Origin of the sequence: Roseivirga spongicola, assembly GCF_034376045.1 — a bacterium.
GTDB lineage: Bacteria > Bacteroidota > Bacteroidia > Cytophagales > Cyclobacteriaceae > Roseivirga > Roseivirga spongicola.
In genome coordinates this window covers 461,372-519,042 of sequence record NZ_CP139724.1, presented here as the reverse complement: position 1 = coordinate 519,042, position 57,671 = coordinate 461,372, and the positions used below count along the sequence as shown (strand labels likewise).

Here is a 57,671-nt window from a genome sequence, read left to right as displayed (position 1 = left end):
TTAAATTTTAATAAATCTTCTTTCGTCACTCTTTCTGTAAATCGCAACGTGATTTGCCCATAATCCTTGGCCATACGTGCATACAAATTAATATCCAAGCGATCAGCGCTTTCATAAAGCACATCATGGTAGACCCCCTGATTTTTGTATCCACGTAAGTCTTCCAATTCTTTAATACTGACATAGCCTAGTTCAGGTCGGTCACCAGCAATCTCAATTAGCCCAAAAGCTTTATCATGATTTAAAGGGTCAACAGACGCCAAAAACCAAGCTGAAGGTGGATTGTTTGGTAGACGTAGTAAAACAATCGGAGGAACAGTTTCGTCAGAACCATTTTCAATTTTCTTCCCATTTTCGATCAGCTTTGCAAGTTGATCCTTCGATAAAAGTGACATTTCAAATTCTAGTTTGATGGATCTAAAATTTAGGAAAATTGGCTTGCAAAACCAATCTGAATGCATTGCTTGTAACTAGATAACAGACGGTATGGAAACCACTTCTCTACTATGGAATTATGGGGCATAAGAAAAGTGGTTCAAAATATGGTCGCGGGCATAAATTGGAAACCAAACTTAGATGGCTAAAAAAAATTGCTTATTGTAGGCATATAACAGATCCAAATGATTATGGACTGGACGAATTTCACTATTTAGTCATTGAAATTAAACTAATCTGAAAATGCCGTTGGCAATATGTTAGCAATTTCATTTAAACCTTTGTCGCTTCAAATAGGTGCTCAGTCTAAGCAGAATTGTTTGCCTGATGGATCAATGCCGTAAAACATTTTTATCACGAATGGTCAATTGTATGACAATCAACTGAACTACATTATCTGATTAATTATTAAATTATATAATTCTCGGATTCAGAGTCGAGCCTTGTTGGTCGTTGTTGTATCATTTAGTAGAACCACACAAATCTTTTCAATGAAAAATTTCGAAGACTTTGTAAAACACATAGTAAGCAAATGGAGAGCTGAGAAAACAGCCCTTTTAACTGAGCATGGTTTGGCGGGGCTGGCTAACAGAACATACGGAGATAAGGCCGAAGAATATATTAAAAGAAAAGTGGAGGCTTTAACTCCCAGCTATACCACTTTTATCTCTCCAGGCAGCCAAACTCCAGCCGATATAATGGCGGTAGCACGCAGAAATAGCTACTGGCATATTATGCTGATCCAGGTTAAGAGTTCAGATTCTGAAAATAGCATCTACCAACTAACCGAGAAAGACCGGAAAGTTCTGAACCAGTTTGCACAATTTGTTAAAAAGGAAACAGGTGTCTTCGAAGGTTTTAAAACCTATGTAGGTAAATCCATTGTAGTTTCCACAGGCTATGCTGCAGTAAGGCGAATTGAGAAACCTTCTTTAAAACATTTTCTAGTCAATACTGAGGCATATAATCACTATCGCCAAAATACTTCCCAATTAGATTTGGAGGGGATGAAAGAAGCTGTGGCCAAGGCGCATCGCTTGGGAAAAGCTTAGATATGATATTTCAAATTTAACTAAGACTGAAAGAAATAGAATGTTCTAATCCGGATACTAAGACGACTCCCCGTTTACAGATAAGAATAGTTGTTAATTATGCAGTCAATTCATTTTACATACTTTGCATCATACCTTAAACAAGTAATCAGCTTAAGCAAGATTAATAAAATGAGAAGAACAGATTATTTGGGCACTATCTTTTTCTCTTTCATCCAATCAATGGCTCTTATAATACGTTTTCGTTCAAATATCTCTTTATGCTTAGACCAAGCATAAATCTTCTCCACGATTATATCATGTGAGAAAGTTTCACATTCTTCTATCAGTTTTAGCCAACAATCATAAATAGTGACAACTAATTCAATTTGTTCAGCATTGAATTTTCCGAATGTTTTGATGATAAACTCAAGCTTGGACTTTTCCTTGCTAAAGTATTTGTCCAATAATGCTTCGTGCTCGCCTAATTTATCCAGGGGGATGTACTTAGGAGTAGAATCTTGATCATATTTGAACCATTTCCTGTTTTCAAATTGGTTGTCAATTGATCGAATCAATTGCGGATCATATGGCCCCATTTGATGTTTTGCAAAGCTTGTATAAATCTGCATTCCTACGAAATGCTTACACAGGTAGATCATCTTTTCTAATTTCAGATGCCCCATTGATCTGTCTTTGCTTAATTGGGAGACAATTTCTGCGGCCAAGACTGTGCGTTTGAAATAATCCGCACCTTTTGGTTTGTTAGCTTTTTTTAACTTAAGTCTTTCAATGATTTTCTCAGGATCGACCTCCTCAACTCGACTTTTGAATTGATAATTTTCAAATAGTCTCTTAAGGCTCACTAATTGATCTTTGTTTTGAGGAAATTCAAAACCTATATAAGCCAAAGTTTCGTTCTGATTCATCAAACTCATTCCGATTCTTTCATTCCTTGAACATAATTTTCAATGGCGGCATCAACAGCATCGGTTACTTCTTTAAGATAGCGATTCACAGTGTTTTGAGTAAGATTAAGCTCTTCTCTCATGCTTTTAAGAAGTTTCCTTGGAAGCGTAAAGCCTTCTTTCTTATAAGTCTTATAAGTCAGGTATATCGTTTTATGATTTTGTGAGAAGGAATTGACTACTTTATAAAGTAATCGAACTTCAATTTTAGACTTGGCGAGTTGTACTTCGCTCATTTTAGGAAGTTCTCGTTGAATAACTTCTGTGCCATCGTAAGGATTATTCTCTTTTCTTTCTTTATTTCTATGAAGATCAATTAATGCATTTCTCGCAATCTTATTCAGATATAGCTCGAACAAGTCGTCAATAGGTACTTCTGAAACTCTATTTGTATTGAAGTTACCTCCCTTTTCATAAAACCTCTCAAAGACTTCATTCGCTAACCACTCTGCCGTTACAAATCCATGTCCATGGTTTTTACAAATAAATTCACAGGTATTTAAGATTGAACCTCTGAATTTCAAAATCAAAATCGACAACGCAGAAAAACGTGTTTCATCTGCCAAACTTTTATTCAGAACTGTCTGAATCAATTGCCCTGTATTGTTTTCACTTTTGTTGTCCTGACCTGAATTCAATGATCTTCAATTGCTATACGCAAAAGCCTTGGTAGGCACTTTGCGTAGTGTGGGTGTGCACAACCTGAAGAGTTACGTGTGCTTAAAATTTAATATTATCAAAAATTAATTAAAAAATGGCAACTAACAAACCATATGGAGATGGGGCAAGAAAAGGAGCTGTGAGAAACAGAGCACAGATTTTTAATCCCAAAATTGAAAGATATGTGAAAAGGAACACTGAAACTGGTCAGTTCATGGATGTGAAGTCTGATGGTGAGAAGTTCAAAGGTGTTAGAAAGGAAAAATGAATAAAGAGTAAGGTCAAATTATATCTTCAACAATGTCTAAGAACAAAACAACTAACAACGAGTCCAATAACAACTGGCTAGCCGCTATTGGGGTCGTAATTGCGGTCCTCTTTTGGTGGCTTATTAAAAGTAATGTCAAAAAGGATCATAAAATTAAATCTTTGCAAAAAGAGAGAGATCATATGAAAGATGAACTTCTTCAAATTTCAATGATTATAGATGAATCCATAGATCTAACTAATGAAGTCAAAGTAAGATTGAACCGCTTGCTCTCTCAGGAACAAGAATTGGGAGATAAAGTAAAATCAGAATTAGCCCAAGCCTTTGTCCTGGTACAACTCAGGCTAATGTCAAAGGCCCTACTTTCAATGGCCAAAATAATAGAAGAATCCTTGAAAAGTGTCTTTTCGAGAGATCAAGAATTCAAAAGGAAATATAAACAACCAAAGTTTGTTTGGCTTTTGGAACATGCGAAAGAAACCGGACTTCTAGACAAATCTGAGTACCATTATGCCAATGGCATTCGTGAACTAAGAAACGAAGAAGCTCATTCGATAATTGAATCAAAAGATAGCTCTTGGGAAGTGACAAGCTTACTGGTTGCAATGAACATAATAGTAAAACTGGAAGCTAAAAAACCCAAGGGACTCGCTGCGATGTTACTTCCGCCATTTCCATCAAAACGAAAAATCAATCATGAATCAAAGAACGTATAAACTAATCACCGTTTTTTCTGGAGTAACAGCAGCGCTAATAGTTCTAATTTCTTTTCTTTTTGAAATGCCTTGGAGCAGATTGTTTAGCCTTGTATCCGTGCCTCCACTTATAGCCACGGCATATTTGTCAAATAAGAAGACAAAAGAGTTTAATAAGGAACTCTATTTGAGCTTTAAGAACAATCTTGAAAGCTTCCGAGACGAGCTTGCTGCATTTATCCTCGGAGACTTAGATAAGGATTTAGAAAGGTTGATAAACCAAATACAAAACTCAAGTCTTTCGGAAAATTCTAAAAGCGAGCTGCTTGCTGAAGCTCATTATTTACTTGCCAGATTTCATTCAGCCACGGGCTCTATTGAAGCAGAAAAGGTATATGAGAACTTTGTTTTGGCTTATGAATATCAGCCCAACAGGATAAAATATCAAGAGAGGGCTTGCACTTCATTAATGGCATTGAAAAAGAAAGAGAAAGCTCTTGATTTGTCAGTCAAAGTTCTAAGAAGCAAGCGTCATAGTGCCAGAGCGTGGTTTGTGAAAGCCTCAATTCAATTCAATAATGACTTTACTCACTCTGAGATTCCTCGATCCTTATTGAAGAACAAGGTTTATTTATATTTGGTATATAATCATCTTTATCAATCCCATCAACTCTATAATGATGAGTATAAGAACCTCGGTCAATTCGACCTTGTAGAACTCCCGGAGGAGATCGACATTGATAATATTCATTATTGGATATTCAAACTTGCCATTGTCTTTAATGCTCAAATGCAAGACTTACCTAGAGTCTCAACTTACGAAAGAGATTTAGCTTTTGCCACGAGTCCAGAGATCAAATGGTGTCATGAGACTGCGCTGAGGATTCGTAATGTATTAGACGATAAAGATGTTTTAAAAGCAACTTTCTTCAACCAAGTATACTACTTCTACCATCACAGTGCATATCTCCTGAATGGAGATACTTCTGATGTTTTTGCCTTGGTATCATGTTGCAGAAACTTCTGGAAGAATGAAGGGTTGAAAGCATTTGTAGAGGCAACCCTTGTATGCCTCAGTCAAATTGAGGAATACAATGAAATCATTGCTCTCTCGGAAGACTTAGCCTCGGCTAAATACGATCTTGATTTTCTGGTAGGATTTGCATATTCAAATCTAGAACAGAATGGAAAGGCATTGGTACATTTGAAAAGACATTTTGAAAACGTACCTGATGTAATTGCTGAAGAATCATCAAACTTTATTGCCTTTTTCCATCTACTTCATCAGTGTGATGAGAGCCCAAGAAAGTATTACCTCGATCATATAGTTAATAAGCAATTTGATTCATCATTAACTCAACTAATACTTGAGTTAAACTCTTTACAGTTCGTCACACAAGAAGTTGATGAGCAACAGGTCACAGATATCAAGAATCAAATCCTCAATGAAAAAGAGAAGCTTTTAAGAAGCCAGTTAATCTCAGTAGCTCAAGTCTTGCTTGCCTTCGAAAGAGGTGTCGAGGCTTTAGAAATCTTGGATGGAATTCCGAGATTGGAAAAGGAACCTATGGGCCTTCATCTCCTAATCGAATGCCTGAATTCACTGAAAACAGATCATGACCGATTGCTTGAGTCACTTGAAACATGGAGAATAAGTTTTCCTGCCAGGTTTAGGTTTTTAATAATGGAACTAGAGATATGTGAAAGACTCAAATGGTATGACCGAATTGAATATATAGCTGAGTTTGGGCTAAAGTCTTTTGAGAATGATCCTGGTTTACTTACATATTTAATTCTTGCACTTTCTTGTCAAGAAGGGAAAGAAGAGAAACTTGATCTATTACTGGATCAAGCTTTGTTGCAAATTGATTTCAAAAACAAGCAATTAGAGTTAATAACGAAAATCCTTTTCAGAGCCAAGAAATTTAACCTGGGACTTGATTTAATATATAATAGAGCCTCTGTTGAAATCAATAATTTCAGCCTTAGAAACACCTATTTTGCTTTATTGAGCTTCTATGATAAGGACATAGATTTCAAGGAAAAGATAAGTGTTGAAAAAGATTGTACTGTGAAATTAACAGGTAACAACGGCCGCTCTCACCTTGTCCATCTCTCAAAGGAAGCTTTGATCAATAATCACGGTTTTCGCAAACTTCTGGGCCATAAGAAAGGGGAAAATGTTACCATAGAGAGCAAGTACAACGACTATAACGATCTATTCAAGATCGATGGAATATTCAACAAATATCATGGCTTACTCTTACAGATTATTGAAGAAGCGACACAGAAAAAGTCTTTGTCTGGTTATGATATGGTATCTGTTGACTGGAAAGGTAAAGACTTTGAAGACATGGAGAGAGCCTTTGTCGAGCAGTTTGGTCTCTCTGGAGATCAATATAAAGAGGCTATTAAGGACTCTTTTAAGAAATATGAGAAAAGACAAATTGGCTTCACTTTCTTGGCAGCAGCATTCGCCCGCGATAAGCTCTATGAACTATTTTCAGATTTAACACATGATAATTCATCAGGTTATTGGAGTCTTCCAAATTCAATATTCAAGTCGAAGAGTCTTGATCAGATTGAGGAGTTTGTTCCAGACTTTGCTAGTATCTGCACATTCTCACTTCTTGATGACCTAATTGATTTCTCAAAGATCACTTTCGTTGTTCCACAGTCTCTCATTGACCTCCTACAAGAAAGAGTGCATTCTCTTGAACATATGCCAAGCGAGTTTACGTCTTTGGATATTTCGGTGACGGGAGGGGTAAAACCTATATTTCACACTGACAAGCATAAAGAAACTCTCCTTAATGGCTACAACCAGATTTTAAACTGGATTAAGAGATATTGCAAAGTAGCGTACCCTACTAATAAGCTGGATATCATTTCTATCAAGCTTGAAGAGTTTCAGGAAAGTAGTCTTTTTTCTGAGTACTTGATAGATACCCTAATGTTGGCCAACCCCGTTCATCGAGGGTTCATAAGTGATGATTTACAATACTTTCAATCCTTTAGTCATGCTCTCTGCCTTTCAAGTCCTGAATACTTTATAAAGTACTATTTCAAGGAAGAGTATGTGAGCTGCCAATTAGAATTGTTGAGGAATAATTTTATCGGTATAACTCCTACGGCTGAGTTGTTACAGACTGCGTTTGAAGATAACCCAATTCTCGAAGCTCCAAATAATGTGTTCAGGAAAGCTCTGCGTTCTCTACCATATAATGCACATCAGGATGAAAGAACTCTTTTTGAGGTGATTGATTTTCTCAAATTCCTATTTGAACAGACTTTAAGCAAGTCATTCAAGATGAGCATTGCCGAGACTCTATTTCGAGAAGTTTTTAGAGGTTACCCTAGGTTCAATATTCAGCCAGAAGAAATAACAGGATATATTAGGAGAAATATGAGCCTTTTGGGGAATGCGTCCACCGAATTATGCCAATGTCTTATAAATGCCCTTAGCTCTCTAAAAAAGAAAGTTGAGGTAGTTGATAATTAGGTAAATACTAATTCTATCGAATTTCAAAAAAAATGTTTTCTAATAAGTTTTACATAGACTTATGAAGTGCTTTCAAGGTTCAATGACAGTAATCATCTCATTAGCAACTACTATTCAAATGATAGATGTTTAAGGTCTGAAACAATGGAACCTATTTTTTCCGAATCTATATCGACAAGTGAGGATTTAGAAAGGCCCAAAATTGAATCAAGCTTTTGATTATCCACCATGGGTTTGCTTGATTTATGGAATTCAGATAAAATCTTGTTCAAATATATCTCATCATTCAAGTCAAACGGAGGTTTTGCTGTTCCTAATTTTATTATCAAGTGTGTAGCTTCCACATCCCAAGAATATTCTTCAAGTAAATCAATCATCTCCACTAGTTCTTGGGTATTTTGTTCTGGGTATTTCTTTTCAAATAATTGAACCAATGAAAGTACCTTTCCCGAAAACTTTTTGCTCATTATTCATCCCCTAATACACTCTATTATTCTTAGTTTTAAATGAATTGACTCAAAGTGTCAATTTCTAATTGACATTTTGTTATGAAAGAATATCAGGCTTAATTCTCTTCATTTTTTCATTCTGAATGAAAGTCTAAACTGTCGTAAAAATAAGTTTATCTCCATTAGTATACTTTTTTATGGCAGACAAGATATTTTCGAAGTCATCCATTAGGTTTCTATAATAAACTATCGATGCACGATCTTGAAGGTTATCGAATTGAGATTGATTTAAACTTGCAAAGTATTCAAAGCTCTTCTTTTCCTTTTCATTGCAGATGATTAGCACTCTTCTACATAATTCAAGGCTTCTACCAAGTAGAATTAGATGTAGTGTGGACTCTTGAGTACCTGTATGGATATGAATAAATGTATAAATTCTTAGTCTTTTTTTAAGCAAATCTTCAATAGTTTTAATTCTAGGAGCTCTACTCTCATAGAAATCCATTTTTATTGCTTCTACTAATGACCGAAGGTTTATCAAATCGTTTCTTTTCCTTAAATCATTTTGTTTGGATAAGGAATTAATAATCGTATCAGTGTTAACGTAAATTTCCTTTTCTTCATGATCAACATATCGATATTGAAAGTTAACTAGGCGATATCCATTATCCATGGATCCAATTCCAATGTTTCTGTAAAGCTTCAGATAGTCAATTTGAGAATCAACGGAAAAGGATAAAAAGTTTCCTGATTTATTACCTACCTCATCTATAATTACATCGTATTCACCAGTTTCTTTTAATCGGCTTATGGTTGAATCTAGTTTGTCTTGATTATCTCTCTTGTTTAAATAAGAGCCTAGAAATCTTCCTCTAATTCTACCGGAGAATAAATTGTCAGATTGAGTGCGCATGTAAATACCTACAACATCATTATAGTCATCACTGAAATAAAGAAAGATTGACATCAGTATCTTGTTTTTATCATAAGGAAAATAGAAAGAATAAAGTCTATCAGTTATCCAACGATAACTACCCTCAATAGTGTTTAACAGGGAACTGCTAAGTTCATCACAGGATTCAAGTTGGCATTTGAAATCTTCTAAGCAATTTAGAGATACAACTGAGAGGATAGGTTTAAGAGAATGCCGTCTATTAGGCTGGTTGTAAAAAAAGAGAATCCATGACTTATTTGTTAAAGTAAAATTCCTTTGTTCTTCAAGTTTACTGTTTTGCTCTTTAAGAGCCTTAGCTTCTGCTTCCTTTATCTCCAAATATTCTTCGGCCTGTTGAATAATATAGTTAAGACCTTTCACATAAGTCCATTCCTCAAATGGAAGACCACTTCTATCATGATGTTCAGGGTTATTATATCTTTCCAGTTCTTCAAAAAATTTCTTTTTGAGCTTTTGATATTTGCCGATTGAACAGTTTGCTCTTCCTTTTGCAAACATTGGATAACCACCCTCAATTCTTTGAAACCTTTCTGAGATTTCCATAATCTTGTTGTTGAGGTCTTCAAGTTTGTCTTTTTCGGACATATCAATCTTATCAATTCTTAGTGAATATAAACCTGCAAAATCAAGTTAGCAAAGAATTTACTCATATCTGATATGTAATAATTCAAGCTGATCTACTTGGTAGGAAGGGCTGCATAATTTAATCGTGAATTCACGAAAAAATGAGTGAACTCACTGATAATCAAAACTTTAAGAAGGGGTGGTTGCGTTAATTTAGTCGACATGACAAATTAATTATTATGAAAAAATCATTCTTTAAAAGGCTCTTCAATCGAGGTAAAAATGCTGCCGAAGACTATGTCTTGCAAGACTTAGTTTATGCTGATGTTATAAAAGATTACGCAAAGCTAGCCGAGCATAACAAGCATACAGGAATTCCTGTCGAGCTCACTGTTGCTCAAGCACTGCTGGATTTGGAAGAGTTTAAAATCTCTTTTGAAAGCAAGCATCTCTATTGGTCAACTGACAAACAAAAGGAGGTTGACCGAACACTAGAGAAACTCACTCACATCAAAGAAAATGCGGAGGCTTTCATTAATTCAGAACTAAAATCCGTGCCCGACTCAATGTTTGAAGCTATTGATAAAGCCAATACACAGTTGGCTGAATTGAAAGCCGAAAAGCAGGAAATTCGAGACCTATCTGATCACTCTAAAACTCAAGATAATGAATAGGAAAAAACAGTATAAAAAATTTATAGCCCTGTTGAAGGACCAGCCTGTCTCTTTGGCACTCATGATTGTTTTGGGGCTTATGCTATGGGCAGGTGACTACTCATTGAGTAATCAAGTCTACCTCTTAATTTTTGAATTACCCTGGCAAGCCAATTTAATGGCGGCATTTATTGGAGCCTTCTTCGCGGCCACACCAAAACTAACAGCCTATCAGTTTGCAAAAGGCAACTATTGGCTTGGAGTTATAGGTCTAATCATTATGACCTTCTTCATATTCATTCTTTTTATTGGTCAGAAGGAGGTTATCGTCCAGAGTTCTCATGATCTACTAAGCGGGCTTTTGGGTGATGCCAATCCAATCAATGAAGTACAAGAAAGTAAGGTTCATTATATCGCTACAGGTCTACTCTCTGTACTTTGCCTCTTCTCCTTATTCATTTCCTTTCAATATTTCTCGGCAAAAAGAGGAAGTCTACCTTTAGATAAGCTACTACTTAAAAGATTCGTCCTCAGAAAACTTCAATCTGAAATTCAACTAGTCGATGGGAATCTTCAAAGGCTCGAGGATAAACCCAGAAACTTTGCTGAATCAAAAGTTCATCAAAACATTCAGGAGTTAGAAGACTCGCTCCACCTGCAACAACAAGAGCTTAATAGACATGATGTTCTAAAGGAGATAGATGAGCGATTTTATGAAAACCTTCGATCCAGAGTAATTCTGGCCATTTACACCACTTACATCATTAACAATAACAGTAAATCTTAGAAATTATGAAACCTTCAAAAAGCTACGTTTACGCACTATTGGCCTTACAAGCAGTACTTGTCCTATCAATAGCTAGTTCTAATTCTCAGAATACTCCTACAAACGTTTCTGCACTAGGTATTATTTATGATGCCAGTTTGGATTCATACAGCGATCAGACTTTCCATGTCGATGCTGTTTTCAAAGGCGTTGTTCAGCGCTTTGGCTTTTCAGATATCCACCAAGCTAGATATTACTATTCAACCATTTGTGGAGAAAATACCATTGCAAGTATCCAGAGCTTAGAGATCAAAAAGAGTAACCCGATATCTGTTTCTACAAGACAAAGAAAGGATTTGGTTGGGAGGTTCTTGCTCGATGTTAAAGATGATATCAGAAAGCTTTCCGAGCAACCAGTAGATCAAGGGCAAACGAATCTCTATAGAACGCTCACCAGACTTGTGGATCAGTTCGAACCTGATGCCACTGGAAAGCATATAGTCATTATAAGTAATCTAGCTGAACATTCGTCTGCATTGCAGATGTCTCCCCGGTATACAAAATCACCATCGAAAATTATGGACGATTATGATGTGTTGGTAAAAGCTCTATCAAACGATACCCCTCTTCCAAATCTTGATGGATTTACTATTGAGTTGATAACGCCCGGCAAAACGGATTATCACCTATGGCTTTCCAGATTCTGGAAGAAGTTTCTATTGGATAGAGGAGCAAAACAGGGGCTAGTCCGATCTAGGTTTTGAGCGCTCTGATATACCCAACTCATTGTTCATACTAAAATGTCATTAACTATGATTACGGATGAATCAAATAGAAATTTACCCTCCAGAAAAGGTGTTAAGATTGGTGATTTTGCAATTATACATTGGGCAGCGAACGGCAGCTTAATTAAGGCTTTCTTTAATAAGACTTGGCTAGGATTCTTACTCCTTTGTGCTAAACAATATGTACGTTTTAGCCGAGCCTTGAGTGCCCTTCAGATGTGGTCTACATTTAGATATAATCCGGGCTATCAAACCCTTGGCCTATTGTCGATCATTGCTTCAATAGGGTTTCAGGTTGGACTTAATAGTACAGCAGTATTGGATATTTTTAAGCCTTTCGGGATGTTTTTTATACCCGTCCTAATCTGCTTCAAGTCACCAGATCAGATTTACGACTTTGTTTGGATCAACGTGGAGTCTCAGTTTTTGCTTGGCTATACAGTCTTATTTACCTGTTTTGGTGTTTTTCATCTGATCACTATATGGACAGGGGGTAATAAATCTCTTACCAAACGAGGCGAAAGCTTAATCATGAAGGCCCTGTCTAAGTCTATCAAACTCGATGAATTTGTCATTTGCGGCTTGATTGAGCCCTTACTCTTTATTGCTATTGGTTTTGCCGCTTGGAAGTTAGCGGATGATGTCCTCTTTTTTGGATTTACATTGTTTACCTCTTTATCGGAATTTTCTCAGCAAGTTCTAGATAGAGCATATAAAGCAGAACGAGACTCAATTGTAAGAGCATAGACAAAAAGTAGGAATTAATTCTCATTTAGCCATTGACCCTGAAAGCATTAGAGGGTAAAACATGTTTTAGAAAGCCCATAATTACGCCTAGAATCAGGCTTCAGGTCTTCGAAATCAATCTTCTCAATAATTTAAACTTTACCGTCATGCTAAGAAATACCATGCTGAACAAAACTGCTCGTGCCAAATCCTATTATAATCCTTCGCTCAGCAAACAAGGAGAGTATTATGGTGAAGGAGAAGATGCTTATTATCATGGTAAGCTCTCAAAATTGCTTGGTGTGAATAAAGTAACGATCGAGAATTTTGGTAAACTTGTTGATGGGGTTAATCCAAATAGCTCCGAAAGACTTACAATTGATACTTCTAATAGGAGAATTGGATGGGATCTCACAATCCTTCCACCAAAGAGTTTTTCACTTGCAAAAACGTTTTCAAATGACTCTGCTGAGTTAGAAAAGGCTTTTAGAGAGAGTAATAGATTGATGATGCTCAAAGCCCAAGAGCTCATCCTTGTACAAAATAACACTTCAACGGAAAGGAGATTTGAGTCGACTTCATCAGGTATTTGGGCCGAATTTCACCATCAAGTCGGGCGACCAGTAAAGCATCAATATAAGAACGAGGAAGTATTTGCTGGACAGCCTTTGGAGCATATTCATAACGTACTGTTCTCTCTTTCATATAGTAACACTAAAGACAAGTTTTTAGCGGTTGAACCACTTCGTCTTTATAAATCAGCACCATTTTTAGAAAGCTATTTTCACAACACGCTCAGCAATAAATTGGCTGAATTGGGTTACGTGATTGAGCGTACGGATGATAATTGGACTATTAAAGGCATATCAAAATCAGTTTTAGATCGCTTTTCAGAGCGAGGAAAAATAGTAGAGAAGATTGCTAAGGAAAAGGCTATCACAGATCCAAAGGCCAAGTCGGAAATTGCGGCAAGAAGTCGTGTCTCAAAAAAGAAGTCAGTTCCAGAAAATCAATTGTATGATGTTTGGAAAGCCCAGTTAAGTAAGGAAGAATTATCAGCGTTCCAATCTCTAAAGTCACAAGAGAAAAGTCAACAGCGCACCCTTAGTGTACGCGAAGCCATAGACCGAAGCCTTGAGCATTTTCTCGAAAGGAATTCAGTTGCAGAAACAAATCGTATCCTTGGACATGCCATGTCGCTTTCATATGGTGCAGGTCATAGCCTACAAGATTTCGAGAATGATCTGGCAGGGCGAGATAATATTCTCTATGGCAGTGATGGTGTAATTCCTATTCTAACGACTAAAGAAATGGTCAGGTCTGAGGATCAGATGATCTCTAAGGTTGTTGATTCTAAGGGAAAAAACAAGCCAATTCATCCAAACTATAAGATCAAAAGGGACTTTCTGAATAATGACCAAACCCGTGCAGTAAAGTCCATTTTAAGTAGTTCTGATCGCATAATAAATATTGAGGGGAATGCAGGAACGGGCAAGTCAACTTTGCTCCAAGAGCTATCTGATGGAATAAATGAAAAAGGGTTAAAGGTCATTCCAATTGCACCCTCCTCCCAAGCTGTTGAGGTTCTTCGTAAAGAAGGGTTCAAGGATGCCCAAACTATCGCTTCATTCTTGGTGAATACCAAGTCACAAAACTCGATAACCGGAAACGTCTTGGTGATCGATGAATCGTCCATGTGTGGGGTTAAGACAATGAATAAGATACTGAGCATTGCTGAAGAGAAAAAAGCCAGACAGGTGGTATTAAGTGGTAATATTCGCCAGCATTCCAGCCCTGGTGAACACGGTGACTCCCTCAGAATTCTCCAACAGCGTGCTCAGATTAGAACCATTCGAGTTAGAGAGAATTTGAGACAAAAACCTGAACTTTATAAGCAGGCTGTTAATCTTATTGCCAATAAGAAAATCATTCAGGGATATAAAGTCTTAGATGAAAAGCTTAAAGCTGTTCAAGAAATTCCAGATAAAGAGGATCGCTTTGATAGGATTACTGATGATTACATCCAGTCAATAAAATCTAAGAGAAGTGCGATCATTATAAGTCCAACGAACTTTGAAAAGGATGCTATATCCGATTTAACCAGAGAAAAACTAAAGGCTGAAGGCATAATTAAACAAGAGGAAAGAGTCTTTGAGACCCTCAAAGATTTATCCCTCACCCAAAGCCAGAAGCGCGATGGACTTCAATATCAGCCTGGTAGAGTTGTGAGAATAATTAAGAACCAAGTTGGAGGGCTACGTGCTGGAAGTCATCTTGAAGTTATTTCTAATGCTCCTAATCAGCCTGTTCGGGTAAAGGATTTGAAAACTGGATCAGGGCATAATTTACCGCTAGATAAGCCTGAATATTTTAATGTCTACACCAAGACTAAAACTCCAATTTCAGTAGGTGAGTTTGTGAAACCGACAGCCAATTTGGTTTCTAAGGAAGGCTCAAAGATCAACAACGGAACACCCCAACGTGTAAAGGCTTTTGTCAAGGATGACATTCTATTGGAGAATGGAAAAACCTTATCTAAGGATAGCTATCACCTTGCTCACAATTACGCTTCAACCAGCCATGCGGCTCAGGGCCGTACATGCCAAGACCTTTATTTAAGCATGAGTGACATGTCTATGGGCGCTATCAATGATCAAACATTTTATGTGGCAGTATCAAGGGGGCGATCCAAAATACAGATCTACACGAATGATAAGGCAGAACTAAAATCTGCGATAAAAAGAAGTGGAGAGCGCACCACAGCTCATGATGTAGCCAAGCAACATCATTACAGGCTCATACAAAGACAACAGCAACTGGATTATAAGAAAAGAATTAAAAACGAACGAGACTATGCGGCACCAAAACAGAGACGGACAACAGCTACGAGGGATATTTCCCAAGGAGTCGAGAGACGATAAAAATAGCTCTAAAAATAATCCTGCTTCATCTCTTGACGGTGCAGGACAATATTACGCCCTAGGTACAAAAGACGAGCCAATCAAGCGTTTTGAGCTTATTCAGAACGCGTCAAGATACAGTTTGTCTTATTCTCTATTGCCAGTGTCGATTTTAGAAAATAGCAGCACTCTTTATTTAAGGGCTTATGAACTGATGGTCACTGTAATGGGCAGGAATCTAGACCCTATTCATGAGCACTTTTGTAATGAGCGCATCCTGTGGGTCAAAGCAAGCCCGTCTGGAAAAGATGATGGTACAGCCTCAACTTTTGTAAGTGAGATTAGAGTAGAAGGAGATGCCGTAAGCACCACAATTTAAGCCTGATTGAGATGAAAGGATTAAAGGATAAAAAGCATAGTGTAAGGATAGAGAAGAATTTAACTGATGCTGAATTACAGCAAAAGCTAGACCTCTACAGCCAAGGTGGAGAGAAACAATTCTTTAAAATTCAAAAGATTAAAAACTCATATCTAGATCAGCTCAAAGAGCAACAAAATGTTCGATCAAAGTCAGATATAAATTTTGCCTTAGGTGTAAGGTCTGGTCTTCCCCACGCACCTTATGAATCGATAAAGAGATACCGAGAAGATCTTGATCAAAAAATTAGAGATCAGGTCATAGAAGAAGCTAAAGGTGAATATAGAAAGCATCAAAATCTTGGTAAGGAATTCAACGGGAACAACAAATCCTATGAAGCCCAAAGCCCGAAAAAGGCTAATAAAGATGAGTTGGCCATAAAGAAACAGCCCTCTCTTTTAAAACAAGAATACAATAAGAACCAAACACCAAAGAAAACAGAACTATCACCTTCAAATAAGAGAAATAAAAATCTTAGAAAATATTTCTCAGGACCAAGTAAAGGGTTGGAAAATTCCAGTCCGCAAAAGGCCAGAGAAAACAGGGGTATGGATAGAAATATATGATGGAAGACTAACTAAAAAAACAACATTCAAAAGCGTGGAGCTATGAAAGTAATACTGATTGAAGAAGAGGCTTTTTTTGAGTTGATTGATCGTGTGGTGGAACGCATGAGCGAGAAACTATCAAAAAAGGAGAACAAGTGGCTCACGCCAGAAGAGGCAATGAAAGAACTTGGTGTTAAGTCTACTTCAACGCTTCAAAGGTATCGTGATGAAGGAAAGATTAGATACTCTCAGCCGAGTAAGAAAATCATTCTCTATGACCCCTCTTCTATTCAGGAATTTTTGGAAAGTAAAGCAAATGACACATTTTGATGATGAAAGATTTAAGAAAAACCGAGGAGTACAAAAAAGCTTATGAGAGAGTGGATCGCCTTTGTAAATATATGCCTCATTTAATTTAGGATATGGTTTCTCCTGAGAATGAACCACAGATTCAAAAGCAAGCCTTTGAAGATCGTATTCAGCTTTTCAAAAAGGAAAATGCAATACCCATTAAGAGTAGAGGATTAAGGAAACTCTCTCGATTTACACCACCAGATGGTCATTCCAGTAAAGCTCCTGAAAAATCTAAAGAAAGAGAGCCATGAAGTTGTTTTCAAAAAAAGAAGAGAAGAACGACCCTCTAGATCAAATTCTCTATAAAGTTCCAGGCACAAATACTGCCATCACATGGGCAGATAGCTTAGAAGGCACTCTAGTGACTGGATCCACCGGAAGTGGTAAGTCCAGTGGCGCTGGTCGCCACATAGGACATGCCATGCTCAAGAGTGGCTATGGCATGTGTATTTTATGTGTGAAAAAAGACGAGAAGAAAAGATGGCTGAGCTATATCGAAGAAGCTGCACCTCATAGAAAAGAAGATGTCGTCATTTTCAATAAATCAAGCGGACTAAAATTCAATATGCTTGAATATGAAATGAAAAGGCAAGGCGAAGGTGCTGGTGACATTCTAAATGCCGTTGAGTCTTTGATGGCCTTAAATGAACAAAACAGAGTCTACCTCTCCGGTGGAGGTGGAGGAAAGGATGAACGCTTTTGGGATATGTCTCTTAGACGTTTTTGTAGCAAAGGCATTAATACCCTCCTCTATGCAGGTGAAGAAGTTAGTATATCTAATCTGAGACGTTTAGCATCAAACTGCCTTAAAGGAGATGAACCGGAACAATATAGGCGCCTAGAGGCAATGGCTTCAGATGAAGGTATTGATCCTGTCAAAAGAGAACAAGCTCGAGACGAGTTAGAAGAGTGGATTGAGACGAGTTATTTCTTGCAGGTATTACTCAATATTTCAAATAAGTCCTTCACAAAAAATGACGAAGAAGATGTCGATATGATCATGAAATACTGGCTGCGAGAATTCCCCAAAATTGGCGAAAAAACATCCAGTATCATCCTTGAAAGCTTTATGGGTATAGTTGAGCCGTTTCTAAATAAAGGCATCTTAAGAGATCAATTCACAAACGGTATTAGTGATGAGCTTCTACCTGAGACCATTTATAAAAAGGGAAAGATCGTGATCATTGATTTCGCGTTAAAAGAATTTGGTATTGCGGGTATATATGCGGCTACAATTTACAAAACCACCTTCCAAGCCGCCATGGAGAGGCGCGATGTCGAAGAAGAAACGAACCCTAGACCTGTTGGATTATGGATTGATGAGTATCAACAGCTATGTACACATAAAACGGATGCTCAGTTTCAAGCAACCGCAAGAAGCTCAATGGTTGCGACCGTTTATATCACTCAAAACATAAACAACATTCAGTTTGTCATGGGGAATGATCAGCCCGATGCAAAAACGAAAAGTCTATTAGGAAATCTTAATCTCAAATTTTTCGCATCCAATGACAATCATGACACAAATATTTGGGCATCAAACATGATTGGAAAGCATATGATTGACATGGAAAATCTTAGCATCAGTCACAAAAATGAAGTGAGTAAAACCAAAAATCAGCAAATGTATTACCGTGTAACACCAGAGCAATTTACGGTCCTAAAAACTGGGCGTAAGAGTAATAATTACATCGTTGAAACGATTGTTTTTAAAGCAGGGAAAGTCTGGGGACACGACAAGCGCAACTTTGCTCTTGTCCAATTCAATCAAAAATCGAGCGTATATTAGGGGTTAGCGTATAGTTCGAAAATAGCGTTTAGAGCATTTGAACGTATATTTCAAAAATAAAAAAGCACGCCGAAAGCACGCCGAAGAGAAATAAAAAAGACAGCTACTTTCGTAACTGTCTCATTATCAAGGGTGGAAGATGGGACTCGAACCCACGACCTCCTGAACCACAATCAGGCGTTCTAACCAACTGAACTACAACCACCGTGTAACACCTTTCGTGTTTGGGTGTGCAAAGGTAAAGCAAGGAAATGAATTTGCAAATACCAAACTTCGATTTATCTAGAAAAAGTAAGTCTCTTACCTAAAGTGCCTTCAATTACTTGCCCTGCATCGTAAACTAAGTTACCATTTACAAAGGTTTTTTCTACGCTAGCTTTAAACTGATGACCTTCAAATGGAGACCAGCCACATTTGTACAGAAGGTTCTCTTTAGTTACTTCCCAGCTCTTATTGAGGTCTACTAAAACTATGTCGGCAAAATATCCCTCTCTTAGATAGCCTCTTTCGCTTACATCGAATAAGTCTGCAACAGCATGGGCAGATTTTTCTACAATTTTTTCTAAGCTAAAAACTCCCTGATGGTATAGGTCTAACAATGCTGGTAGGTTGTGTTGAACCAAAGGCCCGCCAGAAGGTGCCGAGAAGTAAGCATTCTGCTTTTCTTCTAAAGTGTGAGGGGCATGGTCTGTTGCTAAAACATCTATTCTGTTTTCATTTACAGCTTTTCTTATCATTTCACGGTCTTCAGCTGTTTTCACTGCTGGGTTCCATTTTATGAAGCTACCTTTTTCAGCATAGTCTGAGTCGCTAAACCAAAGGTGGTGTACGCATGCCTCCGATGTGATTTTCTTATCCTTCAAAGGAATGCTGTTGTCAAACTGAAGCGTTTCTTTCCCTGTAGAAATATGTAGAATATGAAGTCTAGCTCCAGTGCTCTTCGCTAGTTTTATGGCTTCAGAAGATGAAGCAAAACAAGCTTCTTCACTTCTGATAATTGGATGCATTCCCATAGGGACATTTTCGCCATACTGTTCCTTGGCTTTAGCAGTGTTTGCTCTAATTATTTCTTCCGACTCGCAGTGGGTTGCTATAATAGTAGGCGAGTTTCTAAAAATGTTTTCGAGTGTTTTCTGATTGTCTACTAGCATATTTCCAGTAGATGAACCCATAAATATCTTTACCCCGCACACTTTTTTCGGGTCAGTTTTGAGTACTTCGTCAATGTTGTCATTCGAAGCACCCATAAAGAAGCTGTAATTGGCTATGCTCTTCTGTGCGGCTACATCGTATTTCTGTTGCAACAAATCTTGGGTGAGAGTGTTCGGAACCGTGTTCGGCATTTCCATAAAAGAAGTAATGCCTCCAGCTACTGCAGCTTTAGATTCGGTGTAAATTTCTGCTTTGTGAGTTAGCCCTGGCTCACGGAAATGTACTTGGTCATCAATCAGCCCTGGTAAAATATGTAGTCCCTTGGCGTCTATTACTTTGTCTGCTTTTAACTGTTGTAAGTCTGAGCCAATTTGCTCAATTCGGTCGTTTACAATAAGAATGTCAGCTTCAGTTACTTTGCCTTCATTCACAATGGTGCCGTTCAGAATAAGTGTAGATGCCATAGTGCTTTTTTTTACTTGAGGGTTTAACGTAATTGCAAAGCAAAACAAACAGGAATCCATCTAAAATGGCAGCAGAAGTTCAATTATTTGAAGATTTAAAGTTGAATAGGCAGATTCTGAATGCTATTGACGACTTAGGCTTTGAAAGGCCAACCGAGATACAGGCTAAGGTGGTGCCAGTAGCTACTGCTGGGCACGATTTATTTGGTATTGCACAGACTGGAACCGGTAAAACGCTCGCCTTTGTAGCTCCACTAATTATGAAGATTAAGTATGCTCAGGGTAACGATCCTCGGGCTTTAATCTTGGCGCCAACTCGCGAATTGGTGTTGCAGATAGCGGATAACTTCAAAGCGTTGGCCAAGTATACCGATTTGAGAATGGCTGCTCTGTATGGAGGAGTAGGGCCTAAAGCTCAAATTGAGGAGGTTAAAGCTGGGGTAGATTTGCTCATTAGTACACCGGGTAGGTTTATGGATTTGTATCTGAAAGGCCATATTATGCCTAAGCAAATCAAAACTCTGATTCTGGATGAGGCCGATAAAATGCTGGATATGGGGTTCCTGCCTCAGATTAGAAAGATATTGGAGGTTGTGCCTAGAAAGCGGCAAAACATGCTTTTTTCGGCTACTATGGCAGATAGAGTGGTTACGCTTACCGAAGAATTTCTGGCTTTTCCGCAGCGAATTGAGGTAGCTCCTCAAGCCACAGTAGCAGAAACTATTGAGCAGGTTTTATACGAGGTGCCCAACTTCAAAACTAAAATCAACTTACTCATTCACTTCCTCAATCAGGAAGAGTTTAGCCGGGTTATTGTGTTCGTGAAGACCAAGTCTAATGCCGATGCTATTGCCAAGTATATCGATAGAAAAGAGCTCGGCCCCGTACGTGTTGTACATGCTAATAAAGGGCAAAACAGTAGAATTAATGCTGTAAATGAGTTTCGGGAAGGAGATATCAGGGTGTTGGTATCTACCGATGTAACCGCTAGGGGTATGGATATCTCTATGGTTTCTCACGTTATTAATTTCGATTTGCCTTTGGTGTATGAAGACTATGTACATAGAATTGGTAGAACGGGTCGTGCAGAGAACGAAGGGATGGCAATAACCTTTGCCAATGAGTTGGAGATGCATCATGTGCCACGTATAGAGAAAATCATTCAGCAAGATATTCCAAGGAAAACAATTCCTGCAGACGTTACTATTGAGAAAACTCCCTTTGAGGAACAGCAAGAAATGGCCAAAACCATGGATAATATTCGAAAGAAAATGGATCCAACCTTTAAGGGCGCTTTTCATGAGAAGAAAAAACGGTTCGATAAGCCATCTAATAGCAGCAAGGGTAAGAAGCGAAATAAGAGAGGAAGAAGGTAGTGTTCCTTCTGTTTTCAGAATTTGCTAAATTGGCTAACAACTCAAACTCAAATATTATGCAACAACGAATCTTTTTTAGCGCATTAGCAGCGCTAGTACTCTCATTTTCTCAAGTTCAGGGCCAAGAAGAAGGCGAATTTCACTTAGATGATGCCTACGCCCTAAGTGCCAATGGCATTATTCATTTAAACTCAGAAGACGCAGACGTAAGAATTACAGGGTCCGACCGATCTGATGTTCACGTGAAGATCGATAGAATTGAATATGTCAATGGAATTAGGTCTGGTAGTAGAAACTTCACTGTAAACGTTGAAGAAGTAAACGGAGACTTAGTAATTAAAGAGAGAAGGTCAGGTAGTGTCAGGTTTAGTATTGGTTCTTTCAGAACGGAATACAGCATAACCATTGAAATGCCTAGGTCTGGAGGTCTGAAAATTGAGGGGGAAGACGATGATTACGTGATCAAAAACGTTGATGGGTCAATTTCTATGCGCGTGGAAGATGGAGATATTGAACTTTTGGATACGAAGTCCGAAAGTATAGAGGTAAGAATTGAAGATGGCGACTTAAGGCTCGATGGAGGACTGGGTGAACTCATGATCGAAAACGAGGATGGCGATTTAGATGTTAGAAACGGTGCTTTTACCAGAGTAGACATTGAGACTGAAGATGCTAATGTTTCTATAGAAACAAGTTTGGCCGATGATGGTACTTACGAGATTACCTCAGACGATGCTAGAATTGACTTTGTGGTGCTCAGCGGAGGTGGAAGGTTCTATGTTTCTAAAGACGATGGCCGAGTTTCTTCCGGTAGTGCTTTCAAGATTGAAGAAGAAAGGGATCATAGAGTTACTCTATCATTAGCTGGAGGAAAAGCTGATGTAGATGTTAGGGTGAATGATGGGCGTGTTAGATTTTCTAAGCGCTAGCTGAAGGGATTAGTTCTTCAGAGGTAGGATCAAATTGCCACTCGGCTAATGAGGCTCCTCCTAATATCATATTCCTATCAAGATTTTGAATAGCAGAGCTCAATTCGGGCTCTGTTTTTATTTTGAGCTTCTCGTAATCAGAAAATAACCCTTTCAGAGAATTTAAAGTGTTGAAATACTGAAGGTCTCCGAAGCCATAATACTTCTGCCACCTGAGCATTCGGCCTATAAGTTTATGGTGGTTGTTCACTCCTTCAGTTGCTAGGTCTACTATAGTTTGTTCAATCTCTGAAAGCCCAGAAATGCTGTTCGGGAACCTCCTGAAGTGTGCATTCAGTGCATCAGATAAGTACGGAAACTCATCTGAAGGCATTATGGTGTAAGTAAAAAGGTTGTTCGGATTTGCAGAACAGTAGGCCTGATAAACATCTTTGGCAAATTCAAACTCTCGAGTATTGAGCTTAAGCTTTTGCTGTAGTTGATCTGCTAATTGTTTAGGGCTCAGTTCTCCAAGGCCATAAAGCTTTTCAGAATCATCAATTTTACCAGAGCACACCAGAGATATTTGCTGGCCTGGTTCACGCTTTTCTCCCAAATACTGTATCAGGGCCATCATATTAATCTGGCAGAACAGATCGTATTCAAACCAAAGCACTATTTCGGAATATTGACTCAGTTGGGAGCTAAGCTTCTTAAATGGTAGATAAACGTCTTGGTTGTACTGCTCAACAGTTGTGTCAAATGATTGAGTAATAAAAGCTCTTCTTTGGTTCCAGAAGTCTTCTGAGTTGAAGTCGGAATGAACGGGGCCTTCTGCTAATACCTCTCGCCAAACAAAGGTTTCCCCCTCGATTGTCGTCTGCTTAAAAAGTTGGAGCGTGCTATCTCCGTTGAGTATGTGTAAGCTATCTGCCATAAAAAAGCGTTTAACAAAACGTCATTCCCTTGAAGACGGGAATCTCCAGCTAGTTTAGTAAAGCTATCTGGAGATTCCCAATCAAGTTGGGAATGACGTTTTGTTATTTTAAAAAACTGTTAAAAAACTAGTCTCTAGAGTTGTAGTCCATATCGTCCTGACGGTCTACTGGAGTTCTAGCATCTCTGTTAGCTAAAATCCAAGCAGTATGGAAGATCAACTGGGCTCTTTTGGCCATTACGTCAAACTCAATTTTGTCAACGGTGTCAGTTGGTCTGTGGTAATCGGCATGAGTACCATTAAAGTAGAAGATAATTGGAATACCCTTCTTAGCGAAGTTGTAGTGGTCAGAACGGTAGTAGAATCTGTTTCTATCGTTCGGATCGTCATATCTGTAGTCTAAGTCAATGTTGGTGTAAGTGATGTTCGCGAATTCGGATATCACTTTTAAGTGGCTAGAAAGCTTCTCAGAACCAATTACATAAACATAATCTCTGTTGCCAGACTCTTCGTGCTCTGGGTCAACTCTACCAATCATATCAATGTTAAGGTTGTTAACAGTGTTCTCAATTGGGAACAAAGGATTGTCTGCATAATAAGCTGAACCCAATAGGCCTTTTTCTTCACCAGTTACGTTTAAGAAAAGAATACTTCTTCTAGGTCTGTTACCTTCTTTAGCAGCTTGAGCAAATGCCTCAGCAATTTCCATTACACCAGTAGTTCCAGAACCGTCATCATCGGCACCGTTATTAATCACAGTTCCATCCTCATTCTGACCAATGTGGTCGAAGTGAGAAGAGATAACCAATACTTCATCTTTAAGATCTGTGCCTTCTAAGAAAGCTACCATGTTTTCAGTGTCGATAACATTGATTTTTTCTTTCACCATTAGTCTTACTGAACCTTCTTTAATGTTGTCAGGAGTTTCGGCATTTTCAGCAAGTTTCTCCTTAGAAGACCTGAAAATCTCAGCAGCCATTTCTTGAGTAGTGTAGAAAGTCATGCTTTCGTTTCCACCATTCTCTTTGTCGAATCTTAATCTACCCAAAAGTAGTCTTCTGGCCTGTCTTGGTACAGTTTGCTTGAACTGCTCATCATCAGCAGCCATAATCATTACGCCTTTAACACCAGCTTCAGCAAGCTTGCCCATCAATTCTCTGTCGCCAGAAGAAGAAACAGCTACTTTTCCGTTTAGGTCCATGTCGGCAATGTTGCTACCCTTACCAATGTATACTGCATCTAGCTTCATTTCTTTAGCCATGTTTGCATTACCAGTAAAGATGAAGTCAGTACCATTAATTTTCTTTCCAGATCTAGTCTTGATGTAAACATCTGACCAATCTGACTGATACATGTTGAACTTCTGGCGGTATGTTCCGTCTACTGGGCCTTCTAAGCCTACTCTTTCGTAGAATTCTTCTAAAAATCTAGAAGCTTTTTTCTGACCTTCAGTTCCGGTTTCTCTTCCACCGAATTCATCAGAAGCCAAAATAGAAAGCTTGGCTCTCATGTCTTCTGGAGTGATAGTATTGGCATACTTCACAGCCGTCTTATCTTGTGCATTAACAGCAAGAGCTGTCATCACAAGCCCCATTAGGGACAACTTTAATCTCCTCATTCTTATAACAATTATATGTTTGAATTTTTTAGTGGGCTAAAACTAACGTTTTTTTAAAATCTAGCCTCAAACACTTCTGTTTTCGGTTGGGTTTTTTTGCTATGGATATGTAAGGAAATCAGAGCCTTGTAACTTACATTTGCAGCACAATTGCGAGAAGTAAATCGAACGAGAACTGGAGATATGACAAAAATTGATTTAAGAAAAACTCAAAGGTTTGAAGACCGCCACAATGGTCCTGATCAGCAGGAGATTAGCGAAATGCTAAAGGTGGTTGGTGCATCGAGCCTTGATGCTCTAATTGACGAAACGGTACCTGCCGGAATTCGAATGAAAGAGCCCCTGAATCTTCCGCTTCCTAAATCGGAATTTCAATTTCTGAAAGACCTGAGACACACAGCAGCTCAGAACAAAATATTCAAGTCTTACATTGGTATGGGTTACTACAATACCATTGTACCTGGAGTTATTCAGAGAAATATTCTTGAGAATCCAGGATGGTATACTGCATACACCCCTTACCAGGCAGAAATTGCTCAAGGCCGTTTAGAAGCTTTGATCAATTTCCAGACTATGGTAATGGACCTCACTGCTATGGAAATTGCCAATGCCTCTTTGCTAGATGAAGGTACGGCTGCGGCAGAAGCAATGGCCATGTTTGCTGGTCAAAGAAAAAAAGATAAGAAGAATGCGAATACATTCTTTGTAGATGAAAATACCTTCCCTCAAACCATTGATGTACTCAAAACGCGTGCAACGCCTTTCGGTATTGATCTGGAAATTGGAAATTATGCTGAACTAGATCTTACTAGAGAAGACCTTTATGGTGTATTGGTTCAGTATCCTTCTGGCGATGGAAAAGTAATAGACTATCGTTCGTTTGTAGAAAGCGCACACGAGAACAATGTGTTTGTAACCTTTGCTGCCGATCTAATGGCCTTGGCACTAATAACCCCTCCGGGTGAAATGGGTGCAGATGCCGTTGTAGGTACTACCCAGAGATTTGGTGTGCCTATGGGTTATGGTGGTCCTCACGCAGCATACTTTGCTACAAAAGATCAGTTTAAGCGTCAGATTCCTGGTAGAATCATTGGGGTTTCTATAGATAGAGAAGGCAATAAAGCCTACAGAATGGCTCTCCAAACTCGTGAGCAGCACATTAGAAGAGAGAAAGCAACTTCTAATATCTGTACTGCACAGGTACTTCTTGGAGTAATGGCCGGAATGTACGGTGTATATCACGGTTCAAAAGGTATTAAGCATATTGCCGTTAAAATTCATGGCTTCGCCAAGCTATTGAACAGAGGGTTGAAGTTCTTAGGGTTCAACCAAGTGAACGATATCTACTTCGATACCTTGAGAGTTGAGTGCGACTCTGCTCTCGCTGATAAAATCAAAACTATTGCTGAAGTAAATCAGGCCAACCTCAGATACTTTGAATCTGGAGATTTAGGTATTTCTGTAGATGAAACCACCAGAGTAGAAGATGTTGAGGTATTGCTAAACATTTTTGCTGAAGCTACTGGTCAGGTGATGGGTTTCGACTTAGATGTCGAGGCAGCCAACCTTTCTATAGAGTGGCCTGCTGAGTTGGAAAGAACGTCTGACTTCATGACTCACCCGGTATTCAACCAATACCACTCAGAGCATGAAATGTTGAGATATATCAAGAAGCTTGAGAATAAAGATTTGTCATTGGTTCACTCCATGATCTCTCTGGGTTCTTGTACTATGAAGTTGAATGCTACTTCGGAAATGGTAGCAGTTACATGGCCTGAGTTCGGTGATATTCACCCATTCGCACCAAAATATCAGACTCGTGGTTACCATATGATGTTCAATGACTTGGTAGACTGGTTGAGTGAGATCACTGGTTTCTATGATGTGTCATTGCAGCCTAACTCAGGTGCTCAAGGTGAGTATGCTGGCTTAATGGTAATCAGAGCTTACCATGAAAGCAGAGGAGAGGAGCACAGAAATATTGCCATTATTCCTTCTTCTGCTCACGGTACAAACCCTGCTTCTGCAGTTATGGCTGGTATGAAGGTAGTGATTGTAGCCTGCGATGAGAAAGGGAATATTGACATGGATGACCTAAAGGCAAAGGTTGAGCAGCACAGCGAAAACCTCTCTTGTCTAATGGTGACTTACCCTTCTACTCATGGAGTGTTCGAAGAAAGTATTGTTGATATTTGTAAGCTCGTTCATGATCATGGTGGGCAGGTTTATATGGACGGTGCCAACATGAATGCTCAGGTTGGGTTGACAAGCCCAGGATTGATAGGTGCCGATGTATGTCACCTAAACCTGCATAAAACATTCTGTATTCCTCACGGTGGAGGAGGTCCTGGTATGGGGCCAATTGGTGTGGCAGAGCACTTAGCTCCTTTCTTGCCAAACAGTGCGGTGATGGAAACTACAGGTGGCGACCAGCCAATTAGTTCTATTTCATCAGCTCCATGGGGAAGTGCCAGTATTCTTACTATTTCATATGCTTACATAGCCATGATGGGTGCAGAAGGCTTGACTAATGCAACCAAGATTGCCATCCTTAACGCTAACTACATCAAGGCTAGATTGGAGAAAGAGTTTAAGATTCTTTACTCTGGTAAAAATGGAAGATGTGCTCACGAAATGATTGTAGACTGTCGCGACTTCAAAACTCAGAATATTGAGGTTGAAGATATCGCCAAGCGATTGATGGACTATGGCTTCCACGCTCCTACAGTTTCATTCCCAGTAGCTGGAACAGTTATGATTGAACCAACAGAGTCTGAGTCTAAAGTAGAGTTAGATAGGTTCTGTGATGCTATGTTGAGTATTCGCCAAGAGATCAGGGAAATTGCTGATGGTATAGCTGATGAAGATGACAATGTGGTGAGAAACGCTCCACACACAGCAGCTATGGTGCTTGAAGGTCAGTGGGAGAAGCCTTATTCTAGAGAAAAGGCAGTTTACCCTACAGAGTTTGTAAAAGAGGCTAAGTTCTGGCCTACTGTAGCCAGAATTGATTCTGCCTATGGCGATAGAAACCTAATGTGTAGCTGTATTCCAGTTTCTGATTATCAGGAAGAGGAAGCTATGGCTTAAGTTAGTTTTATATAAGAAGCTAGTTATTAAAAAGGCTGTCTCGAGAGTTCGGGACAGCCTATTTTGTTTTATGCCACTAGTTCTAGTTGGCTCTTTTGGTAGCCATTGTAGAATCGATAGGGAAGGTATGTAAGTGAGAGAATTAGTGCTGATAGGGCCAAAAACGATTGAAATAGCTTTGACTTTCTAATTATATTTAACTGAGAATCTTCCATTTTCGATAGGTAGTCCTTCCATTCGTTATCATACTTTTCACCAATCAAAAGGTTTGCTTTGTTTTGTGTATCTACTAATATTCTATAACTATTGGCGTCTGTTTTTTCTTGGTGAGATAAAACTCCAAATAAGATTGAGATTGTAAGGCAGAGAGCACTCAAGTACCCTCCAATAAATGCTATTTTCTTCATCATGATATTGTGTTTTGGGGTGGTTAAAATTTTTAAATCTCTTTCGAGTTGATAGGGAAAGTCTGGAAGAAGCTTTTGTTTGGCGTTCTCAAAACTCGTTTCAAAATCCAGCTTTTCGCTGTCCATAGAGAACTCAATCTCCGTTGCCAGATGATCGGTCAGGTCATCCATCAGTTCAAAGTCGCTAAAGCCCTGAGATTTCAGGTAGTCTTTAATGTGTTGTACATGGTGTTCAGTCATGACACGGACGTTTTTGATTTACCGAATAACAAAGCCAAAGTGGTCTGAAAGTCCATCACTTCTTCGATAGCTGGATTTACCACAGCCTTACCTTTTTCGGTTAGACTGTAATACTTCCTAAGCCGGTTTCCCACATTGATCGATTCAGTTTGCAGATAACCTTCTTTGGTTAAAGCATGCAAACTCGGGTATAAGGAACCTTCCTTGATGAGTATTTTTCCTTCGGAGCTAGCCTTTACGTGCTGAACAATCTCATAACCATACATCTTTCCGTTGTCCGCTAAGAGTTTTAGAATGATGGGTCTGAGAATACCTTTTAATAATTCACGAGAATACATAGAACAATAATACATCATAATTCTATATATTGCAAATAGACAATAAAAAAGCCGCAAAACGCGGCTCCATAATTGTCTAATGTCTATGTACTCGGTACTAAAATCTAAACATGCACATGTCTTTCGGCATGGTAAGACGATCTTACTAAAGGTCCTGACTCTACGTACTTAATTCCTCTTTTCTCACCTTCTTCTTTGAAGAAAGCAAACTTATCTGGATGTACATACTCTATCACCTCGTGGTGCCTTTTTGTAGGCTGAAGGTATTGGCCTAAAGTTAAAACGTCTAAGCCAACCTCTACCAAGTCATCCATCATTTGGAAAATCTGATCGTCCGTTTCACCTAAGCCAAGCATGGCTCCAGTTTTAGATCTTTTCCCGTATTCTTTAATTCTCCTCAGTTCCTCAATACTACGGTCGTATTTAGCTTGTGGTCTTACTGGGCGATAAAGTTCTTTTACGGTTTCAACATTGTGAGAAACTACTTCTTGTCCACCGTCTATCATTCTATAAAGAGCATCCCAATTGCCTTTAACATCAGGAATAAGAGTCTCTATGGTAGTAGAAGGGCTGAGTTCTTTAGTTTGAACTACAGTTTGATACCAAATTTCGGCACCTCTATCTTTTAGTTCATCTCTGTTTACAGAAGTAATTACTGCGTGCTTTACACCCATTAATTTAATAGCTTCTGCTACGCGTTTAGGCTCTTGCTCGTCATACTCGGGCGGACGGCCAGTGGCCACAGCACAGAATGAACATGATCTGGTACAAACATTTCCCAAAATCATAAATGTAGCTGTTCCTGCTCCCCAGCATTCTCCCATGTTAGGGCAATTTCCACTCTCACAAATTGTATGAAGTTTGTGGTTGTCAACCAGCTTTCTCACTTTGGCATACTCTGGGCCAATAGGAAGTTTAACCCTAAGCCAATCAGGCTTTCGTCTGCCTTTTTTCTCTTCAACTGGTTTGCTTACAACTGGTAATTCAATCATTGATCGTTCCTCCGACTATAAGAACACAAAGGTAAGGCAAAGGTTCCAAATAAACAGGGTGAGTGAGACTAGTTTCTCTTGCCAAAATAAATGGCAAAGAATGCAGCAGAATAAATGCTTTTATTGTCTGCTAAGGGCATTATTTCTATTTCTCTAGTAAAGGCGTCTACCGTAAAGCCTACTTCTACGCCAAATACTCTCCGTTTGGTGGAGTTAGTTTCAAAGGTTAGTGAAGCTTTGGCATGACCGCCCAGTACAAAATTAGTTTCTCCCAATCCTCTAAAAGGACCAGCATTGCCCACTATAAAAGGTCTTGCATGTTGATTATTATTGGGGTCGTACTGCTCTTTTTGGTTTTGAGAAATTTCAATATAGTATGGGATTTCCATACCTATAGCTGGGCCAATGGCTACAAGACCTGTCACCCTAGCGCCTTGTTGAGGAGCTTTTTTGAACAAGATTTTCTCTCTCCCGTAGGTTGGTCTTATGCTTACTAAGTAATTAGACTTTCCAAAAACAAATGAACTGCCAGTAAATGTAGTTTCTTTTGCTTCTCTAGGGTGTCTAATGTTAACCAATTCAATGCCCCAATTAGAAAGGTTGTCGTTGCCTAAGAATTTAGAGTGTCGAAAATATAAGCCACTAATTAGTCCGCCATTGGTGGTTTTAACTATGCCAAAAACATTCTCTGTTAGATAGTCTTCATCTATGTATTGACGTATCTGTTGGCTGTATGCCTGAGAGGTTAAGCCGAAAGCGAGTAAGAGAAAAATAGATTTTTTAAGGAACTGTATCAATTTTGACGCTAGCTTTGAAGTGTTGCTAAAGTAACGAAATTTTATTGTTGATAGTTTATGAAAACCGTAGAGAGCAAATATCTGGGTGGCTTAAGAACCTCTTCTGTTCACCTTAAATCTAAGAATACGTATCAAACAGATGCCCCAATAGATAATAATGGAAAAGGAGAAACCTTTTCCCCTACAGATACGGTGGCTACAGCTTTGGGAGCTTGTATGATGACCGTTATGGCAATAGCAGGTGAGAAGAAAGGCTTCGATATGTCTGGAATGCACTTGGCAACAGAGAAAGTGATGTCTGCTAACCCGAGGAGAATTGCTGCCTTAAAAGTCGACTTTTATTGGGATGATTGTCCTTTGAATGATGAGCAAAAAGAATGGATAAAAGAGATAGGTCTTAACTGTCCTGTTGCTCTAAGCTTGCACCCAGAACTAAAGCAGGAAATCAGTTTTCATTTTTAGAGAGCCAATCCACAATTTGGCATAAGTCTTCCTTTTTCTGAATCCTCAATTTATTTGAGCGAAGAAATTTCTTTAGTCTTTGCCGAACATTTGGAAACAAGTCTATGAGTTCGTTTTTATGTTCTGGTAGTTCAATTATGCGACCCTGAACTTTTATTAAGGTTTTTTCAATTACGTTGACTTTTCCGTTGAACTTTTGAAAGCCGTCAACGCTACCTTCGTATGACTCAAATGATAGCTGGAATTTTGTCTTGATGTTCTTGGAGCAATCCCAGTCTAGGACAAAGCCTCCAAATTTAGATTTTGGATTGAACTCAGTTAGATTCGAAAATCTAGATTCCTTGCTTCCCTCTTCTAAAGTGAAATACCTTACTACATTAAATGGGTATAGTCTTCCAGAGGAAGGGTCCTCTAATATTTCAGTTTTTAAATTATACAGGAAATAACCACTAGTAGTATCGCCCTCATACGTTACAATAGTTATTGGTTTTTCTGTAAGGTATAGGTGCTTGCGATAATGTTCACCGAAACTTTCGGGAGCTTCCCATTCAGGAGCTTCAATAATTTTTAACCTCTGTACAACTGCATTAAGGTTGATTTCTTCTAATACTTGAGCGTTTAATTGAAGTGTCTGGAAACCAATGAACACCATAGTTGCCAGACACTTTCTTAGACTCTTGTTAACTCGGAATGCTCTTGTATTTAATTCTTTTAGGTTCTTTGTTGCCATTGCGTGCTTTGTAATTCTCTTCGTATTCTGAGTAACTACCCTCAAACCAATATACTTGAGAATTACCTTCAAATGCAAGGATGTGGGTACAAATTCTATCAAGGAACCATCTGTCGTGAGAGATAATTACCGCACAGCCACCAAAATTCTCTAAGCCTTCTTCTAGCGCTCTAAGTGTGTTTACATCTAGGTCGTTAGTAGGTTCATCTAGCAGCAACAAGTTGGCTCCTTGTTTAAGAGTTAGTGCTAGGTGTACTCGATTACGCATACCGCCAGAAAGCTCCGAAACCTTCTTGTTTTGATCGCTTCCACCAAAATTAAAGCGGCTAACATAGGCTCTTGAATTAACTTGTTTCCCTCCAAGGGTTATCAGTTCATTACCTTCTGAAATAACTTCCCAAACCGTTTTGTTAGGATCTAGCTTGGTATGTTCCTGATCTACATAAGCGATCTCTACTGTTTCACCAACTTCAAATGTTCCTGCATCTGGCTCTGTTTTTCCGGTAATCATATTAAAAAGAGTGGTTTTACCAGCTCCATTAGGACCAATGATACCAACAATTCCTCCTTGAGGGAGTGAGAATTCCAGATTTTCATACAAGAGTTTATCTCCAAACGCTTTAGAAACGCCTTTAGCATCTATTACCTTACTGCCTAATCTAGGTCCAGCCGGAATGTACAATTCCAGCTTTTCTTCTCTTTCCTTTCCTTCTTGGCTCAAAAGCTTATCGTAGGCGCTCAGTCTGGCTTTAGCTTTAGATTGCCTGCCTTTAGGAGACATTCTTACCCATTCTAGCTCTCGCTGAAGGGTTTTCTGTCTTTTAGATTCTGTTTTCTCTTCATCAGCTAATCTCTTCTGTTTTTGCTCTAGCCATGAACTATAATTTCCTTCCCACGGAATACCCTCTCCACGGTCTAGTTCTAAAATCCAGCCCGCAACATTATCTAAGAAATAACGGTCGTGAGTTACCGCTATTACGGTTCCTTTATATTGTTTAAGGTGTTGTTCTAACCAATGTACAGACTCTGCATCTAGGTGGTTAGTAGGCTCATCTAGTAAAAGAACATCTGGCTCTTGAATTAACAAGCGGCAAAGTGCAACTCTCCTTTTCTCTCCTCCAGAGAGGTTTTGGATTTTAGCATCAGCAGGAGGTGTTCTTAGAGCGTCCATCGCTCTTTCCAGTCTGCTATCTAACTCCCAAGCATTCTTTTGGTCTAGTAGGTCTTGAACTCTCGCTTGGTCTTCAATAAGCTTGTTCATTTTGTCGCCATCGGCAAGCACATCCGGGTCGGCAAACTTTAGGTTTATTTCCTCAAATTCTTTCAATAGGTCAACTACATCTCCCGCGCCTTCTTCAACCACTTCTTTTACTGTTTTCTCTGGGTCTAGATTAGGCTCTTGTTCTAGCATTCCTACAGAGTAGCCTGGCGAAAACACCACTTCGCCCTGATAGTTTTTATCTACCCCTGCAATAATTCTTAAAAGTGAAGACTTACCTGCACCGTTAAGACCTAAGACACCAATTTTGGCACCATAGAAGAATGATAGGTATATATTTTTAAGTACTTGCTTTTGTGGAGGGTAGACTTTATTGACCCCTGCCATTGAAAAGATGATCTTCTGATCGCTCATATTGGAAAATTTAGGTTCAAATATGCTAAAAAATGGGCTCCTTTTGAGTGCCCTAAAATGATTTACTTAATTTCGGCCTCTTAGCTTTTTAGATATAACATCAGTGGAATACGGTTACATAAAAGAAGGGAAAGTATTTAGGAATGCCTTTCTAGATTTTCCTGAAAGGGAAATAGGGGTCGTTAAGGAAAATGACGAGTCAACTTTTCAGTACTTTACAGAGAGGTTTCAGTCTTTGGAAAAGGAAATTGAGGAGATAAAAGAAAAGGTGGAAAACCAATCTAATAAAGGTTCTTATCTAATGAAGGTGACCAACCTGAAAGAAGGTCTCTCAGAGTTAGATGCCTTAGGAGACTTTGAAGCCGCGCATACTACCCTAACGACTATTGAAGGCGAGCTCAATGAATACATCATTCAGAACAGGCATAAAAACCTTCAGATAAAGACAGCTTTATTGGAAGAGTTAAAGGTGGTAGCCAAAAGTCACGAATGGAAGTCTGCCACCGCTGCGGTTAAGGAAATCCAACAAAAATGGATTAAGACTGGCGCAGTAGATGCTGAGCATAGGGATAGGATAGAAGGAGAGTTTAAAGAATTGACAAATTCATTCTTTGAAAGAAAGGCCGAGTTCTATGCTGAGTTAGAAAAGATGATGGAAGAAAAGGAAGCCGATTATGCTCAGTTTGTTGAGAAGGCTTCTAAAACCTTAGCTAATTCAGATGCATCTAAGCTTAGAGATGTTCAAAAGCAATTGATGGAAGAGTGGAAGGCTTTAGGTAAAATAAAGCCAGAAAAGCATTCAGCATTTTGGAACGAGTTTCAAGGTGTGCTAAAAAGCGCATTTAATAAGGCTAAAAAGAGTCAGTCTAATAAAAAGGCATCGGCAGAAGAAAACGAGAAGTCAAAAAGGGAGCTGCTTGGGAGTTTAGAGAAGCTCAATGAGCAAATAGTACCCGAGGTAAACCTGAACCAAGTACGAAAAGACTGGAAAAGCATAGGTTTTACATCGAAAAGTGTAACCCCCGAACTCAATGAATCTTTTATGCGGGTGTCAGGCATGTTGAGTGAAAAAATATTTTTGAACCAGCTTTTGAACAAAAAAGCCAAAAAAGGCATTTCACCAGAAGAAAGAGATAAGTTACGCATTAAGCTGTTATACGATTTGCTTAATCGTGACGTAAATGAACTAAAGACGTTTGAATTGAATGTGGAGAAATTTAATACCGCTAAAGGACTCGATAGTTTGCTCGATCAGAAACTAGAACAGCAAAAGCGCAAAGTTGAGATTAAAAGAGAGTTGTTGAAGCAACTTAAAAGTGCTCAAAATCAAGGATAAGCAAGGTTTTTGATCGACCAGAAATAGCTATAAAAAATTGAGTCTAAGCATTTGAATTTTAAATATTTATTCCATTCTTTTGCACGCCAATAAAAAAGAAGAGAAATGTACTGGACACTTGAATTAGCATCGTATTTAGAAGATGCACCATGGCCGGCCACTAAAGATGAATTGATCGACTTTTCGATCCGTTCTGGAGCTCCGATGGAAGTTGTAGAAAACCTACAGGAGCTAGAGGATGACGGTCAGCCGTACGAAAATATTGAGGAAATTTGGCCGGATTATCCTACTAAAGAAGATTTCTTCTTCAACGAAGACGAATATTAAAAGATCTTAAGCCTCGCATTTGCGGGGCTTTTTTCTTTACCACCCCTCTTGGGCAACCACCGCCCCATAGAATACCCTTCTGTTTTTTTTAAACTTTCTCCTTATATTACTCCTCTATCCACATTCGCGCTGGATTGTAAAAACATTGTTGACATTCAAACGAGTAATTCAAAATGAATTTAAACCTTAAAGCAAAGCAGGAGAGAACCTTCGATGCTATTGTGGTGGGTTCAGGAATTAGTGGGGGCTGGGCAGCTAAAGAGCTGAGTGAAAATGGCCTCAAAACACTTGTTCTTGAGCGTGGTCGCAAAATCGAACACATCAAGGATTATCACACTGCTACTATGGACACCTGGGATTTACCTAATAGAGGTACTACCCCTCCAGATGTCATAAAGGAACATTACCCTAAACAAAACAGAACTGGGTACACCACTGCAGAAGCGCATCGTCATTTCTTCGTAAAAGACAGTGAGCACCCATATCAAGAAGACTCACGTTTCGACTGGATGAGAGGTTATCACCTAGGAGGAAGGTCTATCACTTGGGGGCGTCAGAGCTACAGATGGAGTGATATCGACTTCGAGGCCAATGCTAAAGACGGTTTTGGTGTAGACTGGCCAGTGAGATACGCAGATATTAAACCATGGTACGACTATGTAGAGAAATACATAGGGGTGAGTGGAGAAAACAGAGGTTTCAAGCAATTGCCTGATGGTCAATTTTTGCCTCCAATGGAAATGAACTGCGTTGAGCAGGAATTTCAAAAAGCAGTTGAAAGCAAGTGGAACAACAGGTGGGTAACCATTGGTAGAACAGCTCACTTAACACAACCACTTTCAGTAAATCAGCCAGACCATAAAAATCCTGGTCAAAGGGCTCAGTGTTTGTTTAGAGACAGATGTATGAGAGGTTGCCCTTACGGTGGCTATTTCTCAAGTTTATCTTCTACACTTCCTGCAGCAATGGCCTCGGGTAATGCAACTGTTAAAACAGATGCTATTGTACATGAGGTAATGTACGATGCTAGCACAGGCAAAGCTATTGGTGTACGCGCCATTGATCAGAATACTAAAGAGTCTACAGAGTATTATGCCAAAGTAATTTTCTTATGTGCTTCTGCCATTGCTTCAGCTGGTATTTTGCTTCAATCTAAATCAGATAGATTCCCTAATGGCTTGGGTAATGACAGCGGTGAGCTAGGTCATAATATTATGGACCACCACTTAGGTGTTGGCGCAGGTGCGACTGTAGAAGGTTTCGAAGACAAGTATTATAAAGGAAGAAGAGCTAATGGAATCTATATTCCTAGGTTCAGAAACCTAGGGGGCAGCTCAAACATGAAGAACTTCGTAAGAGGTTACGGTTATCAAGGTTCTGCTTCTAGAGAAGGCTGGGGCCGAAACATAGCCGAAATGAGAGTTGGGCGTGTTGGCGGAAATATCAAAGATGCATTAATGGAGCCAGGAGGATGGACAATGGGCTTTATGGGCTTTGGAGAGGTTCTTCCGCAGCATAAAAACTATATGTATCTAGACGAGAACAACAAAGATCAGTGGGGACTACCTCAAATGAGATTTGATACGGCCAACTTCCATGAGAATGAGTATGAAATGAGAAAAGATATGGCAGCAGCAGGTGCAGAAATGCTAGAAGCAGCCGGTTTTAAAAACGTTTATACTTACGATAACGGTCCTAATATGGGCTTAGGAATTCACGAAATGGGAACTGCAAGAATGGGTAGAGACCCGAGAACTTCTGTAGTGAACAAGTGGAACCAAGTACACGAATGTAAGAATGTGTTCATGACAGATGGAGCATTTATGACTTCTGCTTCTTGTGTGAATCCGTCATTAACTTATATGGCATTTACTGCACGTGCAGCAAATTATGCGGTAGATCAATTGAAAAAAGGAAAACTGTAAACCATGGAAAGAAGAGAAGCACTTAAAAACTTAGGTTTCGGCTCAGCAGCCATATTTTCTTCCAGTATGTTGTTTGGAGCACTGCAAAGTTGTTCTCCTCAACCTACGGTTGATTGGGTTCCTGTAGCTATGACTGCCGAACAAGCAGCTCAGTTAGAAAAGATATGTGAAGGTATTTGCCCTAAAACAACAACTCCAGGGGCTACTGAAGCCGGAGTGGCGAATCACATCGACCAGGCCTTGTCTGCGCTAAGAACAGATAGAGAGGTAGGTTATTTTAAAGATGGTATGGAAATCTTTGTGAAGAATTTCGATGCCAATCAAGAAGTGAAATTCAATAAAGCTACAACCGAACAGGTTACAGCAGCTATCAATGAGTATTTTAAGAAGTATGACGAAAACCCTGAAATTCTTCAGAACCTCAGAAACGGTATGCGCGATGAGGGAGAGAAATCAGGTGAGTTTTTAGAGACTTACTTTGTAACTCAGGTGGTAGACTCAACCTTCCGCAGCTACTTTACCAGCGAATTAGTAGGCGAAACAGTATTGCCATACGACCCTATTCCGGTAAAATATGAAGGATGTCTTCCATACGAACCAGGGCAAAAGCTTTGGTCTAGTGTGTGATCATCATAAATCGAACGAAAAACCCTGACGCTTTTGTCGGGGTTTTTTGTTTAAATTAGCCTGTCATGAGCTGCATTAGGCCATTTTTTAAGAAAGTATTTCTGTTTTTTATACTGATATGTTTAATGCTGCCCATTACAGTGTCAGCACATCATTTTCTTGGCGAATTCGGGTCTTTCGAGTTAGCGTTAGCCCCACAAGATACGGCTGTTGTTGTTACTGGCTCTTCCGGTGAGCCGATGTCTAATTTGGAAGCAACCACCTTTCAGGGTGATACAGACCTAAGGAGCCTATTACTAGGGAGTTTCTACGGACTCATGGTGGTGATGATTCTCTATAACTTCTTCATCTACCTTTCACTAAGAGATCGGGTTTATCTGCTTTACGTACTTTCTACCACCTTTGCTATGCTCACCACGGTTTCTACCAATGGCTTAGGCGAACAATATTTGTGGCCTAAATACGAAGGAATAGATGGGGAGCTTTACGTCATATTTGCAGGTATCAGCATGGCCTTTTCCAGTCGTTTTGCTGCAGAATTTCTCAATGTTTCGAAGTTCAGCCGCAGGCTAGATAGGCTGTTGTGGCTCATTGGTGCTTTGAGCATTCTCATGTCGGTATTATGTGCACTTATTGGTTTAAATCCGATTTATGGTTTTGCCAGGTGGTTAGTGCTCATTTCTTTCCCCACCCTTCTGGCTACGGGTGTCTATATATACAGGAAGGGATTCAGGCCTGCTCTTTTTTATATTATTGCCTGGGTGCCTTATATTCTAGGGGTACTCATTAGAACCATTCATGGGGCGGGGATTTTACCAACCAATTTTTTCACTCTAACTGCTGTGGAGCTGGGGGGGGCTATGGAAGTCACCCTACTTTCACTGGCCTTGGCCGATAGAATCAGGCGTATGCGCCAGGAACTTAGGCAAAAGGAAATGGAAACAGAGCGTTTTAAGAGAAGTCTGTTAGAAGAACAAAAGATGCTTCTTGAAAAGACAGTGGATGAAAGAACAAGTGCTTTACAAGAAGCCAACCAAACAAAAGATAAATTCTTCTCCATTATTGCTCATGATTTGCGAAGCCCTATGATTGCCCTTCAGGGTGTAGGCCAAAAGTTAGAATATTACATTCGAAAGGATAAAAAGGAGAAACTTTTAGACCTAGGTGCTAAAATAGATCACTCTACCGACCATATAAACCATTTGCTCAATAACCTACTCAACTGGGCTAGCACTCAGAAAGGGAATATTCCATATAGGCCTCAGCGGCTTTTGATTTATGACATGATCAAGGAGACTTTTCTTTTGTATCAGTCGCTGGCAGAGAGTAAAGAGATAAAAATGCTTAATCAGGTGTCGGCTCAAGCCACAGTTTATGTAGATGAGGATACCATGGCCACAGTAATCCGAAATCTGCTTAGTAATGCTATTAAGTTCAGTCCAATAGGAGGTAGTATCTATTGTAGCTCTCATGAGCAAGAAGGTATGTTGGTTTTGGAAGTTAGAGATGAAGGAGTGGGTATGTCGAACGAAAAGGTGAATGAGGTTTTAAATGGTAATAGGCTTATTGCCTCAACTGGCAGCCGTGGAGAGAAAGGTTTTGGGTTAGGGCTTCGTCTTAGTAAGGAATTTATTACTTTGAACAAGGGTAGGATGGAGGTGTGCTCCGAAATCTCAAAGGGAACTGCTTTTTCGGTCTATATGCCTTTGTATTAGGGAGGTGCTCATGGTTGGGTTTGAGTTTTAAAACGAGTTTGGGTCTTTCACAAACCTTAAAATGCTACGAATTAGTAACTACAGACTGTATTTAGTCTTTTCTGTCTTTTTTCTGCCATGTCTTTCGGTGGACTTATTTTCACAGAGCTTGCAAGATGAGGCTAGAATGGCAACCTCTAAAGATCAAGTAGCGACAGAGCTTTCAAAGCTGGGGCTATTGCTTAATACCGACCCCCAACTAACCAGAGAGATCAGCGAAATTCTACTCCATAAGGCGCACGATCTAGATAATGATCTGCTAGAAAATGAAGCCAAACTTTGGCTAGGAGCCAGTTTGTCGTCAATAGGTAAGTACGACTCTTCCATTATAGTGTTAGACTCTTGGTCTATGCACAATGTTAAAGAGGGAAATATCAATTACGTAAAGCGGAATTTTCACAAGGCAGTAAGTCATTATTATTTAGGAGAATATTCAACAGCAGTAGATCTGTTTTTAAGTACTGCAAATGCCCATGAGTTGACAGAAGAACCCAAATTTCATGGACGTTACTTTCGAGTTTTAGGAGAGGTATACCGTGCTGCAGACAATCTCAACCCTGCTCTGGAAAACTTAGAGAAGGCTTTAGGGATTTGTGAGGAGGCACAGGACACAATAGGGGTAGCTGCCACACTGAATAGACTGGGGGTGGTCTACTATCAGAAAGAAGAACACGAAATTGCCGAGAAGCTACTTTTACAGTCTTTGGATATCTCCCAGCAAGCTGGTTTAGATGGAGTGGCCGCCAATAACTTCAATGATCTGGGAGAACTTTATTACGCCACCAAGGAGTATGAAAAGTGTCTCGCTTTATATGAGAGAGCCCTTCAAATGGCCCAAGATGAGAGTACACGGATCAATACCCTTAATAATATAGCCCGTTTAGACTGGAATTTGGGTAGGTTTTCAGAGGCTGTTAACAGGGCAAAAGAAGCATTGGCTTTGGCAGAAGAAATGAACATTCTTACTTACAAAGTAGATGCTACAAAGATTATTGCCGATAGCTATGAGGATATGGGCAAATACGTTGATGCCACGCACTTCTATAATATTTATATTAATTACTTGGAAACACTGTTTGAAGAAGAACAGACCAAGCAAATAGTAGAGCTGGAAACTCAATATCAAACGGCACAAAAGGAGCGTGAGATTGAGAATTTACAACTCCAGCAGCTGGCCGAAAAAGAGAGGCAGCAGCTCTATCTCATTGGTTTGATAGTTGTTGCGCTATTTTTGTTGATACTTCTGATGTTGTTCGTACAGATAAGAAGGAATAACCAAAAAATTAGTCTCCAGAACCATAAGCTGGAAGAACTTAATGCTAGCAAAGATAAATTCTTCTCCATTATTGCTCATGATTTGCGAAGCCCTATGATTGCCCTTCAAGGTGTAGGCCAAAAGTTGGAATACTTTATTCGGAAAGAAAAGCAAGAAAAGATACTCGAGATGGGCGGAAAGATAGACCGTTCTATTGATCAGCTTAACCATTTGCTGAACAACCTGCTTCACTGGGCCGCTTCACAAACCCAAAGTGTGCCACATCATCCAGAACATTTTGATGCATCGAAAATTATCGAGGAGAATTTGGCGCTTTATGAAGGGTTACTCGAATCGAAGAAACTGTCGGTGAGAGTGTCTAAGAACGAAGCTTATGTATATGCCGATAAGAATAAGTTTTCGACCATTATCAGAAACCTTTTGAGTAACGCCATCAAGTTTAGTTATGAGGGAGGTGTAATTGAGGTTGATTTTAAAGAAGAGAATGGCACAACAGAGATAAAGGTAACCGACTTCGGAGTTGGTATGGACTCTAAAATGAAGAAGAATCTTTTTACTTCATCCCTAAAAAGTGAGCGAGGTGTAAATCGAGAGGTGGGCTTCGGGTTAGGGCTAAAAATTGTTGATGAATTTGTTCAGCAAAATCATGGTGCCATTCAGGTGCAGAGTGCCAAGGGAGAAGGTACTACCTTCACTATTTCTATACCTGCCGAAGGTCGGGGTAAGGTAATGCAAATGAGCTTAGTAGCCAGGTGAAAGCTTTAGTGGTTTATCAATAATCCTTTGTCTTTTTGTATAATCTGAGACAAATCATGCTTCCTTCCTTTGGCGCATAAATTTGGTTTGCCAATAGTCAGTCCTACAGACTGTTCCTATAAAGAATCTCATGCTCTAATTGCTCAGATTTGTTATTTTTAACCATCAACCAAAGCAGACCATTCAGCAATGAATATTCTCATAGTAGAAGATGAGCCCAACTATGCAGATACACTCGAAATGTTTGTGGATGAATTGGGATACCACATAACTGGCTTGGCCGAAGAGGGGCAAAAAGCACTTAAACTTTTCCGAGAAAATGCCCCTGACCTGGTGCTACTAGATATTAACATTGAGGGTGAAATGTCGGGTATAGATCTTGCCCGTATTTTTCAAGCAGAAAGGCCCACTCCAGTTATTTTTATTACTTCTTATGATGACAAGGAGACTTTTAATAAGGCCAAGGAAACAGTGCCTTGTGACTACCTGATTAAACCTTTCGATCCTGATCAGTTGGAAAGGAGTATGGAGTTGGCCACAGTACGTGCTTATGCCCCGAGTCCTGATGAAGACGTATTTGAAGATAATAGGCACGTGGTTCTGGGTAAGGATTTCTTTTTTGTGAAGGAGAGAAACAAACTGGTCAAACTGATGATTGCCGATATTTTATGGGTATCAGTAGAAGACAAGTACTGTATTCTACATGCTGAAGGTAAAAAGTTCGTTATCCGCCAGTCGTTGAAGGAGTTGGCAGAAAAGCTAAACCCGCAAGAGTTTGTCCAGACTCATCGTTCTCACATCGTAAATATCAAGAAGGTAGAAGATATTGACCTTGCGCAATACACAATTGCTATTGCTGGAGAAGAAATTCCACTTGGAAAGTCTTATAAGGAGAATTTGCTTTACAGGCTACAGACGCTCTAGCCATTCTAATCCCCGTATTAGTCCTTTTGCGCACAGTATCAATGACTTGGCGCACATTTCTAGGTGGTTTGTGCACCTTTAGCCATTTAGTATCCGGGTGTTTTACAATTTTAAACCGTGCTAATCAGTAAACACACACAATATGAATTCAATAAGTATAATTGGTGCTTGCTATGGTGCCTATGGCGAAGCTGCTAAAACTTTTGATGTAACCTCAAAGGTTCAAAAGCTGATTACCCGTTCTGGGGATAGTTTGGAAGTTGATAATCATATGTTTAATGACCCTTGTCCAGGTCACAGTAAACATTTTGGAGCAGTTTACAAGGTCAATGGACAAACGAAAGCGGTAGCCTGTAAAGAAGGTCAACTTGTAACTTTTGCTTGACACCCTTTAAATGCAGATATGAGCAAGGTGAAAATTATATCGGCCGCTTACGGAACAAAAAGTGCAGCTTTGGTAGTAACCGAAAAGGTTCAAAAGTTGGTAGATAAGGGTGAGACAAGGATAGCAGCTTCCAATAAGTTGTTTGGCGACCCGAGCCCTGGTCATACCAAACACCTAGCTATTAATTATTCATTTAACGGAGTGAAATTGGCTGGTGCTTGTAAGGAGCATCAAACTGTTGCAATAGCTAGTTTCCCAAATGCTAATTGGATGTCCAGGATTAACGGAAATAGAAGATTGTCGGAAATTAATATGCCGGGCACTCATGATTCATGTGCTCTTTTCGGAGGTTTTATGACCCAATGCCAGGAGTTCTCGATAGCTGCTCAGCTCATTTTGGGCGTGAGGTTTCTGGATATTCGATGCAGACATCTCAAAGATGTGTTCACCATACATCATGGATCTGTATATCAAAAGATCAACTTCGGAGATGTTGTGCAACAGTGTATAGATTTTCTAATAGAAAACCCGAGTGAGACCATTGTAATGGGTGTTAAAAGAGAGTGTAAGGACGATCCTAAGTTTTGGGAAATCGATGCCTGTAAAGATGAAGGCAACACGCGTAGTTTCGAATCTACTCTTGAACACTACATGCATGGGTCGGGTAACCGTTGGTATGTGTCAGACACTATCCCCAATCTGGAAGAAGTCAGGGGTAAGATTGTGCTTGTTCGTAGGTTCGATGGTAAATTGGGCATACCAGCCTATAATGGGTGGAAAGGAGACAGCACCTTTACTTTGAATGATGATGCGCCTTCAGAAACAGCACTTAATAAAATTAGGGTTCAGGATTGTTACAAAGTGGCGTATTTCAATGGATATGATGAAAAATGGAGGAACATTGAGAAACTGTTGAGTGAAGCAGCCAAAGGAAGTACTAATGTATGGTATTGGAATTTTGCTAGTGGTACTTCACCAGGCGTCCCTGACTTAAATAACCCTAGATCTACTGCTATTGGCAAAGGGGGGATGAACAATCGGCTAAAGGAACATTTGCCTGAATGGGGAAAAAAGAGAGTAGGTACGATTATTTTAGATTTTGTTTCGGATGACGGACTGCTTGATAAGATCATTGCAATGAATTAGGCCACTATAAATCAATATGCTATGCAACCAATGAGTAAAAGTGATTTACAAATAGGAGACATTCTCATTTTTGAGAATTTCGATTTTAGTTTAGATAAATTTTTCAAAACCTGGGAGAAGGAAGGTGCAGAGAAAGCCGCATTCTATTTACTGGTTTACCTTATTCCTTGGTTTGACCCTGGCAAAGAAGGTCAGAATTACAGAAACATATATCATGCAGCTATTTGGGGGCATGTAGATATTAATTTTGGCAAGAATACCTTTCCAAAAGTGATGGATTGTGTTGTTCAGGCCGGAAGTCACGGCATAGGTGCAGCTACTTTGGAATCGACATTGAATGCAGACTCGGTGGCTAAACTCTATGTATACCGAAGGAAAGGTGATTTGGATACTGAAACAATCAACAAAGCCATTAGCGATTTTTACTATGATGGCTCCATTAAATATTCCTATTCAACCGCGTGGATGCTGGCAGTGATTTGCTCCATGCGTTATAAGGATGGAGAAATTCGAAAGGTTATTCTGGATAAAATCCCAAATAGGTTTATTGCTGAGTCGGTCATTGTGGCGATTACTTTACTCATTAACGAATACAGTGAAGGACACCAAAAAGATATGATTGCCTGCTCTACCTTGGTAGCCATGTGTTTAAAAAATGCTGGTTATCCCATTCATGTAGAGCCATTAACTGAATCTCCCGAGCTTATTTTGGATGATCAACTCATGGCAAGTTCCGTTCAACCTGAAATACAGCTTCTGGGGTCAGTTCCAGAGATCAAGCGCACACCAATTGAAGAAACCATTATTACTCCGAGACAGCTTTTTGAATCTCCAGATGTAGAACTTGTGGGGTGCTTTTCCCGGTCGAATTAGGTCTTCATGTGATGTTTAAAAATAAAGCTTAGGAGCCATTTAGGCTATTGAGAATTTGTCTCCGTTCTGTAAGGAATCGTATCTCTGGAGTTTTCATTTTCCAACTATCGGTGACCACTGGTTATTTTCGGCTCCTGACTCCTGACTCCTAACTCCTGACTCTTGGCTTCTGGCTTCCAGCTTCATTCTTCCAACTCCTGGCTTCCGTCTTCCGTCTTCCATCTTCCGTCTCATTCCACCCCTAGCCCCTGAAGGGGCAGCACTTTAGCGGTTCAGTAACGGCCTTCGGCACACCTGCTTCTAGCTCCTGGCTTCATGCTTCCGTCTTCCGTCTTCCGTCTTCCGACTCCCAGCTTCCGTCTTCCCGCTCCAGCTTTCAATAAACCATGAACCACTTTCACGCCCAAAAATCTGCAGTTCGCGCACAATTTTAATTTTTAGGCAATAAATGGCCGCACTTTCATATTGGATTAAACCTCAATCGAAATGTGTGCCTCAACCACTCAAAAGACCATAATACTACACAAAAAGAGAGTTTTAGTGTTAGCATTCTTCTTTATCGCGTCACTACCAAACACCATTTTTTCACAGATTAAGTTCACCATTAGTGCCCCTAGCACAACGTCAACTACCATTACGGTAACTGGGTCTGGTTCTGCTACCACGAATAGTAGTGCCAACTCATGGGTCATCTCTAACGGCTTCAATCAAATATTCGGGAACTCTTCTTTTAATATTGTCACTTCCAGCATCAATTTCAGAACCTTTGGTCTTACAGGTAACCTGCAGCTTACTGATGGTGTAACTCCTGTTAACTTCAGTGCCATTGTATTGGATGATGATACGGGTAGTGACTATGATGACTTTGCACTAAACGTGAGCTCATCAGTTTCAACTTCAGCGAATACTTTATATACCCTTTCGGGAAGTGCCACTTTCGATATTTCCGGTATAGCCACTTTTGCGGACTTTTTCACAGGCACTTTCTCCGGAACTTTCGATGAAACTCAGGCTGGCTTTGCCAATTTTGGTACTTCGGATATTATTATAGAAGTAGTGGAGGGCTCCAATACCCTAAGTTTTCCAACCGATGAGTTTTCTGGTGGTTACGATACGGACGGAGTGGTTCAGAAGTCTACGGTTGACTTTGGTGATGTTACCCTCAAGACAACAGATGATGGTACAGGAACAGCTTTTGCTTCTTTAACAGGCATTACCGGTAATCTCAATAGAGGTTTTGCACATGGAAGTGTTATAGCTGGTAATGCCACTATAGATGGTTTAGGCTATGTATCAAATGCCGGAGATGGCGCGAATGGACAATGGTTTGTATTTGCTACCGACAATGGCACAGAGTTTAAATTGGCCAGTCTGGATATACAAGAAACCTATGATTACATAGCCAACATAGAAATACTGGGCTTTCTAGATGGTAGCGAGGTAGTAAGCGAAGAAGTGTCTATTACAAAATCCAGTACGAATACTGGTATTACATTGACCTCAAGCCTTTTCGAATATGTCGATGAAGTAAGAATACGACAGAAAACAGCGGGCTTTTTTGATGGTGGAGTTCCCGGTATTGAAGGAGCTATATTCGATAATATAGTGCTGGAAGCCCCGGTAGCTCCTAATGTTGCTCCCACAGCTAGCGATGTGAGTATTTCTGGTACTTTCGCTTTAGGGCAGCAATTGACAGGAAATTATACCTATGCAGATGATGACAGCGATGTGGAAAGCGGTTCCACATTCAAATGGTACAGGTCCGATGATGCCTCTGGAACCGGAAAAGCAGTCATTGCAGGAGCCACAGCCCAAACTTATACCCTGGTAGCCGATGACGATGGTAAATACATCAGCTTTGAGGTAACCCCTAATGATGGTACAGAGGCAGGAACTCCGGTTGAGAGTAGTCTGGTTTTCGAAATTGTGGAAGTGTCTTCAATTGTACGTCAAACACCATCGGACGCCACTACAAGCGAAGACGAAGTGACTTTCAGAGTGACCTTCACTGATGATGTGCGCTATGTCAGTACTGATGATTTTGTTTTAAGTGGAACTGCTGCAGCAGATGGAACAGTGTCTTCAGTAACAGCTGTTTCTTCAAGCGTTTACGATATAAAAGTCACGGGCATTACTAACTCTATCGGAACTATCAATCTTGACCTGAAAGGGGTAGATGGCGCAGGAAGTAACGATATTGCTAAAATCCCATCCCAATTAGACGCTAGCTCTACAGCAGATCTCCAGATCACCGACTCTCCGGTTTTCGGTCAGTCTTTCAGGGCCAATAACTCTGGTCTTTTGTTAGATGTGGTATTAAAAAAAGGCACAGGTCATAGTCACAGTGGAGCGGGTACATTAGAGCTAATCTCAGGTGAAGGTTACGGAGGAACAGTGTTAGCCACTGAAAACATACAAATTACTTCCGCACAGACTGAGGTGACCTATTCATTCAGTAGTCCACCAAGTGTAACGGCAGGAAGCACTTATACCTTTAGAGTTAATATTCCAGGAGCTCCATCGAACAGTATAGGGTTTTCGGCCCAGGTAGGGGCTGGTTATTCAGGCGGAATTCTTTATCAGGCATCCGCTCTTTCAAGTGCAGACTTATATTTCAAACTCTTTGTCTCTTCTGGCCCGAGTGAAGCACTTGGTAGCACATTGCCTGCCACTGATGAAACATACACCATCTCTAATCCTCCGGTAGCCAGTAATATTGACATTACCGGGACATTGAACGTAGGTCAGCAATTGACAGGTACCTATGATTTTAGCGACCCTCAATCGGATACCGAAAGTGGGTCTTCTTTTAAATGGTATAGGGCAGACGATGCATCTGGAACCAATAAGGCAGCTATAGCTGGGGCAACAGGTACCACCTATACCCTGACTCTAGCCGATGGAGGTAAGTTCATTAGCTTCGAAGTAACCCCCTCGGATGGAACTGATACCGGAGATGCCGTAGAAAGTGCAGCTTATGAGGTGCCAGCAGCAATTACCGTTCAGTCTATAGCCAGGCAAACACCTGGTACTGCGAATGTGAATGCCGGTACCGAACCTGTTTTCAGGGTCACTTTCAGCGAAAATGTTCGCAATGTCAGTGCCGATGATTTTACCCTCAGCTCAACAGTAGGTGGAGCGGTCTCTTCGGTAAATGCAGTAGATGCCAGCATTTACGATGTAACGGTTAACAATTTAAACAATGTGGATGGCACATTGAGCCTGAAGGTGAAAGGTATCGATGGAACAGCAGGCACCAACAATATTACAGGAATTGGCTATAGTAATGGAGTCGCTACCATTCAGCAGACTGGGGTGAATGATTATCTCAACCAGTCAAAATTAGGGCAGACTTTTACAGCCACCACCAACAATTTCCTAACGGCCTTTACTTTGTTTCCAGAAGCAGGACAACACGGTTTTGCAGGAACGGTAACGCTGGAAATTCACAGTGGTGATGAGAGCGCAGGAGGTTCAACTGTACTTAAAACTGAAACCGTAGAATTCACAGCCAGTACCGATGCGGCAGGACAAACCATACAATTGTCTGATCCACCACAGCTTACTCAAGGCGAGACCTACAGTATAGTTTTGACGAATTTTTCGGGTAGCGGAAGCCATGCATTTTCCTCTTCTACTAGTGGTAATTATGCAGATGGGCATGTGATTTTTACAGGCTATAACTCTGGAAGCCATAGTGCCTTCGATCTTAAGATAGATATCTTTGAGGGTGCTCAAACCGATGGAGAAGCCTTACTCGACTTGGCGCCTGGCACCGAGGAAAGCTATACTGTGCAAGCCGATAATATATCTCCTTCGGTTACTATTACCAGTAATGCATCCAATCCCCAAAGTGGAGCATTCACCGCTACCTTCACCTTCTCTGAGGCCGTAACAGGCTTTGCGATTGACGATATCACAGTTGGTAATGGAGCTGCCAGTAATTTCCAGACCACCAGCGCCAGCGTGTATACAGCAACCATAACACCGGCAGCCGATGGAGAGGTAACCATAAATGTAGCAGCAGACAAAGCAGCCGATGCTGTGGGCAATAACAATACTGCTGCCACGCAATTGAGCTTAACCAATGATGAAACCGCTCCTACCGTAACTATCTCAAGTGACGCCACAAATCCACAAAGTGGAGCATTTACAGCCACTTTTACTTTTTCTGAAGATGTAACCGGTTTTGAAGTGGGCGATATCACTGTCGGTAACGGTGCAGCCAGTAATTTCCAAACTTCGAGTGCCAGCGTTTACACGGCCACCATAACTCCGGCTGCAGATGGTGCAATTACAGTAGATGTTGCCGCCAACAAGGCCATTGATGTAGCGAGTAATAACAATGTTGCTGCCACACAACTCAGCATTACGAATGATGAAACGGCACCATCAAGAGTTTCCGGTTCCATTGTAGGCAAAACTTATGGCCTTAATCAGAACATGGATATTACCGTAGAATTTAATGAAGCAGTGGTGGTTGAAACTTCCGGAGGAACCCCTTCGATCAATATCGCTATGGGTAGCCAAAACAAGACCGCTACCTATTTAAGTGGTTCGGGAACCACTACTTTAACTTTCAGATATACCACTTTAGCTGGTGATACAGATGGCAACGGAGTTACGTTGGCTGCTATTGAATTAAATGGGGGAACCATAGCCGATGCAGCAGGTAACAATGCCTCACTAATAGGCACTTATACCGGCCAGGCCGATGTTAGGGTGGATACAGTTGTTCCTACCGTCAGCATAAGCAGCTCTGCTGATCCCACCAGTGGAGCATTTACAGCTACTTTCACTTTCTCGGAAGATGTAACTGGCTTTACAGTGGACGATATTGCGGTTGGCAATGGAGTGGCTAGTAACCTGGCTTCGACAAGTGCTAGCATATACACAGCTACGATTACCCCAAGTAGTGATGGGGCTGTTACAGTAGATTTAGCGGCAGATAAGGCAGCGGATGCAGGTGGCAATGGCAATACCGTTGCGACACAACTAAGCGTTACTAACGATGAGACCCAACCTACCGTCACCATCACCAGCACCTCTGCTGGGCCTGTTCTAGGTCAGTTTGATGTGACCATTACTTTCAGCGAATCGGTTACGGGCTTTGAAGCGTCTGACCTTCAACTGAGCAATGGCTCCATTGCTACCGGAACATTCAGTGGTTCGGGAACAACCTACACAGCCACCATTAATGGCAGTGACCAGGGAACGGTTACTGTAGATGTTGCAGCCAATGTAGCGACAGATGGCGTAGGCAACGGGAATACTGCAGCTACTCAGTTCAGCATTTTCAATGATATTATTTCACCTTCATTAACCATTTCTACTTCGGCTAATGACCAGACCAATGCTGCTTTCACTGCTACCTTCACTTTTGATGAAGCAGTGACCGGATTTACAGTGGGTGATATTAGTGTAGGTAATGGCGCGGCTAGTAACTTCAGTGGTTCAGGTACCACTTATACCGCCACCATTACGCCCGATAGTGAAGGAGATGTAACCGTAGATGTAGCCCATAGTATTGCAGAAGATGCTGCTGGTAACTTCAATAATTCGGCCACCCAATTGAGCTTGACTTACGATGCAACATTACCAACCTTGGTGAGTGCCACAAAAGATTCTGACACACAAATTACCCTCACTTTCAGTGAGGTGGTAGAAATAGCAGGTGCCGCTAATAGCAACTTTACGATGGCTGCCGAAGACAATAAGAGTTATAGCGTAACGTCCATTTCAGACGGCACAGCGGGTGATAACCAACTCATACTCAGCTTTGATGACCTAAGTACCGCCATTCTGGAACTCGTGATCACTTACGAGGCTACCACTGGTAACATCAGTGACCTGGCTTCCAACCATCTGGCCGATGATCCAACAGGTGTGACCATAACGCTCAACCAGTTGGCGGTAGCCAGCAATGTGGCGTTCAGTGGAGAATTGCAGATTGGTGAAGTGCTTTCAGGAACCTACAATTACACCGATCCTGATAATGACACGGAAAGTGGTACCACTTTTAAATGGTACAGATCGGATGATGCTTCAGGAACAGGCAAGACAGCCATTGCAGGAGCAACGGCTCAAGCCTATACCACTACAACTGATGATACTAACAAATACCTGAGCTTTGAAGTGACACCAAACGATGGCAAGTATGCTGGAGTGGCGGTAGAAAGTGCTCTGCAGGGTCCCATCAACAATGCACCTAATGCTACCAATGTAGCTATTTCAGGAACCATGGAAATAGGTCAGGTAATTACCGGAACTTACGACTTTAATGATGATGAGAACGATGCCGAGGCAGGAAGTACTTTTAAATGGTATCGTGCTGACGATGCAGGAGGTACTGGAAAAGTTGCCATTGCGGGAGCTACAGCCAAGCAATACAGTCTCACCGTTGACGATGCTAACAAGTACATTTCATTTGAAGTTACTCCATCCGATGCTTATCATGCTGGATCGGCAGTAGAGTCTGCTCTGCAACTGGCAAGCTATGGAACCCCTGTGATTACTGCATTTAACCAGGCCCGTGGCATAGAAGGAGGAACCATGACCCTCACAGGTACAGGCTTCACTGGAGTAACTGGGGTCGCTTTTGGTGGAGTGGCTGCCACCAGCTTCAATGTGGTTTCAGATACCGAAATGACCGCAGTAGTCGGTGCCGGTAATTCAGGAAGTATAGCGGTGAGTAACCCAGATCATGCTGGTACTATCGATGGCTTCGTATTCATTAATACCGACACCAATATAGAGGACTTTGAAATTTGCCAGGACTGTTTGCCTGTTACCTGCGATGCACTGGAAGGTGGAGAAAACTGCGAGATCGATTACCAGTTTGTTTCAGGTGGCGCTACGGCCACGGCAGGTTTCGATTTCCAGCCAAGAATTTTCCTTACCAATATGGTCATAGACCCTGCTTATGATTACAGTATGAAAATTCAGATTGAATCGTTGACAATTTTCCCAGGTTCCAAAGGCATTTCTTTAGGATTGGTGCGGGTAAAAGACAACGGAGAGATATATGGTGATCTAGCACACGACATTGGGCAGCAAGCCAATGAATATGGCTATATAAGTACTACAGGGGAGAAATTTTCAGATGGTACCTTAAGTGCATTTGGAAGTGGTTATGCCGTAGGAGATGTTCTCCTACTGGAGTATAAAGCGGCAGATCAGTCTTTAAATTATTCACTGCAAAAATCTGGCGCTGGCTCCTTCGATAAACAAGGTGGGGGAGCTGCTTTCACAGGTGTAGAACCTGGATCAGGAGATGCACTGGCAGTAGCCCTGTCGCTTACCTGTTTCGGCACCTGTAATCTCACTATTATTGAAGCAGAGGACTCCAAAAGTGCTGGAAGCACTGAAATAACGGTTGCTGGAGAAACTACCGATTTTGGAACAGTAGACCCTGAGTCAGGTGATGCTACTAAGACTTTTGCCATAAAGAATGAAGGGACAAAAGTGTTGAATCTGACCAATGATCCAAAAGTGACCATTTCGGGAACAGATGCAGCCGACTTCACCGTAGCCCTTCAACCTGCATCCAGTATCGATGCTGCAGACTACACGTATTTCGATGTTACTTTCGATCCTTCAACTGAAGGCAACAAATCAGCTACGGTTACCATTGCCAATAATGATTTAGATGAAAATCCATTCACCTTTGAAATTACTGGCTCCTCGGTTATTCCAAATGTAGCGCCTACCGTTACAAATCCGGTGGTTACCGGTGATCTTGTCGTAGGCCAAACCCTGACCGGTACATACGCCTTCAGTGATGGGGACAATGATCCGGAAAGCGGTTCAGCTTACCAATGGTATATGGCCGATGATGCAAATGGCAACAATAAAGCAGCCATCAGCGGAGCTACCGGCACCACCTATGTGTTGACGAGCGACCATGTAGGTAAATACTTTAGTTTTGAAGTGACCCCAAGCGATGGACAGGTGTTCGGTACAGCTCAGGAAAGTAGCCTCCAAGGACCTGTGAGCAAAATTGCCCAGAGCATCACTTTCAACGCGCTGGATGCCAAGACCTACGGGGACGATGACTTTGAGCTTACGGCCTCAGCCAGTTCGAACCTTACTGTGACCTACACCAGTTCCAATACCAATGTAGCCACTGTAAGCGGTAGCACAGTAAGTATAGTAGGAGCAGGAGAAACCATCATTACCGCCTCACAGGCAGGCAATGACAGCTATTCAGCGGCCACTGATGTTACCCAAGTACTGACTGTAAACAAGGCTGCCTTGACAGCCACAGCCGATGATGAGAACAAGACCTACGGTGAAGCCAACCCAGCCCTGACCATCAGCTACACAGGTTTTGTGAACGGAGATGATGAAACAGATATCACCGAGCCAATCGCTAGCACAACAGCCGATGCCGGTAGCGATGCGGGTACTTATGCCATCACCCTGAACGGAGGCGCAGCCGACAACTACACGCTGGTAACAGTGAACGGAACACTCACCATCGAGAAAGCCACCCTCACCGCTACGGCCGATGACAAGAGCAAAACTTATGGCGAAGCCAACCCGGCCTTTACCATAACCTATGCAGGCTTTGTTAATGGAGATGATGAAACTGCTGTTGCAACCGAGCCAACAGCTTCAACAACAGCAGATGAGACAAGCAATGTAGGGGTTTATGATATCGTACTATCGGGCGGATCAGCCAATAACTATTCACTCTCAACAGTGAACGGAACCCTGATCATCGAAAAAGCCACTTTAACGGCTACAGCCGATGACAAGTCCAAAACCTATGGCGATGAAAATCCAGCCCTCACCATCAGCTACACAGGCTTTGTGAACGGAGATGATGAAACAGCCATCACCCAACCCATCGCCAGCACAACAGCCGATGCTAGCAGTGATGTAGGTGCCTACGCCATCAGCCTAAGCGGAGGTTCAGCAGACAACTACACGCTGGCAACAGTTAACGGAACCCTGACCATCGAAAAGGCCACCTTGACAGCCACGGCCGATGACAAGTCCAAAACCTATGGCGAGGAAAACCCAGCCCTGAGCATCAGCTATGCAGGCTTTGTGAACGGAGATGATGAAACAGCCATCACCCAGCCCACCGCCAGCACAATAGCCGATGCCGGCAGCGATGCCGGGACCTACGCCATCACCTTGAGCGGAGGCGCAGCCGACAACTATTCACTGACAACAGTCAACGGGACCCTGACCATCGGGAAGGCCACTTTAACGGCCAGGGCAGATGACAAAGAAAGGGCAGTAGGGCAGGAAAACCCCGAATTCACCATCAGCTATACCGGCTTTGTGAATGGCGATCACAAGTCCGAGATCGATACAGAGCCAACCGCTTCGACCACAGCTGATGAGACCACCGCAGCAGGTACAGCCGCCATTGTCCTGAGCGGGGGCAGTGACAACAACTACAGCTTCAACCTGGTGGAAGGTACCCTGACCATTGTACAGGCCTCTTTTGTCACCTCCGTTAGCGTGCCAGATGATGGCATCTACACCATAGGCGATGAGATGATCTTTACGGTAAACTTTGCCCTTCCTGTGACTATTACAGGCGGCCCAAGCCTACAAATCAAAGTTGGAACCGAAACGAAGGCCGCTACACTGGATGGAATAGTAAACGATAGCAATACAGCTACATTTACCTACACCATTGCAGAAGGCGACCTGGATACAGACGGTATTACCGTTGGTTCAGGGATTGACCTGAATGGAGCAACCATTGAGGACGGCTTTGGCAAGGATGCCATCACCAAGCTCAACAACATAGCCAGCACGGCCAATGTGAAAGTGGACGGAATCCGAGCCACACCAACTATTACTTCAGCAGTGAGGGATCTGACCAATGCGGCATTTACGGTAACCGTAACCTACGATGAACCGGTTTCAGGCCTAACAGCCGAAGACTTGGACATCACCAACGGTACAGCGAGCAATGTAGAGGTGGTAACTGCTGGCAGAACCTGGAACGCCACCATCACCCCGACAGCAGACGGTACTACCACCGTATCGGTGGCCAATGCAGCGGTAACCGATGCCGCAGGCAATGCCAGCGTGGCCTCAACGGCCAGTATCAGCACCACCTTCGATGGCACGGCACCAACGGTTACGAGCATTACCAGGGCAGAGGCAGACCAGGTACCGACAGGGACGGCCAGCAGGGACTTCACGGTAGTGTTCAGTGAAAATGTGACCGGTGTGGACGTAACAGACTTTGAGGCAGTGGTTACCGGAACAGCCACCGCCAATGTGAACACGGTGACAGCAGTGGACGGCAAGACCTACACAGTGAACGTGAACGGGATCTCAGGCGAAGGCACGATAGGCCTGAACGCCAAAGATGACGACAGCATCATAGATGCAGCCACCAATGCCCTAGCTTCAGCATTTACAGGAGAGTTGTACACCACCAACTTTGCAGCTACAGATATTGCGCTTTCTACAGCAAGCATTCAAGAAAACAATGCAGTAGGAGCAGAGATTGGAGCATTCAGTACTACAGATGTCGATGCTGGCGACAGCCATACTTACACTTTAGTATCAGGAACAGGAGATACCGACAATGCAAGCTTCACCATAAGTGGGGACCAGCTATTGGCCGCAGAAACCTTCGACTTTGAGACCAAAAACAGCTACAGCATCCGTGTTAAAACAGATGATGGGTTTGGTGCCACTTTCGAGAAGGCACTGGCCATTACCATCACCAACGAAGGAGAGGCGATCATAGAAATCACAGGAGAAGGCGATTTTGCACAAACAGCCTTGGGCCTTGCCGATACCAAAACCTGGACAGTGTCCAATAAGGGAGATGCGGCCACCGAGGTTAGGGTGGTCAGCTCCAGCCAAGGCTTCAGCTTCAACCCGGGCTCAGTACAGGTGAACCCAGGGGAGAGCAAGGAGCTCACCGCGGTCTTCTCGCCCACCGAAGCCAGGCAGTACACAGGAGTGGTGGTGTTCAACTTCGACATCACCAACAACATCCAGGACAACGTGATAGAGGTGAACCTGAGTGGAGAAGGGGTGATAGTGACGGGTGCGGACAACGGACAGATCAGCGAGGAGCAGATTAATGTGTTCCCGAACCCTGCGAGCAACTATGTGACCATAGACTTGAGTGAGCTGAACGGCATGCCGTTGAACATACAGATGATTAATCCAACTGGTGTGAGTAAGCTGGAGAAAGAAGGCTATGACAAGAGAGAGCTGACCATAGATGTAACCAACTTTGAAAGTGGCCTGTACATCATCCAGTTCAGTAACGAAAGGTCGCTGGTGAGGAAGAAAGTCCTAATCAGAAAGTAGTAACCGAAGTAAGTAAAATTAGCCGACCCAATTGTCCACCTTCGGAGGGGGCAGGGGGAGGACAAAACATAAAAAAGACATGAATAATAGAAAAATATACACTTTCGTACTAATGGCTGCGCTAGCCCTGTTCAGTCTTTCTTGCGATCCCGATGATGCTATGGAGCCGAGTTTACAAGAACTCGCTTTTGAGAAATTATCTGGCCAATGGACGCTGGGTCAATTCGGCAGCATTAAAGTAGATGGTTCTAACGTAAGTGCGAACTATCCTGGCTTTGCCCTGTCTTTTGCCAATGGTACTTACACCACAACCAACGCTGGCGACTTGTTTAAAGCAAGTGGTACTTGGGAGTGGGCTGGTGAGTCTGCAGAAGTGGTAAACCTAGACGATGGCAAAGTGGTAAATATTAATTCACTGACTACCTCCAAGTTTGTGTTCAGCTTTACTAAGTCCGATGGGCCAGTAAGAGCTGGCTTGTCCGGTAACTATGTGGTAACGGTAGAGAAGTAATTGGCAGACCATATTTATGTTGATTTTGAGCTCATGGCCAACGTGTCATGAGCTCTTTTTTTGTTTTCAAATATTTTTTAGAAAGTTATTCCAGTGGCCCTGAGAAGTTTCAAATTCATACTTTTTGTATCAAAAAGTATGCTCATGGTTCTCTTAAGACATTATTTGTCTTAAGACTTGATGTCTTCTTTCTTTTTCACAGAGGCAGAGTGTCTTAGCTTTGATGTTATTTCCGATTTATACAATTTTTTGTCTAGTGAAGATGCTTTTTTTGTGTTCTAAGAACCCCTCTTTCAGATGCATACTACCGTCTGTCTGAGACTCAACTAAAACATTAACGAGTTTCCCTGTTACTACTAGATCTATTATAAGCTAATGGCTTAATAATGGCGTCCTTGTTTTAGGGAGCATAACACCTTTCACCACCAAAATATATGATCAACTTTAACAGTCTCAACAAAAGCGTAATGAAAAATATGGGTTCGGCACTGGTCAATATGGCCATGATTGCATTCCCACTTTTCTCCTTTACTGAGTTAAAAGCACCTAGATTTGCTTCTCCCTCTCCTGGTACCATGGGTTTTGGATCGGGCACAGAACTTTTAGCTAGTTCAACCAATCCTAGTGCTGATCAATCGAAGAGTGCATTTTTGAATGGTTTCGATGTCTCTATGACATCATCAGATTCAAGAGTTATTGCTCTTGCTACGAGTGGAAATGGTGCAGGAACTGATGTCACTGGAGGTGGTTCAGATGCTGCTCTGACGTTTACAGGGGGGGGCACAGGAACGACAAACTCTTCAACTCTTTCTACTGATGACGGTTCTGAAGTAGGAATTACAGGGTTTGATTTTGCTTATGAACGAAACATTGGTACAGCAGCAGAAGACTTTACTATAACAGGTAAAAGAGATGGA

46 protein-coding genes and 1 tRNA gene (2 of these 47 running past the window's edge) are annotated in these 57,671 nt (G+C 41.0%); 31 read left to right on the top strand and 16 right to left on the bottom strand.

The features are described from left to right. A protein-coding gene (locus tag T7867_RS02315) for a DUF2958 domain-containing protein (protein WP_068215371.1) crosses the window boundary here: on the bottom strand, positions 1 to 395 show its 5' portion. 7 nt of this gene lie to the left of the window's left edge; the window shows 395 of its 402 coding nt (coding positions 1–395); the start codon lies at positions 393 to 395; its stop codon lies beyond the left edge, outside the window. 531 nt (positions 396 to 926) lie between these two features. Here T7867_RS02315 and T7867_RS02310 point away from each other — a divergent pair. Then, positions 927 to 1,487 carry a hypothetical protein gene (locus tag T7867_RS02310; protein ID WP_068215370.1) on the top strand — a complete coding sequence of 187 codons (561 nt, stop codon included), beginning with the start codon at positions 927 to 929 and terminating at the stop codon, positions 1,485 to 1,487. A gap of 185 nt (positions 1,488 to 1,672) precedes the next feature. Here T7867_RS02310 and T7867_RS02305 read toward each other — a convergent pair whose 3' ends face one another. Continuing rightward, a complete protein-coding gene (locus tag T7867_RS02305) occupies positions 1,673 to 2,395 on the bottom strand; it encodes a hypothetical protein (protein ID WP_157717455.1) in 723 nt (240 codons plus the stop codon). Positions 2,396 to 2,400: 5 nt separating this feature from the next. Further along, a complete protein-coding gene (locus T7867_RS02300) occupies positions 2,401 to 3,072 on the bottom strand; it encodes a sigma-70 family RNA polymerase sigma factor (RefSeq protein ID WP_068215366.1) in 672 nt (223 codons plus the stop codon). A 116-nt stretch (positions 3,073 to 3,188) separates the two neighbouring features. On the opposite strand from T7867_RS02300, the gene T7867_RS02295 reads away from it, so the two are divergent. Genes T7867_RS02295 through T7867_RS02285 form a run of 3 tightly spaced genes read left to right on the top strand, consistent with a single transcriptional unit; the run spans position 3,189 to position 7,559 of the window. Further along, positions 3,189 to 3,362, top strand: a complete 174-nt coding sequence (locus T7867_RS02295) for a hypothetical protein (protein ID WP_185101168.1) — start codon at positions 3,189 to 3,191, stop codon at positions 3,360 to 3,362. Positions 3,363 to 3,394: 32 nt separating this feature from the next. Continuing rightward, complete coding sequence (locus tag T7867_RS02290; protein ID WP_068215364.1) at positions 3,395 to 4,078, top strand: hypothetical protein; 684 nt, start codon at positions 3,395 to 3,397, stop codon at positions 4,076 to 4,078. Further along, positions 4,059 to 7,559 (top strand): PIN domain-containing protein, encoded by a 3,501-nt coding sequence (locus T7867_RS02285; protein WP_068215362.1) that lies wholly within the window; start codon positions 4,059 to 4,061, stop codon positions 7,557 to 7,559. Before T7867_RS02290 ends, T7867_RS02285 begins: the two co-directional genes overlap by 20 nt. A gap of 110 nt (positions 7,560 to 7,669) precedes the next feature. Here the strand turns inward: T7867_RS02285 and T7867_RS02280 are convergent, their stop codons facing one another. Next, positions 7,670 to 8,026, bottom strand: coding sequence for a hypothetical protein (locus T7867_RS02280; RefSeq protein WP_068215360.1), 357 nt, complete (start codon positions 8,024 to 8,026; stop codon positions 7,670 to 7,672). 133 nt (positions 8,027 to 8,159) lie between these two features. Beyond that, positions 8,160 to 9,506 carry a hypothetical protein gene (locus T7867_RS02275; RefSeq protein WP_157717454.1) on the bottom strand — a complete coding sequence of 449 codons (1,347 nt, stop codon included), beginning with the start codon at positions 9,504 to 9,506 and terminating at the stop codon, positions 8,160 to 8,162. 260 nt (positions 9,507 to 9,766) lie between these two features. Between T7867_RS02275 and T7867_RS02270 the strand changes: the two genes are divergently transcribed. The 10 genes from T7867_RS02270 (at position 9,767) to T7867_RS02225 (ending at position 18,466) form a co-directional block, all read left to right on the top strand. After that, positions 9,767 to 10,201, top strand: a complete 435-nt coding sequence (locus T7867_RS02270; protein ID WP_068215356.1) for a hypothetical protein — start codon at positions 9,767 to 9,769, stop codon at positions 10,199 to 10,201. Beyond that, the gene (locus T7867_RS02265) at positions 10,194 to 10,967 is read left to right on the top strand and encodes a hypothetical protein (RefSeq protein ID WP_068215354.1); all 774 of its coding nucleotides are present in this window, start codon (positions 10,194 to 10,196) and stop codon (positions 10,965 to 10,967) included. Before T7867_RS02270 ends, T7867_RS02265 begins: the two co-directional genes overlap by 8 nt. A gap of 5 nt (positions 10,968 to 10,972) precedes the next feature. After that, positions 10,973 to 11,710 carry a hypothetical protein gene (locus T7867_RS02260; RefSeq protein WP_068215352.1) on the top strand — a complete coding sequence of 246 codons (738 nt, stop codon included), beginning with the start codon at positions 10,973 to 10,975 and terminating at the stop codon, positions 11,708 to 11,710. Between the two features lie 48 nt (positions 11,711 to 11,758). Beyond that, positions 11,759 to 12,478: a hypothetical protein gene (locus T7867_RS02255; protein ID WP_068215351.1), complete on the top strand. Its 720-nt coding sequence runs from the start codon at positions 11,759 to 11,761 to the stop codon at positions 12,476 to 12,478. Positions 12,479 to 12,624: 146 nt separating this feature from the next. Then, the gene (mobF, locus tag T7867_RS02250; RefSeq protein ID WP_157717453.1) at positions 12,625 to 15,378 is read left to right on the top strand and encodes a MobF family relaxase; all 2,754 of its coding nucleotides are present in this window, start codon (positions 12,625 to 12,627) and stop codon (positions 15,376 to 15,378) included. Further along, on the top strand, positions 15,311 to 15,736 hold the full coding sequence (locus tag T7867_RS02245; protein WP_157717452.1) for a hypothetical protein: 426 nt from the start codon (positions 15,311 to 15,313) through the stop codon (positions 15,734 to 15,736). Before mobF ends, T7867_RS02245 begins: the two co-directional genes overlap by 68 nt. A gap of 11 nt (positions 15,737 to 15,747) precedes the next feature. Then, on the top strand, positions 15,748 to 16,341 hold the full coding sequence (locus T7867_RS02240) for a hypothetical protein (protein WP_068215347.1): 594 nt from the start codon (positions 15,748 to 15,750) through the stop codon (positions 16,339 to 16,341). 42 nt (positions 16,342 to 16,383) lie between these two features. Continuing rightward, positions 16,384 to 16,653, top strand: a complete 270-nt coding sequence (locus tag T7867_RS02235; RefSeq protein WP_068215346.1) for a helix-turn-helix domain-containing protein — start codon at positions 16,384 to 16,386, stop codon at positions 16,651 to 16,653. A 92-nt stretch (positions 16,654 to 16,745) separates the two neighbouring features. Then, positions 16,746 to 16,928, top strand: coding sequence for a hypothetical protein (locus T7867_RS02230; RefSeq protein WP_068215343.1), 183 nt, complete (start codon positions 16,746 to 16,748; stop codon positions 16,926 to 16,928). After that, positions 16,925 to 18,466: a type IV secretory system conjugative DNA transfer family protein gene (locus T7867_RS02225; RefSeq protein WP_068215342.1), complete on the top strand. Its 1,542-nt coding sequence runs from the start codon at positions 16,925 to 16,927 to the stop codon at positions 18,464 to 18,466. The genes T7867_RS02230 and T7867_RS02225 overlap by 4 nt, the downstream gene beginning before the upstream one ends. Positions 18,467 to 18,596: 130 nt before the next feature. Here the strand turns inward: T7867_RS02225 and T7867_RS02220 are convergent. Further along, positions 18,597 to 18,672 (bottom strand) — tRNA-His (locus tag T7867_RS02220). A 72-nt stretch (positions 18,673 to 18,744) separates the two neighbouring features. After that, the gene (locus tag T7867_RS02215) at positions 18,745 to 20,082 is read right to left on the bottom strand and encodes a dihydroorotase (protein ID WP_068215341.1); all 1,338 of its coding nucleotides are present in this window, start codon (positions 20,080 to 20,082) and stop codon (positions 18,745 to 18,747) included. A 65-nt stretch (positions 20,083 to 20,147) separates the two neighbouring features. On the opposite strand from T7867_RS02215, the gene T7867_RS02210 reads away from it, so the two are divergent. Both T7867_RS02210 and T7867_RS02205 read left to right on the top strand, forming a co-directional pair. Continuing rightward, positions 20,148 to 21,458, top strand: coding sequence for a DEAD/DEAH box helicase (locus T7867_RS02210; protein ID WP_068215334.1), 1,311 nt, complete (start codon positions 20,148 to 20,150; stop codon positions 21,456 to 21,458). 56 nt (positions 21,459 to 21,514) lie between these two features. Further along, on the top strand, positions 21,515 to 22,387 hold the full coding sequence (locus tag T7867_RS02205) for a DUF4097 family beta strand repeat-containing protein (protein WP_068215332.1): 873 nt from the start codon (positions 21,515 to 21,517) through the stop codon (positions 22,385 to 22,387). On the opposite strand, the gene T7867_RS02200 is transcribed toward T7867_RS02205, so the two are convergent. Together T7867_RS02200 and T7867_RS02195 are read right to left on the bottom strand one after the other, a co-directional pair. Continuing rightward, positions 22,377 to 23,303, bottom strand: a complete 927-nt coding sequence (locus T7867_RS02200) for a DUF1835 domain-containing protein (RefSeq protein WP_068215331.1) — start codon at positions 23,301 to 23,303, stop codon at positions 22,377 to 22,379. The two genes, T7867_RS02205 and T7867_RS02200, sit on opposite strands and share 11 nt — an antisense overlap. Before the next feature lie 127 nt (positions 23,304 to 23,430). Further along, a complete protein-coding gene (locus T7867_RS02195) occupies positions 23,431 to 24,921 on the bottom strand; it encodes a M28 family peptidase (RefSeq protein ID WP_068215329.1) in 1,491 nt (496 codons plus the stop codon). A gap of 183 nt (positions 24,922 to 25,104) precedes the next feature. Here T7867_RS02195 and gcvP point away from each other — a divergent pair, with 183 nt between their 5' ends. Further along, positions 25,105 to 28,011 (top strand): aminomethyl-transferring glycine dehydrogenase, encoded by a 2,907-nt coding sequence (gene gcvP, locus T7867_RS02190; protein WP_068215327.1) that lies wholly within the window; start codon positions 25,105 to 25,107, stop codon positions 28,009 to 28,011. A gap of 68 nt (positions 28,012 to 28,079) precedes the next feature. On the opposite strand, the gene T7867_RS02185 is transcribed toward gcvP, so the two are convergent. From T7867_RS02185 to T7867_RS02170, 4 genes are all read right to left on the bottom strand, one after another. Continuing rightward, entirely contained in the window at positions 28,080 to 28,658 is a 579-nt protein-coding gene (locus T7867_RS02185) for a hypothetical protein (RefSeq protein WP_068215324.1), read from the bottom strand. Further along, positions 28,655 to 29,014 carry a PadR family transcriptional regulator gene (locus T7867_RS02180; RefSeq protein ID WP_245660192.1) on the bottom strand — a complete coding sequence of 120 codons (360 nt, stop codon included), beginning with the start codon at positions 29,012 to 29,014 and terminating at the stop codon, positions 28,655 to 28,657. The genes T7867_RS02185 and T7867_RS02180 overlap by 4 nt, the downstream gene beginning before the upstream one ends. An 86-nt stretch (positions 29,015 to 29,100) precedes the next feature. Then, positions 29,101 to 29,988, bottom strand: coding sequence for a lipoyl synthase (gene lipA, locus T7867_RS02175; protein WP_068215320.1), 888 nt, complete (start codon positions 29,986 to 29,988; stop codon positions 29,101 to 29,103). 68 nt (positions 29,989 to 30,056) lie between these two features. Next, positions 30,057 to 30,785: a hypothetical protein gene (locus T7867_RS02170; RefSeq protein WP_068215318.1), complete on the bottom strand. Its 729-nt coding sequence runs from the start codon at positions 30,783 to 30,785 to the stop codon at positions 30,057 to 30,059. A gap of 57 nt (positions 30,786 to 30,842) precedes the next feature. Between T7867_RS02170 and T7867_RS02165 the strand changes: the two genes are divergently transcribed. Then, complete coding sequence (locus T7867_RS02165; RefSeq protein ID WP_068215317.1) at positions 30,843 to 31,247, top strand: OsmC family protein; 405 nt, start codon at positions 30,843 to 30,845, stop codon at positions 31,245 to 31,247. Here T7867_RS02165 and T7867_RS02160 read toward each other — a convergent pair. Continuing rightward, entirely contained in the window at positions 31,231 to 31,977 is a 747-nt protein-coding gene (locus T7867_RS02160) for a hypothetical protein (RefSeq protein ID WP_068215315.1), read from the bottom strand. The two genes, T7867_RS02165 and T7867_RS02160, sit on opposite strands and share 17 nt — an antisense overlap. Next, positions 31,928 to 33,610 (bottom strand): energy-dependent translational throttle protein EttA, encoded by a 1,683-nt coding sequence (ettA, locus tag T7867_RS02155; RefSeq protein ID WP_068215313.1) that lies wholly within the window; start codon positions 33,608 to 33,610, stop codon positions 31,928 to 31,930. Before ettA ends, T7867_RS02160 begins: the two co-directional genes overlap by 50 nt. A gap of 103 nt (positions 33,611 to 33,713) precedes the next feature. Here ettA and T7867_RS02150 point away from each other — a divergent pair, with 103 nt between their 5' ends. The 10 genes from T7867_RS02150 (at position 33,714) to T7867_RS02105 (ending at position 44,939) form a co-directional block, all read left to right on the top strand. Next, the gene (locus T7867_RS02150) at positions 33,714 to 34,946 is read left to right on the top strand and encodes a DUF349 domain-containing protein (RefSeq protein WP_068215311.1); all 1,233 of its coding nucleotides are present in this window, start codon (positions 33,714 to 33,716) and stop codon (positions 34,944 to 34,946) included. A gap of 105 nt (positions 34,947 to 35,051) precedes the next feature. Beyond that, positions 35,052 to 35,273 carry a DUF2795 domain-containing protein gene (locus T7867_RS02145; RefSeq protein ID WP_017732842.1) on the top strand — a complete coding sequence of 74 codons (222 nt, stop codon included), beginning with the start codon at positions 35,052 to 35,054 and terminating at the stop codon, positions 35,271 to 35,273. A gap of 173 nt (positions 35,274 to 35,446) precedes the next feature. Continuing rightward, positions 35,447 to 37,198: a GMC oxidoreductase gene (locus T7867_RS02140; protein WP_068215309.1), complete on the top strand. Its 1,752-nt coding sequence runs from the start codon at positions 35,447 to 35,449 to the stop codon at positions 37,196 to 37,198. Between the two features lie 3 nt (positions 37,199 to 37,201). Beyond that, positions 37,202 to 37,825 carry a gluconate 2-dehydrogenase subunit 3 family protein gene (locus tag T7867_RS02135; RefSeq protein WP_068215308.1) on the top strand — a complete coding sequence of 208 codons (624 nt, stop codon included), beginning with the start codon at positions 37,202 to 37,204 and terminating at the stop codon, positions 37,823 to 37,825. Positions 37,826 to 37,965: 140 nt separating this feature from the next. Beyond that, positions 37,966 to 39,540, top strand: coding sequence for a sensor histidine kinase (locus T7867_RS02130; RefSeq protein WP_221405954.1), 1,575 nt, complete (start codon positions 37,966 to 37,968; stop codon positions 39,538 to 39,540). A gap of 166 nt (positions 39,541 to 39,706) precedes the next feature. Further along, positions 39,707 to 41,611 carry an ATP-binding protein gene (locus T7867_RS02125; RefSeq protein ID WP_185101166.1) on the top strand — a complete coding sequence of 635 codons (1,905 nt, stop codon included), beginning with the start codon at positions 39,707 to 39,709 and terminating at the stop codon, positions 41,609 to 41,611. A gap of 189 nt (positions 41,612 to 41,800) precedes the next feature. Further along, the gene (locus T7867_RS02120) at positions 41,801 to 42,535 is read left to right on the top strand and encodes a LytR/AlgR family response regulator transcription factor (protein ID WP_068215302.1); all 735 of its coding nucleotides are present in this window, start codon (positions 41,801 to 41,803) and stop codon (positions 42,533 to 42,535) included. A gap of 142 nt (positions 42,536 to 42,677) precedes the next feature. Then, a complete protein-coding gene (locus T7867_RS02115) occupies positions 42,678 to 42,920 on the top strand; it encodes a hypothetical protein (RefSeq protein WP_068215301.1) in 243 nt (80 codons plus the stop codon). Positions 42,921 to 42,938: 18 nt separating this feature from the next. Further along, a complete protein-coding gene (locus tag T7867_RS02110; protein WP_068215300.1) occupies positions 42,939 to 44,066 on the top strand; it encodes a phosphatidylinositol-specific phospholipase C domain-containing protein in 1,128 nt (375 codons plus the stop codon). A gap of 30 nt (positions 44,067 to 44,096) precedes the next feature. Then, positions 44,097 to 44,939, top strand: a complete 843-nt coding sequence (locus tag T7867_RS02105; protein ID WP_157717451.1) for a hypothetical protein — start codon at positions 44,097 to 44,099, stop codon at positions 44,937 to 44,939. Positions 44,940 to 45,032: 93 nt separating this feature from the next. Here the strand turns inward: T7867_RS02105 and T7867_RS02100 are convergent, their stop codons facing one another. Further along, entirely contained in the window at positions 45,033 to 45,161 is a 129-nt protein-coding gene (locus T7867_RS02100) for a hypothetical protein (RefSeq protein ID WP_262501390.1), read from the bottom strand. A 264-nt stretch (positions 45,162 to 45,425) separates the two neighbouring features. Between T7867_RS02100 and T7867_RS02095 the strand changes: the two genes are divergently transcribed. The 3 genes from T7867_RS02095 to T7867_RS02085 all read left to right on the top strand — a co-directional run. Further along, a complete protein-coding gene (locus tag T7867_RS02095) occupies positions 45,426 to 56,243 on the top strand; it encodes an MBG domain-containing protein (protein ID WP_068215291.1) in 10,818 nt (3,605 codons plus the stop codon). Positions 56,244 to 56,322: 79 nt separating this feature from the next. After that, positions 56,323 to 56,754, top strand: coding sequence for a hypothetical protein (locus T7867_RS02090; RefSeq protein ID WP_068215289.1), 432 nt, complete (start codon positions 56,323 to 56,325; stop codon positions 56,752 to 56,754). A 434-nt stretch (positions 56,755 to 57,188) separates the two neighbouring features. Continuing rightward, a protein-coding gene (locus tag T7867_RS02085) for an Ig-like domain-containing protein (RefSeq protein WP_322299793.1) crosses the window boundary here: on the top strand, positions 57,189 to 57,671 show its 5' end (the start). The gene runs 10,191 nt beyond the window's last position; only the first 483 of its 10,674 coding nucleotides appear in the window; its start codon is at positions 57,189 to 57,191; its stop codon lies off the right edge, out of view.

Excerpts from the sequence above, each read along its gene's own strand:
- T7867_RS02105 (WP_157717451.1), top strand. The coding sequence starts at position 44,097 with ATGAGTAAAAGTGATTTACAAATAGGAGACATTCTCATTTTTGAGAAT.
- T7867_RS02255 (WP_068215351.1), top strand. The coding sequence starts at position 11,759 with ATGATTACGGATGAATCAAATAGAAATTTACCCTCCAGAAAAGGTGTT.
- T7867_RS02225 (WP_068215342.1), top strand. The coding sequence starts at position 16,925 with ATGAAGTTGTTTTCAAAAAAAGAAGAGAAGAACGACCCTCTAGATCAA.
- T7867_RS02145 (WP_017732842.1), top strand. The coding sequence starts at position 35,052 with ATGTACTGGACACTTGAATTAGCATCGTATTTAGAAGATGCACCATGG.
- T7867_RS02095 (WP_068215291.1), top strand. The coding sequence starts at position 45,426 with ATGTGTGCCTCAACCACTCAAAAGACCATAATACTACACAAAAAGAGA.
- T7867_RS02310 (WP_068215370.1), top strand. The coding sequence starts at position 927 with ATGAAAAATTTCGAAGACTTTGTAAAACACATAGTAAGCAAATGGAGA.
- lipA (WP_068215320.1), bottom strand. The coding sequence starts at position 29,988 with ATGATTGAATTACCAGTTGTAAGCAAACCAGTTGAAGAGAAAAAAGGC.
- T7867_RS02200 (WP_068215331.1), bottom strand. The coding sequence starts at position 23,303 with ATGGCAGATAGCTTACACATACTCAACGGAGATAGCACGCTCCAACTT.
- T7867_RS02235 (WP_068215346.1), top strand. The coding sequence starts at position 16,384 with ATGAAAGTAATACTGATTGAAGAAGAGGCTTTTTTTGAGTTGATTGAT.
- T7867_RS02245 (WP_157717452.1), top strand. The coding sequence starts at position 15,311 with ATGCGGCACCAAAACAGAGACGGACAACAGCTACGAGGGATATTTCCC.
- T7867_RS02290 (WP_068215364.1), top strand. The coding sequence starts at position 3,395 with ATGTCTAAGAACAAAACAACTAACAACGAGTCCAATAACAACTGGCTA.
- T7867_RS02120 (WP_068215302.1), top strand. The coding sequence starts at position 41,801 with ATGAATATTCTCATAGTAGAAGATGAGCCCAACTATGCAGATACACTC.
- T7867_RS02090 (WP_068215289.1), top strand. The coding sequence starts at position 56,323 with ATGAATAATAGAAAAATATACACTTTCGTACTAATGGCTGCGCTAGCC.
- T7867_RS02165 (WP_068215317.1), top strand. The coding sequence starts at position 30,843 with ATGAAAACCGTAGAGAGCAAATATCTGGGTGGCTTAAGAACCTCTTCT.
- T7867_RS02240 (WP_068215347.1), top strand. The coding sequence starts at position 15,748 with ATGAAAGGATTAAAGGATAAAAAGCATAGTGTAAGGATAGAGAAGAAT.
- T7867_RS02285 (WP_068215362.1), top strand. The coding sequence starts at position 4,059 with ATGAATCAAAGAACGTATAAACTAATCACCGTTTTTTCTGGAGTAACA.
- gcvP (WP_068215327.1), top strand. The coding sequence starts at position 25,105 with ATGACAAAAATTGATTTAAGAAAAACTCAAAGGTTTGAAGACCGCCAC.
- T7867_RS02195 (WP_068215329.1), bottom strand. The coding sequence starts at position 24,921 with ATGAGGAGATTAAAGTTGTCCCTAATGGGGCTTGTGATGACAGCTCTT.
- T7867_RS02210 (WP_068215334.1), top strand. The coding sequence starts at position 20,148 with ATGGCAGCAGAAGTTCAATTATTTGAAGATTTAAAGTTGAATAGGCAG.
- T7867_RS02205 (WP_068215332.1), top strand. The coding sequence starts at position 21,515 with ATGCAACAACGAATCTTTTTTAGCGCATTAGCAGCGCTAGTACTCTCA.
- T7867_RS02265 (WP_068215354.1), top strand. The coding sequence starts at position 10,194 with ATGAATAGGAAAAAACAGTATAAAAAATTTATAGCCCTGTTGAAGGAC.
- T7867_RS02100 (WP_262501390.1), bottom strand. The coding sequence starts at position 45,161 with ATGGAAGACGGAAGACGGAAGCCAGGAGTTGGAAGAATGAAGCTGGAA.
- mobF (WP_157717453.1), top strand. The coding sequence starts at position 12,625 with ATGCTAAGAAATACCATGCTGAACAAAACTGCTCGTGCCAAATCCTAT.
- T7867_RS02280 (WP_068215360.1), bottom strand. The coding sequence starts at position 8,026 with ATGAGCAAAAAGTTTTCGGGAAAGGTACTTTCATTGGTTCAATTATTT.
- T7867_RS02125 (WP_185101166.1), top strand. The coding sequence starts at position 39,707 with ATGGCAACCTCTAAAGATCAAGTAGCGACAGAGCTTTCAAAGCTGGGG.
- T7867_RS02110 (WP_068215300.1), top strand. The coding sequence starts at position 42,939 with ATGAGCAAGGTGAAAATTATATCGGCCGCTTACGGAACAAAAAGTGCA.
- T7867_RS02275 (WP_157717454.1), bottom strand. The coding sequence starts at position 9,506 with ATGGAAATCTCAGAAAGGTTTCAAAGAATTGAGGGTGGTTATCCAATG.
- T7867_RS02305 (WP_157717455.1), bottom strand. The coding sequence starts at position 2,395 with ATGAATCAGAACGAAACTTTGGCTTATATAGGTTTTGAATTTCCTCAA.
- T7867_RS02230 (WP_068215343.1), top strand. The coding sequence starts at position 16,746 with ATGGTTTCTCCTGAGAATGAACCACAGATTCAAAAGCAAGCCTTTGAA.
- T7867_RS02115 (WP_068215301.1), top strand. The coding sequence starts at position 42,678 with ATGAATTCAATAAGTATAATTGGTGCTTGCTATGGTGCCTATGGCGAA.
- T7867_RS02140 (WP_068215309.1), top strand. The coding sequence starts at position 35,447 with ATGAATTTAAACCTTAAAGCAAAGCAGGAGAGAACCTTCGATGCTATT.
- T7867_RS02215 (WP_068215341.1), bottom strand. The coding sequence starts at position 20,082 with ATGGCATCTACACTTATTCTGAACGGCACCATTGTGAATGAAGGCAAA.
- T7867_RS02185 (WP_068215324.1), bottom strand. The coding sequence starts at position 28,658 with ATGACTGAACACCATGTACAACACATTAAAGACTACCTGAAATCTCAG.
- T7867_RS02135 (WP_068215308.1), top strand. The coding sequence starts at position 37,202 with ATGGAAAGAAGAGAAGCACTTAAAAACTTAGGTTTCGGCTCAGCAGCC.
- T7867_RS02180 (WP_245660192.1), bottom strand. The coding sequence starts at position 29,014 with ATGATGTATTATTGTTCTATGTATTCTCGTGAATTATTAAAAGGTATT.
- ettA (WP_068215313.1), bottom strand. The coding sequence starts at position 33,610 with ATGAGCGATCAGAAGATCATCTTTTCAATGGCAGGGGTCAATAAAGTC.
- T7867_RS02270 (WP_068215356.1), top strand. The coding sequence starts at position 9,767 with ATGAAAAAATCATTCTTTAAAAGGCTCTTCAATCGAGGTAAAAATGCT.
- T7867_RS02295 (WP_185101168.1), top strand. The coding sequence starts at position 3,189 with ATGGCAACTAACAAACCATATGGAGATGGGGCAAGAAAAGGAGCTGTG.
- T7867_RS02160 (WP_068215315.1), bottom strand. The coding sequence starts at position 31,977 with ATGGCAACAAAGAACCTAAAAGAATTAAATACAAGAGCATTCCGAGTT.
- T7867_RS02260 (WP_068215352.1), top strand. The coding sequence starts at position 10,973 with ATGAAACCTTCAAAAAGCTACGTTTACGCACTATTGGCCTTACAAGCA.